The 55687-nt window shown below is 71.4% G+C and carries 56 protein-coding genes (1 of these 56 cut by a window edge); 25 read left to right on the plus strand and 31 right to left on the minus strand.

What is annotated here, in order from left to right; translation table 11 throughout:
- Window positions 1–217: 217 nt before the first annotated feature.
- Entirely contained in the window at window positions 218–790 is a 573-nt protein-coding gene (locus AB0J02_RS11780; protein ID WP_363193450.1) for a TetR family transcriptional regulator, read from the minus strand.
- 91 nt (window positions 791–881) lie between these two features.
- Here AB0J02_RS11780 and AB0J02_RS11785 point away from each other — a divergent pair, with 91 nt between their 5' ends.
- Window positions 882–2267 carry a carboxypeptidase regulatory-like domain-containing protein gene (locus tag AB0J02_RS11785; RefSeq protein WP_363193451.1) on the plus strand — a complete coding sequence of 462 codons (1386 nt, stop codon included), beginning with the start codon at window positions 882–884 and terminating at the stop codon, window positions 2265–2267.
- Here the strand turns inward: AB0J02_RS11785 and AB0J02_RS11790 are convergent.
- Window positions 2216–2398 carry a hypothetical protein gene (locus AB0J02_RS11790; protein WP_363193452.1) on the minus strand — a complete coding sequence of 61 codons (183 nt, stop codon included), beginning with the start codon at window positions 2396–2398 and terminating at the stop codon, window positions 2216–2218. The two genes, AB0J02_RS11785 and AB0J02_RS11790, sit on opposite strands and share 52 nt — an antisense overlap.
- 295 nt (window positions 2399–2693) lie before the next feature.
- On the opposite strand from AB0J02_RS11790, the gene AB0J02_RS11795 reads away from it, so the two are divergent.
- Window positions 2694–3101, plus strand: a complete 408-nt coding sequence (locus AB0J02_RS11795) for a YciI family protein (protein WP_363193453.1) — start codon at window positions 2694–2696, stop codon at window positions 3099–3101.
- A gap of 8 nt (window positions 3102–3109) precedes the next feature.
- Window positions 3110–4249, plus strand: a complete 1140-nt coding sequence (locus tag AB0J02_RS11800; RefSeq protein ID WP_363193854.1) for a DUF6596 domain-containing protein — start codon at window positions 3110–3112, stop codon at window positions 4247–4249.
- Window positions 4250–4628: 379 nt separating this feature from the next.
- Here AB0J02_RS11800 and AB0J02_RS11805 read toward each other — a convergent pair whose 3' ends face one another.
- Complete coding sequence (locus tag AB0J02_RS11805) at window positions 4629–5216, minus strand: TetR family transcriptional regulator (protein ID WP_363193454.1); 588 nt, start codon at window positions 5214–5216, stop codon at window positions 4629–4631.
- A 114-nt stretch (window positions 5217–5330) separates the two neighbouring features.
- On the opposite strand from AB0J02_RS11805, the gene AB0J02_RS11810 reads away from it, so the two are divergent.
- On the plus strand, window positions 5331–6386 hold the full coding sequence (locus AB0J02_RS11810) for an NAD(P)-dependent alcohol dehydrogenase (protein ID WP_363193455.1): 1056 nt from the start codon (window positions 5331–5333) through the stop codon (window positions 6384–6386).
- Between the two features lie 21 nt (window positions 6387–6407).
- Here AB0J02_RS11810 and AB0J02_RS11815 read toward each other — a convergent pair whose 3' ends face one another.
- The 7 genes from AB0J02_RS11815 to AB0J02_RS11845 all read right to left on the minus strand — a co-directional run bounded on the left by AB0J02_RS11815 (window position 6408) and on the right by AB0J02_RS11845 (window position 13121).
- Window positions 6408–6827 (minus strand): carboxymuconolactone decarboxylase family protein, encoded by a 420-nt coding sequence (locus AB0J02_RS11815; RefSeq protein WP_363193456.1) that lies wholly within the window; start codon window positions 6825–6827, stop codon window positions 6408–6410.
- 175 nt (window positions 6828–7002) lie between these two features.
- Window positions 7003–7971: a fumarylacetoacetate hydrolase family protein gene (locus tag AB0J02_RS11820; protein WP_363193457.1), complete on the minus strand. Its 969-nt coding sequence runs from the start codon at window positions 7969–7971 to the stop codon at window positions 7003–7005.
- 40 nt (window positions 7972–8011) lie between these two features.
- Complete coding sequence (locus AB0J02_RS11825; protein WP_363193458.1) at window positions 8012–8950, minus strand: VOC family protein; 939 nt, start codon at window positions 8948–8950, stop codon at window positions 8012–8014.
- A gap of 3 nt (window positions 8951–8953) precedes the next feature.
- A complete protein-coding gene (locus AB0J02_RS11830; RefSeq protein ID WP_363193459.1) occupies window positions 8954–9970 on the minus strand; it encodes an amidohydrolase family protein in 1017 nt (338 codons plus the stop codon).
- A complete protein-coding gene (locus tag AB0J02_RS11835; RefSeq protein ID WP_363193460.1) occupies window positions 9967–11103 on the minus strand; it encodes an FAD-dependent oxidoreductase in 1137 nt (378 codons plus the stop codon). Before AB0J02_RS11835 ends, AB0J02_RS11830 begins: the two co-directional genes overlap by 4 nt.
- A 57-nt stretch (window positions 11104–11160) precedes the next feature.
- A complete protein-coding gene (locus AB0J02_RS11840) occupies window positions 11161–12123 on the minus strand; it encodes a cyclase family protein (RefSeq protein ID WP_363193461.1) in 963 nt (320 codons plus the stop codon).
- Entirely contained in the window at window positions 12120–13121 is a 1002-nt protein-coding gene (locus AB0J02_RS11845; protein WP_363193462.1) for a fumarylacetoacetate hydrolase family protein, read from the minus strand. Before AB0J02_RS11845 ends, AB0J02_RS11840 begins: the two co-directional genes overlap by 4 nt.
- A gap of 159 nt (window positions 13122–13280) precedes the next feature.
- Here AB0J02_RS11845 and AB0J02_RS11850 point away from each other — a divergent pair, with 159 nt between their 5' ends.
- Together AB0J02_RS11850 and AB0J02_RS11855 are read left to right on the plus strand one after the other, a co-directional pair.
- Entirely contained in the window at window positions 13281–14222 is a 942-nt protein-coding gene (locus AB0J02_RS11850; protein ID WP_363193463.1) for a LysR family transcriptional regulator, read from the plus strand.
- Window positions 14223–14251: 29 nt separating this feature from the next.
- On the plus strand, window positions 14252–14626 hold the full coding sequence (locus AB0J02_RS11855) for a VOC family protein (RefSeq protein ID WP_363193464.1): 375 nt from the start codon (window positions 14252–14254) through the stop codon (window positions 14624–14626).
- 105 nt (window positions 14627–14731) lie between these two features.
- Here the strand turns inward: AB0J02_RS11855 and AB0J02_RS11860 are convergent, their stop codons facing one another.
- Window positions 14732–15091, minus strand: a complete 360-nt coding sequence (locus tag AB0J02_RS11860) for a helix-turn-helix domain-containing protein (protein ID WP_363193465.1) — start codon at window positions 15089–15091, stop codon at window positions 14732–14734.
- A 129-nt stretch (window positions 15092–15220) separates the two neighbouring features.
- Here AB0J02_RS11860 and AB0J02_RS11865 point away from each other — a divergent pair, with 129 nt between their 5' ends.
- The 6 genes from AB0J02_RS11865 to manD all read left to right on the plus strand — a co-directional run bounded on the left by AB0J02_RS11865 (window position 15221) and on the right by manD (window position 21406).
- The gene (locus tag AB0J02_RS11865) at window positions 15221–15973 is read left to right on the plus strand and encodes an ANTAR domain-containing protein (RefSeq protein WP_363193466.1); all 753 of its coding nucleotides are present in this window, start codon (window positions 15221–15223) and stop codon (window positions 15971–15973) included.
- A 51-nt stretch (window positions 15974–16024) separates the two neighbouring features.
- Entirely contained in the window at window positions 16025–16831 is an 807-nt protein-coding gene (locus AB0J02_RS11870; protein WP_363193467.1) for a FadR/GntR family transcriptional regulator, read from the plus strand.
- 169 nt (window positions 16832–17000) lie between these two features.
- Window positions 17001–18320 carry a sugar ABC transporter substrate-binding protein gene (locus tag AB0J02_RS11875; protein WP_363193468.1) on the plus strand — a complete coding sequence of 440 codons (1320 nt, stop codon included), beginning with the start codon at window positions 17001–17003 and terminating at the stop codon, window positions 18318–18320.
- Window positions 18320–19288 carry a sugar ABC transporter permease gene (locus AB0J02_RS11880; RefSeq protein WP_363193469.1) on the plus strand — a complete coding sequence of 323 codons (969 nt, stop codon included), beginning with the start codon at window positions 18320–18322 and terminating at the stop codon, window positions 19286–19288. The genes AB0J02_RS11875 and AB0J02_RS11880 overlap by 1 nt, the downstream gene beginning before the upstream one ends.
- Complete coding sequence (locus AB0J02_RS11885; RefSeq protein WP_363193470.1) at window positions 19285–20145, plus strand: carbohydrate ABC transporter permease; 861 nt, start codon at window positions 19285–19287, stop codon at window positions 20143–20145. The genes AB0J02_RS11880 and AB0J02_RS11885 overlap by 4 nt, the downstream gene beginning before the upstream one ends.
- Before the next feature lie 46 nt (window positions 20146–20191).
- The gene (gene manD / locus AB0J02_RS11890) at window positions 20192–21406 is read left to right on the plus strand and encodes a D-mannonate dehydratase ManD (RefSeq protein ID WP_363193471.1); all 1215 of its coding nucleotides are present in this window, start codon (window positions 20192–20194) and stop codon (window positions 21404–21406) included.
- Window positions 21407–21623: 217 nt separating this feature from the next.
- On the opposite strand, the gene AB0J02_RS11895 is transcribed toward manD, so the two are convergent.
- Together AB0J02_RS11895 and AB0J02_RS11900 are read right to left on the minus strand one after the other, a co-directional pair.
- Window positions 21624–22736, minus strand: a complete 1113-nt coding sequence (locus tag AB0J02_RS11895) for a histidine kinase (protein WP_363193472.1) — start codon at window positions 22734–22736, stop codon at window positions 21624–21626.
- Entirely contained in the window at window positions 22733–23398 is a 666-nt protein-coding gene (locus tag AB0J02_RS11900; RefSeq protein WP_363193473.1) for a response regulator transcription factor, read from the minus strand. The genes AB0J02_RS11895 and AB0J02_RS11900 overlap by 4 nt, the downstream gene beginning before the upstream one ends.
- A 177-nt stretch (window positions 23399–23575) precedes the next feature.
- Between AB0J02_RS11900 and AB0J02_RS11905 the strand changes: the two genes are divergently transcribed.
- The 5 genes from AB0J02_RS11905 to ligD all read left to right on the plus strand — a co-directional run bounded on the left by AB0J02_RS11905 (window position 23576) and on the right by ligD (window position 28663).
- Complete coding sequence (locus AB0J02_RS11905; RefSeq protein WP_363193474.1) at window positions 23576–24814, plus strand: DUF418 domain-containing protein; 1239 nt, start codon at window positions 23576–23578, stop codon at window positions 24812–24814.
- Window positions 24815–24904: 90 nt separating this feature from the next.
- Window positions 24905–25375: an MSMEG_6728 family protein gene (locus AB0J02_RS11910; protein WP_363193475.1), complete on the plus strand. Its 471-nt coding sequence runs from the start codon at window positions 24905–24907 to the stop codon at window positions 25373–25375.
- Between the two features lie 44 nt (window positions 25376–25419).
- Entirely contained in the window at window positions 25420–25641 is a 222-nt protein-coding gene (locus tag AB0J02_RS11915) for a hypothetical protein (RefSeq protein ID WP_363193476.1), read from the plus strand.
- Between the two features lie 111 nt (window positions 25642–25752).
- Window positions 25753–27537: an ABC transporter ATP-binding protein gene (locus AB0J02_RS11920; protein WP_363193477.1), complete on the plus strand. Its 1785-nt coding sequence runs from the start codon at window positions 25753–25755 to the stop codon at window positions 27535–27537.
- A gap of 196 nt (window positions 27538–27733) precedes the next feature.
- On the plus strand, window positions 27734–28663 hold the full coding sequence (ligD, locus tag AB0J02_RS11925) for a non-homologous end-joining DNA ligase (protein ID WP_363193478.1): 930 nt from the start codon (window positions 27734–27736) through the stop codon (window positions 28661–28663).
- A gap of 26 nt (window positions 28664–28689) precedes the next feature.
- On the opposite strand, the gene AB0J02_RS11930 is transcribed toward ligD, so the two are convergent.
- The gene (locus tag AB0J02_RS11930) at window positions 28690–29727 is read right to left on the minus strand and encodes a Ku protein (protein WP_363193479.1); all 1038 of its coding nucleotides are present in this window, start codon (window positions 29725–29727) and stop codon (window positions 28690–28692) included.
- An 87-nt stretch (window positions 29728–29814) separates the two neighbouring features.
- Here AB0J02_RS11930 and AB0J02_RS11935 point away from each other — a divergent pair, with 87 nt between their 5' ends.
- Complete coding sequence (locus AB0J02_RS11935) at window positions 29815–30534, plus strand: Asp/Glu racemase (protein WP_363193480.1); 720 nt, start codon at window positions 29815–29817, stop codon at window positions 30532–30534.
- Between the two features lie 16 nt (window positions 30535–30550).
- Here AB0J02_RS11935 and AB0J02_RS11940 read toward each other — a convergent pair whose 3' ends face one another.
- Both AB0J02_RS11940 and AB0J02_RS11945 read right to left on the minus strand, forming a co-directional pair.
- Window positions 30551–31345 carry a VOC family protein gene (locus AB0J02_RS11940; protein ID WP_363193481.1) on the minus strand — a complete coding sequence of 265 codons (795 nt, stop codon included), beginning with the start codon at window positions 31343–31345 and terminating at the stop codon, window positions 30551–30553.
- A gap of 318 nt (window positions 31346–31663) precedes the next feature.
- Window positions 31664–32101 (minus strand): MerR family transcriptional regulator, encoded by a 438-nt coding sequence (locus tag AB0J02_RS11945; RefSeq protein WP_363193482.1) that lies wholly within the window; start codon window positions 32099–32101, stop codon window positions 31664–31666.
- Window positions 32102–32335: 234 nt separating this feature from the next.
- Here AB0J02_RS11945 and AB0J02_RS11950 point away from each other — a divergent pair, with 234 nt between their 5' ends.
- Together AB0J02_RS11950 and AB0J02_RS11955 are read left to right on the plus strand one after the other, a co-directional pair.
- Window positions 32336–33841, plus strand: coding sequence for a SulP family inorganic anion transporter (locus tag AB0J02_RS11950; protein ID WP_363193483.1), 1506 nt, complete (start codon window positions 32336–32338; stop codon window positions 33839–33841).
- A 397-nt stretch (window positions 33842–34238) separates the two neighbouring features.
- Window positions 34239–35510 carry a phosphatase PAP2 family protein gene (locus AB0J02_RS11955; RefSeq protein ID WP_363193484.1) on the plus strand — a complete coding sequence of 424 codons (1272 nt, stop codon included), beginning with the start codon at window positions 34239–34241 and terminating at the stop codon, window positions 35508–35510.
- A 10-nt stretch (window positions 35511–35520) separates the two neighbouring features.
- Here AB0J02_RS11955 and AB0J02_RS11960 read toward each other — a convergent pair whose 3' ends face one another.
- The 9 genes from AB0J02_RS11960 to def all read right to left on the minus strand — a co-directional run bounded on the left by AB0J02_RS11960 (window position 35521) and on the right by def (window position 46290).
- A complete protein-coding gene (locus tag AB0J02_RS11960) occupies window positions 35521–36375 on the minus strand; it encodes an alpha/beta hydrolase (RefSeq protein WP_363193485.1) in 855 nt (284 codons plus the stop codon).
- 53 nt (window positions 36376–36428) lie between these two features.
- Window positions 36429–37241 carry a class I SAM-dependent methyltransferase gene (locus AB0J02_RS11965; protein ID WP_363193486.1) on the minus strand — a complete coding sequence of 271 codons (813 nt, stop codon included), beginning with the start codon at window positions 37239–37241 and terminating at the stop codon, window positions 36429–36431.
- Between the two features lie 318 nt (window positions 37242–37559).
- Window positions 37560–38564, minus strand: coding sequence for a twin-arginine translocation signal domain-containing protein (locus AB0J02_RS11970; RefSeq protein WP_363193487.1), 1005 nt, complete (start codon window positions 38562–38564; stop codon window positions 37560–37562).
- Window positions 38565–38600: 36 nt separating this feature from the next.
- Window positions 38601–39887, minus strand: a complete 1287-nt coding sequence (locus AB0J02_RS11975) for a transporter (RefSeq protein WP_363193488.1) — start codon at window positions 39885–39887, stop codon at window positions 38601–38603.
- Window positions 39888–39890: 3 nt separating this feature from the next.
- A complete protein-coding gene (locus AB0J02_RS11980) occupies window positions 39891–40442 on the minus strand; it encodes a hypothetical protein (protein WP_363193489.1) in 552 nt (183 codons plus the stop codon).
- Window positions 40439–42571, minus strand: coding sequence for a hydantoinase/oxoprolinase family protein (locus AB0J02_RS11985; protein WP_363193490.1), 2133 nt, complete (start codon window positions 42569–42571; stop codon window positions 40439–40441). Before AB0J02_RS11985 ends, AB0J02_RS11980 begins: the two co-directional genes overlap by 4 nt.
- Window positions 42572–42663: 92 nt before the next feature.
- Window positions 42664–44262, minus strand: a complete 1599-nt coding sequence (locus tag AB0J02_RS11990; RefSeq protein ID WP_363193491.1) for an FAD-dependent oxidoreductase — start codon at window positions 44260–44262, stop codon at window positions 42664–42666.
- Window positions 44263–44331: 69 nt separating this feature from the next.
- Window positions 44332–45432, minus strand: coding sequence for a LacI family DNA-binding transcriptional regulator (locus tag AB0J02_RS11995; RefSeq protein WP_363193492.1), 1101 nt, complete (start codon window positions 45430–45432; stop codon window positions 44332–44334).
- 210 nt (window positions 45433–45642) lie between these two features.
- A complete protein-coding gene (gene def / locus AB0J02_RS12000) occupies window positions 45643–46290 on the minus strand; it encodes a peptide deformylase (RefSeq protein WP_363193493.1) in 648 nt (215 codons plus the stop codon).
- Between the two features lie 218 nt (window positions 46291–46508).
- Between def and AB0J02_RS12005 the strand changes: the two genes are divergently transcribed.
- The gene (locus AB0J02_RS12005) at window positions 46509–47243 is read left to right on the plus strand and encodes a GNAT family N-acetyltransferase (RefSeq protein WP_363193494.1); all 735 of its coding nucleotides are present in this window, start codon (window positions 46509–46511) and stop codon (window positions 47241–47243) included.
- 46 nt (window positions 47244–47289) lie between these two features.
- Here AB0J02_RS12005 and AB0J02_RS12010 read toward each other — a convergent pair whose 3' ends face one another.
- Window positions 47290–47739: a MarR family winged helix-turn-helix transcriptional regulator gene (locus tag AB0J02_RS12010; protein ID WP_363193495.1), complete on the minus strand. Its 450-nt coding sequence runs from the start codon at window positions 47737–47739 to the stop codon at window positions 47290–47292.
- Between the two features lie 91 nt (window positions 47740–47830).
- Here AB0J02_RS12010 and AB0J02_RS12015 point away from each other — a divergent pair, with 91 nt between their 5' ends.
- The 3 genes from AB0J02_RS12015 (at window position 47831) to AB0J02_RS12025 (ending at window position 50898) form a co-directional block, all read left to right on the plus strand.
- Window positions 47831–48100, plus strand: a complete 270-nt coding sequence (locus AB0J02_RS12015) for a hypothetical protein (RefSeq protein WP_363193496.1) — start codon at window positions 47831–47833, stop codon at window positions 48098–48100.
- 166 nt (window positions 48101–48266) lie between these two features.
- Window positions 48267–50282: an NADPH-dependent 2,4-dienoyl-CoA reductase gene (locus tag AB0J02_RS12020; RefSeq protein ID WP_363193497.1), complete on the plus strand. Its 2016-nt coding sequence runs from the start codon at window positions 48267–48269 to the stop codon at window positions 50280–50282.
- Window positions 50283–50352: 70 nt separating this feature from the next.
- The gene (locus tag AB0J02_RS12025; RefSeq protein WP_363193498.1) at window positions 50353–50898 is read left to right on the plus strand and encodes a PadR family transcriptional regulator; all 546 of its coding nucleotides are present in this window, start codon (window positions 50353–50355) and stop codon (window positions 50896–50898) included.
- A 26-nt stretch (window positions 50899–50924) separates the two neighbouring features.
- Here the strand turns inward: AB0J02_RS12025 and AB0J02_RS12030 are convergent, their stop codons facing one another.
- The 3 genes from AB0J02_RS12030 to AB0J02_RS12040 all read right to left on the minus strand — a co-directional run bounded on the left by AB0J02_RS12030 (window position 50925) and on the right by AB0J02_RS12040 (window position 53847).
- Complete coding sequence (locus tag AB0J02_RS12030; protein ID WP_363193499.1) at window positions 50925–52025, minus strand: Gfo/Idh/MocA family oxidoreductase; 1101 nt, start codon at window positions 52023–52025, stop codon at window positions 50925–50927.
- A gap of 145 nt (window positions 52026–52170) precedes the next feature.
- Complete coding sequence (locus AB0J02_RS12035; RefSeq protein ID WP_363193500.1) at window positions 52171–52677, minus strand: hypothetical protein; 507 nt, start codon at window positions 52675–52677, stop codon at window positions 52171–52173.
- Window positions 52678–52851: 174 nt separating this feature from the next.
- Window positions 52852–53847 (minus strand): fibronectin type III domain-containing protein, encoded by a 996-nt coding sequence (locus tag AB0J02_RS12040; RefSeq protein WP_363193501.1) that lies wholly within the window; start codon window positions 53845–53847, stop codon window positions 52852–52854.
- A 358-nt stretch (window positions 53848–54205) separates the two neighbouring features.
- On the opposite strand from AB0J02_RS12040, the gene AB0J02_RS12045 reads away from it, so the two are divergent.
- Window positions 54206–54937, plus strand: a complete 732-nt coding sequence (locus AB0J02_RS12045) for a glycoside hydrolase family 75 protein (RefSeq protein WP_363193502.1) — start codon at window positions 54206–54208, stop codon at window positions 54935–54937.
- A gap of 27 nt (window positions 54938–54964) precedes the next feature.
- Here the strand turns inward: AB0J02_RS12045 and AB0J02_RS12050 are convergent, their stop codons facing one another.
- Window positions 54965–55378, minus strand: coding sequence for a PTS fructose transporter subunit IIA (locus AB0J02_RS12050; protein WP_363193503.1), 414 nt, complete (start codon window positions 55376–55378; stop codon window positions 54965–54967).
- Window positions 55375–55687: the 3' portion of a dihydroxyacetone kinase subunit DhaL gene (gene dhaL / locus AB0J02_RS12055; RefSeq protein WP_363193504.1), read on the minus strand. 296 nt of this gene lie beyond the right edge of the window; the window shows 313 of its 609 coding nt (coding positions 297–609); its start codon lies off the right edge, out of view; its stop codon occupies window positions 55375–55377. The genes AB0J02_RS12050 and dhaL overlap by 4 nt, the downstream gene beginning before the upstream one ends.

Consider the following 55687-nt stretch of genomic DNA (forward strand, 5'->3'; position numbering starts at 1 on the left):
CCCTCGCAGCCCTCATCATCTGGCTCCGCACATGATCCGAGAAACAGTGCTTAGGTGTATTGACCCGCAGCGTTGTTCACGCGGCACGCACTCTCGCCGCACCGGGCGCAAAGCCGAGTACGCCCCGTACGAGACCCTGCACCCGGCCCGCCGAAAGCACGCACCGAACGCCGCCGGGCCGCCCTCCGGGCGACGAGGGTTGAGTTTGAAGACAGGCTCAGGACGCGGGCGCCCGTACCGCTCCCAGCGCGGCCGCGTCGATCAGATGGCGCGCGGCCGCGTCGGTGCGGTCCGCGTCGCCCGTGACCAGGCGGTCCTGGCACAGACCGCGCAGTCCTGAGACCAGCAGGGTGGCGCGCTCGCGGGCCCGTTGATCGGTGGCGCCGAGGCGCACGAACGCGTCCGCGATCGGCCCGACCATGAACTCGACGGTGTCCGCGGCCAGCTTCCCGTACTGCTCCGGGTCCGTGGCGGCCAGGCTCAGCAGCTGGAGCAGCATCCGGATCGGGCCCGCCTGCTCGCCGACCGTGATCGCCCGCCACAAGGTGTGGGCCGACCCGCGCAACTCCCGCGCGTCGGTGACCCCGTCGAACAGGGCGTGGGCGTCGGGGCGGCTCGCGGCGAGGGCGCGGGCCAGCAGGTTCTCCCGGCTCTCGAAGTAGTACAGGAGCATCCGCTTCGTCGTGCCGATCTCCTCGGCGAGCGGCGTCAGCGACAGGCCGGCCAGCCCGTGGCGCTGGATGTACGCGACCACGTCGCCGAGCAGTTCGGCGCGCTTCTCGGTGTTCATCGGACGGGGCACCTTTTGAACGTACCGGACGGTACATGTATCGTCCATTTCCTGTTTCTGTGCCGATCGGTACAACAACAGGTCATTGTTCATGGTGAGAACGGAGACCGGCACGGTGGAGAGCGGTACGCGAGGGCGTGGAGCGGCAGTGCGGGCGCTGGCGGAGGCGGTCTGGTTCCCCGCGGTCCTGTTCCTGGGCATCCTGTTCTTCTTCGCGCCGGCCCTGCACGCGCCGCAACCGCACCACGTACGGGTCGCGGTCGCGGGGAACGCCGCGGCGGCCCGCACGGACGCCGAACTGCGTCGGCACCAGCCGGGCGGCTTCGACGTCGAGGCGGTGCCGGACACGAGCCGGGCGCGGCAGGCGGTGCTCGACCGGGACGCCTACGCGGGCTACGCCACCGAGGGAGGCCGCCCGGTTCTCTACGTGGCGAAGGCCAACGGCGCCTCGCTGGAGCAGCAGCTCGTCGCCGATTTCGGCCAACTGACCGGTGGGCACGGCGACTTGGTGGTGCGCGACGTCGCACCGACCACCGGCAAGGATCCGCTCGGCTCGACCGCGGTCTACTTCGCCACCGCCTGGAACATCCCCGCCTACATCCTCGCCACGACACTGCTGCGCGCCGTCCGCTTCGACCGCCGCCGCAAACTGATGGCCGTGGCGGTCGTCGCGGCGCTGTTCGGCGCCGCCGGGTACGGCATCGGCGTCGGCCTCGGATATCTGCAGGCGGACCCCGCGACGATGGCCGTCGCCTTCCTGCTGACCACCGCGGTGGCCACGACAGCATCCGGGCTCGCGGCCTTCACCCGCCAGTACCTGCCCGCGGTGGGCATGACGCTCTTCATCGTCATGTCGATCCCGACGAGCGGGGGAGCGGTCCCCGCGCCGCTCCTGCCCCCGTTCTACCAGGGCATCCACGCCGTCATGCCGCTCGCGAACGCCGTCGACGCCCTGCGCGGCATCCAGTACTTCGACGGCGCGGGCATCCTGGAGCCGATGCTCGTCCTCTGTGCCTGGATCGTCCTGGGTGCGGCCCTCCTCGGCCTCGACTTCTGGCGGCACCGGCGCGCGGCAGCCCGCGACGCGGTCGCCGAACCGCCGGTCGACGACCCGGCGCTGGAGACGCCGGTCCCGACCGCGCTCCCCGTCCACCCGCACCACTTCGGCGAGCCGGTCCCCGTGCTGGCCGGTGCCGTACGGAACTCCGCGCGGCAACCGGTGCGGGGCGCCGCGGTCATCGTTCTGGACGGCCGGGGACGGCAGTTGGTCAGCACGGTCACCGACGAGCACGGGAGCTACGCCGTCTCGGGGCTGCCCGAGGGACACCTGAGCATCGTCGCCTCCGCGCCCGGACTTCGGCCCGTCGCGCACCGCAGGTTGCTGCGGTCCGGCGAGCCGGCCGGCGTGGACTTCGCGCTGCTGCCTCAGGTACCGGCCGCCGAAGAGGGCGCCAGGACGCAGCGGGTGCCGCTGTAGATGGTCGGCATGCACTTGTTGCAGTGGATGCACAGGCACGGTGTGCCGGGGTCCTTCGCCATCCGGTCGATCAGATCGGGCTCGCGCAGCAGGGCCCGTGCCATCGCGACGAACTCGAAGCCCTCCGCCATGGCACGCTCCGCCGTCTCCCGCCGAGCCGGGTCAGCTGGAGAGTGAGCGCGGCCCTGGACTGGCGGGGCGCTGTCGAGCAGATACGCCTCCTGATACGGGCACGCGCGGAGACATCGGGTTGAGCTGCGAGCTGAGCCGGCGCCCTCCCCGGGGAGTGAACGCACCGGCGTCGAAGGGTGAGAACTCCGTTGGAAAAAAAGTCGTACGGCGATGTCGAGAACCCGTGATCCGCTCCGTCCCTGGTATGAACGCGACCACAATGGAACGCACCAGCCGGCGTCGAGGAGAAGCACGATGGCCAAGTATCTGCTGCTGAAGCACTACCGAGGGGCCCCGGCCTCGGTCAACGACGTGCCCATGGACCAGTGGACGCAGGAGGAGGTCTCGGCCCACGTGCAGTACATGAGGGACTTCGCGGCCCGGCTCGAAAAGAGCGGCGAGTTCGTCGACAGTCAGGCGCTCACCTCCGAGGGAACCTTCGTCCGGTACGACGGCGAGGGCCGCCCGCCGGTCACCGACGGTCCGTTCGCCGAGACCAAGGACCTCATCGCCGGCTGGATGGTGATCGACGTCGACAGCTACGAACGCGCCGTCGAGCTGGCCGGCGAACTGTCCGCCGCACCCGGCGCGGGCGGCAAGCCGATCCACGAGTGGCTCGAACTGCGCCCGTTCATGGGGGCCTCGCACACCATCACGGACTGACCCCCGTGCTGGACGATGCCCTGCTCCGGAGCCTCACCCCGAGTGTGCTCGCCGTCCTCGTCCGCCGCGGAGCCGACTTCGCGGCGGCCGAGGACGCCGTGCAGGACGCGCTGGTCGAGGCGGTCCGCGGCTGGCCGGCCGACCCGCCGCGGGACCCGAAGGGCTGGCTGATCGCGGTGGCCTGGCGCCGGTTCCTCGACGCGACCCGGGCGGACGCGTCCCGCCGCCGGCGCGAGGACCGCGTCGACGACGAACCCGCACCCGGCCTCGCGCCCGCCGCCGACGACACCCTCCAGCTCTACTTCCTGTGCGCGCATCCGTCGCTGACACCGTCGTCCGCGGTCGCGCTCACGCTGCGCGCGGTCGGCGGTCTCACCACCCGGCAGATCGCCCGCGCCTACCTGGTGCCCGAGGCGACCATGGCGCAGCGCATCAGCCGGGCCAAGCGCACCGTGTCCGATGTGCGGTTCGACAGGCCCGGCGACGTCGCCACCGTGCTGCGCGTCCTCTACCTCGTCTTCAACGAGGGCTACTCCGGCGACGTCGACCTCGCCGCCGAGGCCATCCGGCTGACCCGTCAGCTCGCCGCCGCGATCGACCACCCGGAGGTGTCGGGGCTGCTCGCCCTCATGCTGCTCCACCACGCGCGGCGCGCCGCCCGGACCGCGCCCGACGGCCGCCTGGTGCCGCTCGCCGAGCAGGACCGCGGCCGGTGGGACACCGCGTCGATCGCCGAGGGCGTCGGGATTTTGCAGGCGGCCCTCGCCCGCGACCGCCTCGGCGAGTTCCAGGCCCAGGCTGCCATCGCGGCACTCCACGCCGACGCGCCCGCCGCCGAGGAGACGGACTGGGTGCAGATCGTCGAGTGGTACGACGAGCTCGCGCGGCTGACCGACAGCCCGGTCGTCCGGCTCAACCGCGTGGTCGCCGTCGGCGAGGCCGACGGGCCGCGCGCCGGCCTGGCGGCGCTCGCGACTGTGGACAACGCTCTGCCGCGCCACACCGCGGTGGCGGCGTACCTCCACGAGCGCGACGGCGACCTGGAGAGGGCGGCCCGGCTCTACGCCGATGCGGCCCACAAGGCGACGAACCTGGCCGAGCGAGACCACCTGACGCGCCAGGCCGCCCGGCTCAACACCCGGGGCTAGGGTCAATGCCGTTGCGTTACGGGCGATCTTGCCCTTCGTCGCCCCAGGCTCATGAACCGCCGTGACACGGTGGACTCCTGCGTTTTTGAGAATGTCACCAGGATGCGCGCCGCGCCTGCGCTCGGGGGTGCACGCACCAAGATCGCGGCTAAGGCAACGGCATTGGGGCTAGGGTCTGTCTTCGAACTCCCCTCTGCCCGGCGACGCCCGGCACGCACTCTCGCCGCACCGGGCGCAACGCCGAGAACGCCCCGTACGAGGCCCTGCATCCGGCCCGCCGAGAGCGCACGCACCGAACGCCGCCGGGCCGCCCTCCGGGAGACGAGGGGAGTGTGAAGACACCCCCTGGGGCGAGGAGGCCGAAGGCGGGCGCTTCGTGTCAGTCGGCCGACACCGCGCGCAGCACGCACGCACGGAGCAGGGTGCGGCGCTCTTCATGCACGGCCGGGGGCTCGTCGGCGGTCGCCGCGTAGACGTTGCTCACCGGTGACCAGGCCATGGACATGGCGATGACCATGGCCATCAGGTCGAACGGGTCACCCGGGCGGACCCGGCCTGCGGCCTGGGCCTCGCCGATGGCCCGCAGTTTGCGGTCGTCGAGCCGTTCGTGTTCCGCCACCAGGTGTCCGGCCGGGCGGCGCTCCAGGCGCGCCCAGGTGGCGAGCCGGATGAGGTCCGGGCGGCGCAGGTACTCGTCGTAGAGGCGCACGGCCCAGTCCGCCAGGTCGTCGGCGTCGATCGGGACGACGTTCGTGATCCGCTCCAGCGAGGCGAAGAAGATGGCGTCGAAGAGGCCCTCCTTGTTGCCGAAGTAGGCGTAGAGCTGCGCCTTGTTGGTGCGGGCCGCGGCCACGACGCGCTCGATGCGCGCACCGGCGATCCCATGCTGGGCGAACTCGTGCGTCGCCATGTCGATGATGCGCTGGTAGGTCGCCGCGCCACGGGACGTCAGGGGCTGATCGGGCATGACGGCAACCTACCAAACAGAACAGTTGGTTTGCCTCGACGGCTGTGTGTGCCTATCTTGGACCCTCGCAACAGACAGAACAGTCTGTTTGCGCTCTGAGTGGGGAGACGTGCTGTGCGGACAACAACTGGCTGGCAGGCGGAGGGCGCGGGTACCGCGCTGCGCCGGACATCGCTGCACCGGCGTGACCTGCGCCCCGACGATCTCGCGATCCGTGTGGACTACTGCGGGGTCTGCCACAGCGACCTGCACGCCCTCGGGAGCCACGACAGCGCGCGGAACGGCCCGCTGGTACCCGGCCACGAGTTCACCGGAGTCGTGACCGGGACCGGGCCCGCCGTCACCCGCTTCGCCGCAGGCGACCCCGTGGCGGTCGGCAACATCGTCGACGCGTGCGGCGCGTGCCCCATGTGCCGGGCCGGACAGGAGAACTTCTGCCACACCTTCCCCACTCTGACCTACGCGGGAGTCGACCGGCACGACGGATCGACGACCCTGGGCGCCTTCTCGCGCGAATACGTCGTCCGTGACCGGTTCGCCCACCCGCTTCCCCCGGGCCTCGACCCGGCGGCCGCCGCACCTCTGCTCTGTGCGGGGATCACGGTCTGGGAGCCCTTGCGCAGCCTCGGCGTGGGGCCGGGCAGCCGGGTTGCCGTGGCGGGTCTTGGCGGCCTGGGGCATCTCGCCGTCAAGTTCGCCGTGGCGCTCGGCGCCGACACGACGGTCATCAGCCGCTCACCCGGCAAGGCCGACGACGCGCGACGCCTCGGCGCCCACCACCTCATCGTCTCCTCGGACCCGGCGGAGATGGCCGCAGCCCGCGACCGGTTCGACGTGGTCGTCGACACCATCTCGGCCTCCCACGACCTGGGCCCGTATCTGCGCCTGGTCGCCATGGACGGCACGCTCAGCCACCTGGGACACCTCGGACCCGTGAGCGTGGAGACCATGGACCTGCTCGTGGGACGCAAGAAGCTCAGCTCCGCCGGCAGCGGGGGCCTCCCCGCGACCGCCGCCATGCTGGACTTCTGTGCCGAGTACGGCATCACCGCGGAGATCGAACTGCTCCCGTCGGCGCGGGTGAACGAGGCCTTCGACCGGCTCCGCCGCAACGACGTCCGCTACCGCTTCGTCCTCGACATGTCCGACCTGGACCGCGCGGAGCCGTAGAGGCGCGCCACGCGGCCGGGTCTACTCCTGCCGCACCGGCAGGAGGCCGCGCTCGCCGAACACCTTCTTGGCCACGAAGGTGGCGTTCAGGGCCCTGGGGAAACCGCAGTAGCCGGCCGAGTGTAGGAGGGCCTCCACGATCTCCTCGGGAGTGAGGCCGACGTTGAGGGAGGTGTTGATGTGCACCTCCAGCTGGGGTTCGCACCCGCCGAGGGCGGTCAGTATCCCGAGGGTGACCAACTGCCGGTCGCGCGGCGGCAGAGCGGGGCGGCTGTAGATGTCCCCGAAACCCCACGCGACGATCTGGTGGGCGAGTTCGGGGCTGACGTCGGCGAGGGCGTCGACGACGCGCGGACCGCCCTCGCCGTCGACGCGGGTCATCATCTCCATGCCACGGGCGAAGCGGTCCTGGCGGCTCTCGGCGCCGGGCTCAGCACTCATGAGGGGTCCGTTTCCGGCCTCCCGCCGAGCCCGGCGAGCAGCCGTTCGTAGTAGTGGATCCGCGAAATGGATCTTCGCAGTGGATCTTCTCCTCCGGCGCGCGGGCACCACGGCGCACACCCACGCCCCTACCACTTTACGAAGCCATGTCACGCCCGGCAGGGGGACGGCGCACTCACGGCCGCTCCCTGCCGCGGCGGCGCGCTGCCGGGAGCGGTACCGGAACGGCGCCGGGGACGACGGTGTTGGTGAGGCTGCCGATGCCCTCGACGGTGAGAGTGACGGTGTCGCCGGGCCGCAGCGGGGGCGGGGTCCGCTCGCCGCGCAGACCCCAGAGTTCGGCCAGGCAGCCGCCGTTGCCGCAGGTGCCCGAGCCGAGGATGTCGCCGGGGACGACGCGGGTGCCGCGGGAGGCGTAGGCGGCCATCTCCTCGAAGGTCCAGCTCATGTGGGAGAGCAGATCCGTACCGATCACCTCGCCGTTGACCTCGGCGGTCAGGGCGAGGCGCAGGAAACCGTCAGGATCCCGGTACGGCTCCAGTTCGTCGGCGGTGACCAGCCAGGGGCCGAGGGTGGTGGCGGTGTCCTTGCCCTTGCACGGGCCGAGGCCCACCTTCATCTCGGCTGACTGCAGGTCGCGGGCGGACCAGTCGTTGAGGACGGTGTAGCCGACGATGTGGTCACGGGCCCGCTCGGGGGTGAGGTCGTGCCCCTCGCGGCCGATGACGGCGGCCACTTCGAGTTCGTAGTCCAGGGCGGCGGACCCGGGCGGCACGGGGATGTCGTCGTCCGGGCCGAACACGGCATGCGGGTTGGTGAAGTAGAACGTCGGCGCCGCGTACCACTGCGCGGGTACACCGCTCGCACCGTCCACGGAGCGGCGTACGCCCTCGACGTGTTCCTCGAAGGTGACGAAGTCCCGGATGGAGGCGGGACGCAGGGGCGGCAGCAGCCGCACGTCGCGGACGCGGGGCCCGGGCGGCGAGTCGAGCGCGGCGGTGCCTGTCCGCAGCAGCGCCTCCAACCCGCCTGCTCCATCGATGAGTTCGGTCAGCGAGCGCACTCCCGGCACGGGGTACAAGGTGCCGTCCTTCACGACGGCGACGTACGTCCGGCCCTGGTGCACGTAGGTGGCGAGGCGCATGAGGGTTCTCCTGGCGCGCGGAGCAAGGGGGGCTGGGGGATCAGACGGGCGGGGCTGTGAACACGCCGCGGTCGGGGTCGTTGAAGGACTCCTTGGCGATGAGTTCGTTCATCGGGTTGGCGGTGCCCCACTGGTCGGTCACCTCGGGCCGCGAGAAGTCGTAGACGTGCGGGTGCCAGGTGTCCTCGTCGAGGAGTTCCAGTTCGGTGGTGTACTCGACGGTGTTGCCGTGCGGGTCGAGGAAGTACGTGAAGGTGTTGTCCCCGGCCATGTGCCGGCCCGGCCCCCACACCTTCCGGAACCCGGCCCGCATGACCCGGCCCGACCCGCGCATGTACTCGTCGATGCCGCGCATCTCGAAGGAGACGTGGTGCAGCGAGGTGTGCGGTCCCTGGGCGATGGCCATGGAGTGGTGCTGGTTGCTGATCCGCATGAAGTGCATGACGTCGCCCATGTGCGGCGAACTCAGCGTGTCGGAGAGGGCGAAGCCGAGGTGGCGCTCGTACCACTGCCGGGTCCGGTCCAGGTCGGGCGAGTTGAGGACGACGTGGGAGAGCTTGACCGGGATGGCCTCCTTCTCCTCGATCTTGCGATGCTGCCGGACGCCGACATCGGCGGACACCTCGATGGTGCGCCCGTCGACGTCGAAGAAGCGGAACCCGTAGCCGCCGCCGGGGGTGTCGAGCTTCCCGGGCCTGCTGATCAACTGCACGTCACCGGCGAGGAGTTGCTCGGCGAGGGTGTCGACGTCGGCCGGGTTCGCGGCCCCGTAGGAGACGAGGTCGAGGCGCTTCTCCCCGGCCTCGCGGAGCCGGACCACGTACTGCTCGGGAGAGCCCTCCGCGGCGAGGAAGGAGATGCCGGAGTCCGCGGCGACCTCGGTGAGGCCCCAGACGCCGGAGTAGAAGTCGAGTTGCCCGGCGAAGTCGGGCACGGCGAGGTCGACGTGGCGCAGATGGGTGAGCAGGCGGGGGCTCATGGGTCAGTCCTTCCGGAGGAGGGCGGCGGCGTTGCCGCCGCGTACGGCGTGGAAGTCGTTGGCGGTCAGACCGGCGGCGCGCAGCGCGCCGACGGGGTCCTCGGCGCCCATGTCGAACGGGAAGTCGGAGCCGAGCAGGACCCGGTCGGCACCGACGGCACGGACCAACTCCCGCAGTACGTACGGGTCATGGACGAGCGAGTCGAAGTACAGCCGCCGCAGATAGCTGCTGGGCGGGTGCGCGCAGCCGGCCCCGGCGTCCGGGCGGGTGCGCCACGCGTGGTCGGAGCGGCCGATGTGCGTGGGCAGGTAGCCGCCGCCGTGCGCGGCGATCAGCCGCAGGCCGGGGTGGCGGTCGAGCACGCCGGAGAAGATCAGGTGCGACAGCGCGACCGCGTTCTCGGTGGGCTGGCCGACGGAGTTGGACAGATACCAGCGGTCGAGGCGCTCGTCGAGCGTGCAGCCGAAGGGGTGCAGGAAGAGGAGCGCGCCCGTCTCCTCGGCGCGGGTCCAGAACGGCTCGTAGGCCGGATCGGACAGTTCCCGGCCGGGGGCGTGGCTGGAGATCTCCACTCCCGAGAGCCCCTGCCGCAGCGCGTGGTCGAGTGCGCGCACCAGGTGCCCGGGATGCTGCAACGGTACGAGTCCGAGACCGCGCAGTCGGTCGGGTGCGGCCGAACAGTGCGCCGCGGTGGCCTCGTCGGCCAGGATCCAGACCTTCTCGGCCGTCTCCTCGTCCGCCCAGTAGTGATAGTGCGAGGGGGAGGGGCTGACCAGTTGTACGTCCACGCCCCGGTCGTCCATCGCGGCGAGGCGTACGGAGACATCGGTCATCGCGGGGATGCGCTCGCGCACCATCGGGCCGTTGACCGCGAGGGCGGCGGGGCCGTTGCGCCGGGCGTCGAGGGCGTGGGCGTCGGCGCGCCCCGGCAGGCCGTCCACCAGGGCTTCGACCTCGGGCAGCAGGATGTGGGCGTGCACATCGACCGTGGGGGCGGCGGAGGCGCCGGGGGCGGTCACGGCACCTCCCTGAGCAGGGTCATCGTGCGGCCCATCAGGGCGGGTACATCGGCGTCCCGGACGCCGTCGAGCTGCCACCGCCCGATCTGGACGGATGCCTCCACGACGGGGCGCACCCGGGCGATCCGCCGCTCGTAGTACGCCTGGAACAGCGCGTCGTCCCAGCTGTCCGTGGCGGTCAGCAGCTGGGCGAGGACCCAGGCGTCCTCCAGGGAGAGGGCGGCGCCCTGGGCGAGGGTGGGCGGGCAGCAGTGCGCGGCGTCGCCGACGAGGACGACCCGGCCGCGGTGCCAGGACCCTTCGACCAACAGCCGGTCGAACCAGGTGTAGTTGACCTGCGCGGGATCGGTGATGTGCCGGGTGATCTCCGGCCAGTAGCCGCCGTAGTGCCGGGCCAGGGAACGCATTTCGTCGGCGTACGAGGCGGCCGGGACGGCGGCGCGGTCGCGGTTCGCCTCGACGACGTACGCGTACAGGCTCGCGTCGCCGGTGGGACAGTAACCGGCGATGTAGGCCGGGCCGCCGTAGGCCAGGTCGGTCCGGGTCACACCGGCCGGGCGCGGCGCCGCCACCCGCCAGATGGCCATACCGGTCGGCTCGGGCTTGTCCGTGATGCCGATCGCCGCGCGGGTGGCGGAGCCCAGGCCGTCGGCGGCGATCACCAGGTCGTAGCGGCCCCGGCTGCCGTCGCTGAACCGCACGGTGACCCCGGCCCCGTCGGCGGACTGGTCGAGGGAGTCGGCCCGGGTGCCCAGACGTACGGTGGCGCCACTGGCGCGGACCGCGTCGATCAGGGCGCCCTGCAACTGCGGACGCCGCATGCCGACGGTCGCGGGCAGGTCGTCGCCGCCCGTGCGCAGGTCCTCGGCGACGTGCAGGACGGTGCCGTCGGGGGCGGTGATGCCGACCGAGTCGAAGCCGAACCCGGACCGCTCCACCTGTTCCCACACGCCCAGTTCGCGCAGGACACGCAGTGCGTTGCCCTGGAGGGTGATGCCGGATCCCGCGGTGGCGTTCCAGTCGTCCTTCGCCTCGATCAGCTCCACCGCGAGGCCGGCGCGGCGCAGCAGGATCGTGGCGGCGCTGCCGGCCGCGCCGCCGCCGACGACGAGGACCGAGCGGGGTGTACTCATGAAGGAACTCCCTTGTTCCGCAGGGTGGTTGGGGGTCGCCTGGTCAATGATCGTGGCCTACTTGACGGCGAGCGGGTTGACGGGCGAACCGACGGCGCCGGTGATCGGCAGCGGCGCGGCGGTGAGCCAGAACTCGTACACGCCGTCGGCCGCGCAGTCGGCGGCGAGCGCGTCCGGGTCCCACATCTCGCCGATGAGCAGCCCCATGTTGGGGATGGCGACCTGGTGCAGGGGCTGGAAGGCGTGCTCGAACTCGTTCGGCCGGACCTCGAAACCCCAGGTGTCGGTGGCGATCGCGGCGATCTCCGTGCGGTGCAGCCAGCCGGCCGAGGTGAACGACAGGCCGGGCGCCGGCCCTCCCGCGTACTCGCCCCAGCCCTCGCGCCGGGCCCGGGTGAGCTGCCCGGTACGGACGAGCACGAGGTCACCGCGCCCGACCCGTACGTCCTGCGCCGCTGCGGTGGCGGTCAGGTGCTCCTCGGTGACGGCGAAGCCGTCGGGCAACTCGCCGTCCTCACCGACGACGCGGCCCACGTCGAGCAGGACTCCGCGGCCCGCGACGTGCGGGGCCATGTGCTCGATGCCGGTGACGAGGTCGCCGTCGGACGTGACCACCCGCTCGGCCGGCCTGCCGTTCCACGCCTTGCCATGGTCGAAGATGTGCCCGAGCCCGTCCCACTGCGTGGAGCACTGCAACGGCATGGCGATCACGTCGTCGGCGCCGCCCAGCCCGTGCGGGAACCCCTGGTTGTCCAGGGCGGCGTCCGTGCCGGTGTCCAGCATCGTGTGCACCGGGTTGGTCCGGCGCCGCCAGCCCTTCTGCGGGCCGTCCATGTCGAACCGCTGGGAGAGGGAGAAGCTGACGCCCCGCCGCACCAGGGCGGCGCCCTCGCGGCGCTTGGCGTCGTCGAGGAAATTGAGGGTGCCCAGGACATCGTCCGTGCCCCAACGCCCCCAATTCGTATACGCCTTGGCGGCGCGCGCGATCGATCCCTCCGGGTCGTGGCGGTCGAGCCTCACGTCGCGGCCTCCGCGACACAGCGGGTGCGCTGTACGCCGAGCCCGGTGATCGCCCCCTCCATCACGTCGCCGTCGCGCAGCAGCCGCCCCCAGTGCATGCCGTTGCCGGCCGGAGAGCCGGTCAACACCAGGTCGCCGGGAAGGAGTTGGGCGCTCTGCGACGCGTACGCCACCATGCGTGCCACGTTGAAGATCATGTCCTTGGTGGACTCGTCCTGCATGGTCTCGCCGTTCAGCGTCAGCGTCAGGCGCAGCTTGCCGGGGTCGGCGACCGACTCGGCGGGCACGATCCACGGGCCGAGCGGCGTGAAGCCGGGCGCGTTCTTGCTGCGCAGCCAGTCGGTGCCGATCCGCGGCATGTCCCGGCGGAAGACGGTGGCCCGGTCGGTGAGGTCGTTGGCGATGGTGTACCCGGCGACGTACTCCAGCGCCTCCGCCACGGAGACGCGGTGCGCGGGCCGGCCGATCACGGCGGCCAACTCCAGCTCCCAGTCCGGCTTTTCCGCCCAGGCGGGCAGGGTGACCTCGTCGTAGGGGCCGGTGATCGCGCTCGGCAGGCCGATGAACACGTACGGCAGATCCTCGGCGGCCCGCCGGTCCATGAGCTCCGCGGCCTCCGCGCGCCGCTCCTCCTCGGGCCGGTCGTCGGCCGGGTCCCGGTGGGCCACGTGCAGGTCGACGACGTGCTGCCGGTAGTTGGCGCCGGACTGGAACACCTGGCGCGGCTCGACCGGCGCGTGCACCCGGAACTCCGCCAACGGCCTGAGTTCGACGGAGTCGTTGCCCGCCAGGCCCCGCAGCCTCGGCAGAACCGTAGGCCACTCCTCAAGCAGCCGACGGGTCGTCAACCGCGGTGCTTCCAGGGCGACTCGAAGGTCAAGTACGCGACTGTCGGGGGTCACGAGCGCGGGAAAGACGGGCCCGTCCGGCGCCGACAGGGACGCGAGGGCGAAGGGGCCCGCGAAGAGTGCGGGAGCGGGAGCGGGTTTCACGGACATGTCCTCCTGATGGCGTTGGGTCTAATCTGGACCCGCCACCAGTGATCAGGGAAATCGATTGTGTGGATGACCGCCATCCGTCCCATGGATGCCGCCTGATCGGCACCGGTCCCGCGCCGGTCGGATGTGGATCGCGCGTCGAACAGCAAGGGAAAACCCGTGAATCTGGCCCGCCTGGACCTCAACCTCGTCGTCGCGCTGCGCGCCCTGCTGGAGGAGCGCAACGTCACGCGCGCCGGGCAGCGCGTGGGGCTGAGCCAGCCCGCCATGAGCGCTGCCCTGGCCCGCCTGCGCCGGCACTTCGACGACGACCTGCTCGCCCGCGTCGGCGGCCACTACGAACTGACCGCCCTCGGCCGGGTGCTGCTCGACCGCACGACCAACGCGTACGACCTGCTGGAGCGCCTGTTCGCCAGCCAGGCCGACTTCGATCCGGCCGTGGAGAACCGCGAGTTCACGCTCGTGGCCTCCGACTACGCGGTGTCCGTGTTCGGCGCCGAACTCGCCCGCGTCGTGCACGAGGAGGCCCCCGGCATCCGGCTGCGCTTCGCCCAGACCCCGCCCACCGTGGTCGACGACACGGCGACCCTGCTCGGCGCCGTCGACGGGCTGCTCATGCCGCACGGCGTCATCAGCGACTTCCCCGCCACCGACCTGTACGACGACCGCTGGGTCTTCCTGGTCGCACAGGACCACCCGGGCGTCGCGGACCGGCTCACCCGGCAGGACATCGCGCGCCTGCCGTGGGTCACCTACCAGCGCACCTACGACGCGCCGGCCGTACGCCAGCTCGGCATGCTCGGCGTCGAGCCGCGCGTGGAGGTCTCCGTCGACAGCTTCCAGCTGCTGCCGCTGATGGTGGCCGGAACCCGGCGCATCGCCCTGATCCAGGCCCGCCTGGCCCGCCTCCTCGCACCCCTCGCCGCCGTGCGCGTCATGGAGCCGCCGTACGAGGCCGTTCCTCTGCGCGAGGCCATGTGGTGGCATCCGGTGCACACGCATGACGCGGCCCACATCTGGCTGCGGGAGACCGCCGCGCGCGTGGGCCGCGGCATGGCCGGGGGGAGCGCGGACCGGGCGAACGGCGTGGCGAACGCGTAGGCGTGGGCGGCCTGGGCAATCGTCGGGGCATGACGGCAACGCTCGGTGGTTTTGTCCTCGGCACTCCCGACCCGCCCGCGCTGGCCGACTTCTACCGGGCCCTGCTGGGCTGGGAGGAGGTCGAACGCACGCAGGAGTGGGTCCGCCTGCGCGCCCCGGAAAGGGAGCGGCCGGGTCTCAGTTTCCAGTGGGAGCCCGACCACACGCCCCCGGTCTGGCCCCAGGGCCCCGGCACCCAGCAGATGCAGGCGCACCTGGACCTCCAGGTCGTCGACCTGGAGGCGGAGACCGAGCGTGCCTGCGCCCTGGGCGCGACGCTGGAGGGACATCAGCCGCAGAAGGACGTACGCGTCCTCCGCGACCCGCACGGCCACCCGTTCTGCTTCTTCCTGCCGGGCGCCTGACGCCCTGGGCGTGTCTTCAAACTCCCCTCGTCGCCGGGCAGAGGGGAGTTTGAAGACAGGCCCAGGGCCTGCCCTGGTCGAGGCGGGCGGCCCGCAGGCCTGTGCTCAAGTGCGGTCGGCGCTCTGCCGCTCGCCGCTGCGGTGATGGTCGGCGCGGTGCGCCTCGTCCTGGGCGAGCAGGCCGAGCAGGGAGGCGACGGTGAGCCCGGCCTCGGCCTCGGCGGGGTGGCGCAGGGTCTTGCCGGGCGCGATCACGTAGGTGTTGCCGCGCCCCTCGCGCGTGTGGGAGAGGAAGCCGCTCTCCTCAAGGTCCGCGATGATCTTCTGGACAGCTCTCTCGGTGACCCTGCAGTACGCGGCGATGTCGCGGATCCGCGCGTTCTGGTCTTCGGCGATGGCGGCGAGCACCCGTGCGTGATTGGTGATGAACGTCCATCCAGCATGCGGTTCCGGCACTCCATCCATACCTGGATCGTAGGCCCTGGTGTTCGTGTCTTAGAACCCCTGAACTTCGTTTCAGGTATCACTTGACGTATGTCACGATAGCGCGGGAATCTGATATCGGACCACCAGGCAGCACCGAGGGAGACGGCCATGCCAGAGTCTGCACAGTGCGGGACCGGGTCGGCCGCCACCTGTGCCGAGCCGGCCTCCCTCGCCGGAACCCACCGGCTCTCCGGGCTGACGATCTTCAACCACCGGGACGGCGACCGGATGGTCGTCAGCGTGCGCGGGGATCTTCGTCTCCACGAGGATCAGCGGCTCGAAAGCGCCCTGCGTCCGCTTCTCCTCGCCTCGGACGGAAGTCTCGACCTGGACCTGAACAGGGTCGAGCCCTGTGGCTGTTCGGCCGTGAACATTCTGCTGAGCGTCGAGCCCCCCGCGGCCACGGACCCGCACTCCGGGCCGGCGGACGACTCGGACGCCGATCTGCGCCGCGAGGTCGTGCAGCTGCGGCGGGCGATGCAGAGCCGCGGCACCATCGACATGGCCCGGGGCGTTCTCGTCGCGGCCTTCGGCGTCAGCCCGCTGGAAGCCTGGGAGGCGTTGGTCGACGTGTCCCAGCGCACCAACATCAAGCTGCACCGGGTGGCGGGGCACCTGGTCGACTCGACCACGGGCGTGGCTCCGCTGCCCAAGGCCGTGCAGACCCAACTGTCCGCCGTGATGGCCCGTTTCGCCGACCGCGCGGGGCAGGACAGCCCGGTCGTCGACCCGGCCGACCGGGTAGTGGACCCGGTCGACGGACACGACTGGGACTGGGCCGACGCGGGCGTGCCCGCACCCGCGGACACCGTCGGCGCGATGCCCCTGACGTCTGCCGACAGGGGCGGCAAGGGCGAGTAGAGGCCGGCGGCCCGTCCGGACGGGACGGCGCGTCGCCTGTACGCTGCGGTCATGCAGTCGTCAGCCCCCTCAGATCCGTCGCGCCCGGGCCGTGTTGCGGAGTCCGGCCGACGAGGGCTCCTGACGGAACGGTTCGCGCGACAGCTCGAACACGACATCAGGTCCGGAGAGATCGCCGTCGGCTCGAAGCTCCCATCGGAGCGTGAACTCGCCGAGCAGTTCGGTGCGAGCCGCAACGTCGTACGGGAAGTGCTGCGCCGGCTCGAGGCCCAGCACCTCATCGAAGTCGAGCCGGGCCGCGGCTCCTTCGTACGGGAGCCGTCGTCGGGGCAGGCCCGCGGCTACGACGCCCTGTACCGGGCAGGTCGGCCGACGGTGCGTCAGCTCATCGAGGCGCGCATCCCGCTGGAGGTCGAGACGGTCCGGCTCGCCACCGAGCGGGCCACCCAGGAGGACATCGCGGTGCTGCGGTCCGCCCGGGACGCCATGGAGTCGGCGTCCGACGTGGTGGTCAAGGCGCGGGCGGACATGGAGTTCCACGACGCCATCGCGGTGGCGAGCAAGAACCCCGTGCTGCGCATCATGCTGTCGTCGATCAGCGGGATGATGTTCGAGATGATGCTGCGCTCGAACTCGGATCCGTCCATCGGTGAGCCGGGAGTGCCGCACCACCCGGAGATCTTCGAGGCCATCGAGGCGGGCGACGTGGAGCTCGCCTGCGCGCGGATGCTGGAGCATCTGCGACTCGGCCTGCGCACCTATGGGGCCGACCTCGATCTGCAGGTAGATGTCATGGCGCGCAATCACATCGAGACCCTGCTCGATCCCTCCAGGGAGCAGCCCGGCCGGGCCCGCTGACGCGCGGTCCCGTTCTCGGCCGCCGCGGAATCCTCCCGTCCAGGGGGCTGTTCAGCGTGCCTCTCAGTTGTTATCGTCTCGCTGGCCCAACTGGTACTACCAGTTGGGCCAGTCGACCCGGCAGTCGGTCGGCGCGCAAGAACGGCACCACAGAGAGGCGAGGACGACGATGTCCACGAGCAGCCCGCTCCTGAGCCGGCGCACCTTCGGCAGGATGGCCGCGGGGATCGCGGGAGCAGCCGGTACGGGAGCGCTCGGGGCCTGTTCGGCCCGCGGCGGGACACCGTCGGCCGGCACGCCCCTGCGGATCATGGCGATCAATCACGTGTGGTCCCAGGCGATACGCCGCCGCAAGAAGGAGTTCGAAGAGCGCGTCGGACGGCCGGTCTCGATGACGCTGCTCACCGCCGACCAGCTCACCAGCAGCTACAACGTCAAGCTGAACGCCTCCGGCACCGACGTGGACGTCATGATGGTCCGCGCCCTCCAGGACCAGCTCATCTTCGCGCACAACAACTGGCTCACCGACCTCACGGACCGAGTCGAGGACGATGCGCACTTCGCCTGGAAGGACTTCCAAAAGGCCCCGCGTGACGCCTCCATGACGGCAGGTCGGGTGCTGAGCGTGCCGGTGGTGACCGAACGCCCCGTGCTCTACTACCGCAAGGACCTCGTCGAGGATCTCGGCGGGCCGCCGCGCACGCTGGACGCGCTGATGGACGCCGCGGGTGAACTCGCCGCCCGCAAGAAGGGGTTCTTCGGATACGTCGGCCGCGGGCAGCGCAACGGCGCCGTCTCCCAGTGGTCGAGTTTCCTGTACTCGCACGGCGGCGACTTCGTCGTCCGGGGCAGGTCCGGCATCGGCAGCGCCGAGGCGCTGGCCGCCTACGAGTACTACGGCAAGCTGCTGGCACGGTCCGGCCCGCCCGGGGCGACGAACATGAGCCTCGAACAGGCGATGCCGATCTTCGCGCAGGGCAAGGCGGCCTTCTACATCGACGCCGACGCGATCTACAGCAACTTCCTCGACCCGAAGATATCGACCGTGCGCGACACCGTGGGCTTCGCCCCCTTCCCCGCGGGACCGGCGGGCGCGGTGCCGCACAACATTCCGTCCTGGAGCCTGGGCATCAGTAAGTTCTCCCGACTGCGCGACGACGCCTGGGAGTTCATCAGGTGGGCGGCGGGGCCGGAGATGTCCGAGACCCTGCAGTCCGACGGCATCCCCGGAGCCCGTGCCTCGGTGTGGGCCGACCCGAAGACGCTCGCCGCCTTCCCCGCGGACCTCGCCGAGGCCATGCGCCTCAACGCGGCCCGGGGCCGCGGCTACGACCGGCCCCGGGTGCTCCAGGTGGGCCGGGCCCGGGACATCGTCGGCCGTCCGCTGGTCGCCGGCATCCTCGGCCAGTCCGTACCGCCCGTGGCCCGGGACGCGGACGCGGAGTTCGCCGATTTCCTCGTCCGCGACAACCGCCACAAGGAGTCCTGATGCCGGCCACCGAGGTCTCCCCGGCGCGTACAACGACCAGCAGGCGTAACCCACTTGGGGCGTCGTCCACCGGCCGCCCGCCGCGCACTTTCGAGCAGGCCAACCGGCGGCTGAAGTGGGCCATGCTCGCGCCCGCCCTGCTCTTCGTCGGCCTGATGATCGTCTTCCCGCTCGTCTTCACGCTCGACCTCAGCCTGACCGACGCCTTCGGCGCGGTGAACGCCGACTCCCACCACATCGGGCTGCGCAACTTCACCGACGCGCTGGGCGACTCCCGCAGGTTCTGGCCCGCGGCCCGCCGCACGCTGGTCTTCACCGTAGGCGCGGTGGTGCTGGAGACGGTGCTCGGTCTCGCGCTCGCGATGCTCATGCGCAAGCCGTTCCGCGCCATGCGCTGGGTCCGTACCGTCCTCATCATCCCGCTGCTCACCACGCCGGTCGCCATCGGCATCCTGTGGCTGCTGATCCTCGACCCGACGAACGGCATCGCCAACCACCTGCTCAGCTCGGTGGGCCTGCCCCCGCAGGAGTTCCTCGGCTCGGTCGGCCAGTCGCTGCCGACCCTCATGCTCATCGACGTATGGCAGTGGACGCCGATGATGACACTTCTGCTGCTCGCCGGCCTCACCACCCTGCCCGAGGAGCCGGAGGAGGCCGCGCTCGTCGACGGCGCGAGCAGCTGGCAGCGCTTCCGGTACGTGATCCTGCCCATGCTCGGCCCGACCCTGGCCACCGCGCTCGTCCTGCGCGCCGTGGACGGCCTGAAGACGTTCGACATCCTCTACGCGACCAAGGGGCCGGGCGGCGGTTCGGACTTCGAGGTCGAGACGCTCAACGTCTACGCCTACGGGCTCACCTTCGACTACCAGGAGTACGGACTCGCGGCCGCGGTCCTGGTCCTGTTCACACTCTTCATCATCGGTGTCGTGGTGCTGCTGCGCCGCCGCGGCGGAAGGAAGCACGCATGAGCGCCACCGTCACCACGACCCGGCCGGCACCCACGCAACAGGCGCGCAGACGGCGGCACTTGGGCCTACTGCGCGGCATCGCCATCGCCGTCGTGACCCTCGTCTTCGCCCTGCCGGTCATCTGGATGTTCGCCGCCGCGTTCAAGACGAACGTCCAGGTGACCGACCCGACCGTGGGCCTGTGGTTCCGTCCCACCCTCGACAACTTCCGCAGCGTCCTCGAAGCCGGCCAGATCCTGCGCTCGATGGGCAACTCCCTGCTCGTCGGCGTGGTGTCCACCGTGCTCTCGGCCGTCATCGCCGTCCCCGCAGCCTGGGCCGTCGGCCGCTTCGGGATGCGCCGCACCGGCTCCGTCATCCTCGTCGCGCGCATCGTCCCCGCGATCTCGCTGCTCGTGCCCTGGTACTACCTGTTCGCACGGATGGGCCTGGTCGGCTCCTACACCGTGCTGATCCTCAGCCACATGTTCGTCTCCGTACCACTGATCATGTGGATCATGATCAGCTTCTTCGCGGGGCTGCCCGTCGAACTCGAAGAGGCGGCCCGCACCGACGGGCTCAGCGCCTTCGGAGCCTTCTGGCGCATCACGCTCCCGCTCGCCGCACCCGGCACCGCCACGGCCTCGCTCCTCGCCTTCGTCTTCAGCTGGAACAACTTCATGTTCGCGCTGGTCTTCGCCGACGACCGCACCCAGACCGTGCCGGTCACCCTCTTCAACTTCATCTCCTACGCGAGCACCGACTGGGGCGGCCTGATGGCCGCCGCCACCCTCATCACCGTCCCCGTCGTCCTCGCCGCCGTCCTCGGACAGAAGTACCTGGTGGCCGGGTTGACCGCGGGCGCCTCCAAGGGCTGAACCAGCCTCCCGACCCCCTCTCATCCGGAACCGAAAGAGAACCCCCATGAAGATCGTCGACGCGAAGGTCGTCGTCACCAGCCCGGGCCGCAACTTCGTCACCCTCAAGCTGACGACCGACGAAGGGCTGACCGGCCTCGGCGACGCCACGCTCAACGGGCGGGAACTGGCCGTCGTCAGCTACCTCACCGACCACGTGGCGCCCCTCCTCGTCGGCCTCGACCCGCACCGCATCGAGGACACCTGGCAGTACCTCTACCGCGGCGCCTACTGGCGGCGCGGCCCCGTCACGATGGCCGCGATCGCCGCCGTCGACGTTGCCCTGTGGGACATCAAGGCCAAGGCCGCCGGGATGCCGCTCTACCAACTCCTGGGCGGAGCGAGCCGGGAGCGCGTGCGCACCTACGGCCACGCGAACGGCCGCGACCTGCCCGAACTCCTCGACTCGGTCCGCGCACGCCTCGCCGAGGGCTACCACGCCGTCCGCGTCCAGTCCGGCATCCCCGGCCTCAAGGCCGTCTACGGAGTGCACAGCACGGACGCCGGAGGCGCGCCCGTCCTCCACCAGCAGGCCCGCCCCCTCGTCGAGGACTGGGACACCGACGCCTACCTGCGCCACACCCCGGCCGTCTTCGAGGCGGTACGCGCCGAGTTCGGCCCCGAACTCCCGCTGCTGCACGACGCCCACCACCGCCTCTCCCCGATCCAGGCGGCCCGCCTCGCCAAGGACCTGGAGCCGTACCGTCCCTTCTGGCTGGAGGACTGCACCCCGGCCGAGAACCAGGAGGCGCTGCGCCTCGTGCGCCGCCACAGCACCACGCCGCTCGCCATCGGCGAGGTCTTCAACACGGTCCACGACTACCAGGCCCTGATCACCGAGCAGTTGATCGACTACGTACGCTCCGCGGTCACCCACTTCGGCGGCGTCACCCCCCTGCGCAAGCTCTTCGACTTCGCCGCCCAGTACCAGATCAAGAGCGCCGTGCACGGACCGGAGGACATCTCCCCGGTCGGCATGGCCGCGGCCCTCCACCTCGACCTGGCCGTCCACAACTTCGGCATCCAGGAGTACTCGGGCCACACCCCGCTCACCGACGAGGTGTTCCAGCACGCCTACACCTTCTCCGACGGCCACCTGCACCCCGGCGAAACCCCCGGCATCGGCGTGGAGTTGAACGAAGAACTGGCAGCCGCCCACCCCTACGACGCCGCCTACCTCCCGGTCAACCGCCTCCAGGACGGCAGCGTCCACGACTGGTGACAGCGGGCCGCGACCGGGCGGGCCCTCGGGTCGAGAGCCTGCGGCTGAGCATGCGCCGGCCAACGTGCGCATGATGCCGTCATGGCGGGACTGCACGACATCGTGATCGACTGCGCCCGCCCCGTGGCGACCGCGCGTTTCTGGGCCGCGGCACTGGCGCGAGGAACCGCGTCCACGAGGGCAACGAGTCCTGTCTGTTCCCGTGCGGTGAGTGAGGTCAGGTGGAGCGCTGTACGGGGAGTTCGAGGCGCAGTTGGAACCCGCCGTCGGGCATCGCGGTGGTGCTCAGTGTTCCGCCGAGGAGTTCGGCGCGCTGGCGCAGGCCGATGAGGCCGTAGTGCGCGCCGGGCAGGGGGAGTGCGGGCAAGGTGCGGGCCGTGTTCATGACGGTCGCGCGGAGCGTGCCGTCCGCGTGATGGACGCCGATGGTGGCGGTGGCGCCGGGGGCGTGTTTGCGTACGTTGGTGAGGGCTTCCTGAATGGTCCGGTAGACGGCGCGCTGGACGGTCGGCGGCAGGTCGTCGGGCAGGTCCGTGTGCAGCTCGACGTCGATGCCGCTGTTTTCGACCAGCCGCGGGAGGTCGGTGAGGGAGGGCTGCGGGGTCAGTTCCATGGGGCTGCTCCCGGAGGCGCGCAGCACGCCCACCATGTGCCGGAGCTCGTCCAGCGTCTGCACGCTGAGCCGCCGGATCGTGGCCGCGGCGTCCTTCGTCTCCGGGTCCCGGTTGCCGACCTGGAGCGCTCCGGCGCGTACAGCGATCAAACTGACCTGATGCGAGACGACATCGTGCATCTCACGGGCGAGCCGCGCGCGTTCCCGTGCCTGCACTCTGTCGGCCAGCAGCTGCCGCTCGCTCTCCCGGGCCTTCCAGATCTCGCCGATCCGCACCGTCAGCTCCCGCCGCGCCTGGACGAGCTGCCCGAGGAAGACCGGCGCGGCAGCCGTCGCCAGACTGTAGGTGACCATGATCAGGTTCGAGGTGTCGGTCGGATCGGTGAACTCCGGTCTGGGCCACGACCAGGAGGTGGTGTCGCCGGTCACGAACGCGGCGGCGCAGACGACCAGCAGCGAGCGGCGCCGTGTCAGGGTGGAGAGTGTGTAGAGAGCGGCGAGCGTCGCGAAGACCGCGTCGGTGACGAAGGCGGCGGGCAGCGCCAACACATAGGTGAGCAGGGGGAGTCGGCGACGCAGCGTCAGGCTGACGGCGGCCAGCAGGGCACACACCGCGGCCATCCGGTCATCGGGGTCGACGTGGACCCAGGCATCCAGCAGGGCGGCGGCGATGGCGGCCGCGTCGAACAGAAGGGCCGGCACACGGCGGCGCTTCATCGGCTCTCCGGAGTACGGGACGCCTTGAGCAGCCCGGCGCGCTCGGCGAGCAGGGCCGCCTGGAGACGACTGCCGACCTCCAGCTTCGCGAGGAGGGCGCTGACGTGATCCTTGATCGTGGCGGGGCTCAGGTGCATGCGCGCGGCGATGCCGGCATTGGGCAGCCCCTCGGCGACGAGGAGCAGCACGGTCCGCTCGCGGGCGGTGAGCCTGGAGACGAAGCGACCGGCCGGGCTCGCGGGCCCCTTGTCCAGGAATCCGTCCACGATGGGCCGGATGACTTTCGACGACAGGGCGATGCCGCCATGGGCCAAATCGCGTACCAGGTGCGGGAGTTGCTCGGGATCGGTGTCCTTGAGAAGGAAACCGGAGGCGCCGGTACGCAGTGCGGCCGTGACGTACTCGTCCATGTCGAACGTCGTCAGTATGGCGACCACCGGAGGGTGCGGCAGACGTCGTAGCTCGGCCAGTACGGTCAGTCCGTCCACGTCCGGCATGCGGATGTCGAGGAGCACGACATCAGGACACAGCTCCCGGACCGCGCCGACCGCGCGGCCCCCCGGAACCGCGTCCACCACCTCGATGTCGTCGGCGGCGCCGAGGATGTGCCGGAAGCCGGAACGGATCAGAGCCTCGTCGTCGACCACCAGAACCCGGATCACAAGTGCCCCGCTTGCAGTCGAACCACGATTGGACACCTTTGACGATAGGGGCCCTCCTCCGGTTCCGTGGCCGTCCGGCGGTCTCCGTCCGGCCGGGCGGGCCCCGCCGGGTGGCGGGGGTGACTACGGCCACTTGCCGGATGGGCCGGGGCCCGTGCCGCTCGGACGATGGAACCCATGACACAACACGCACAGACGATCGGGGCCCGATTACCCCTCGATCCGGGCCCCGATCTCACCGACCCCCCTGGTCCGAAGCCGTCGACGGCCCGCCTCGTCGGCATCGACCTGGCCCGCGGCTGCGCGGTCTTCGGCATGTACGCCGCACACGTCGGCCCGGACCCGGCCGCGGGCGGGCCGCTCGGATTCGTCATGGAGCTGGCGCGCGGCCGCTCCTCCGCCCTCTTCGCAGTGCTCGCCGGCTTCTCGCTCGTGATCATCACGGGCCGCCCGCGTCCGCGGACCGGCCGGGCCGGACGCCAGGCCGTGGCCAAGATCGTCGTCCGCTCCGCCGTGCTGATCGTCCTGGGTTTCGCCCTGACCGCCCTGGACACGGACATCGACGTCGTCCTCGCCTTCTACGGACTCGCCTTCCTCTTCATCCTGCCGCTGTACCGGCTGAGCGCGACACGGCTCGCGGTCATCGCCGCCGCGCTCGCGCTGCTGATGCCCCAACTGCTGTACGTGATACGGCAGTCGATAGAGAGCGGGAGCTGGGCGGACGCCGTCGTCGCCGGGGACCCGCTGGCCCGGATCAGCGATACCGACGGCATCGTCGAGCTGCTGTTCACCGGTGAGTACCCGGTGCTCACCTGGATGCCCTTCATGATCGCGGGCATGGCGGTGGCCCGGCTCGATCTCCGCGACGCCAGGATCCGCACCCGGCTCGCCCTCGCCGGAGGCGCGCTGTGCGTGCTCGGCTACGGCGGCTCCTGGCTCACCCTGCGTCTCGTCCCCTCCGCCCTCGACAGCATCGCGGCCGCCACGGACAGCCGGTCGGTCGCCTCGGCCTGGTGGTCCGACATGGTCGGCGACCTCCCGGACCGGGCCCCGGCCGCCTGGCTGCTGATCGCCGCGCCGCACAGCCAGACGACGTTCTCCATCCTCGGCAACACGGGCGTCGCGCTCGTGGTGGTGGCCGTGTGCCTCATGATCACGAACCGCATGCCGCGTCTCGCCCGGCTGACCGCACCCGTCTCCGCGGTCGGGACGGTCGCGCTGACCGCCTACGTACTGCACATCCTGGCCATCCGCGTGGTGGGGATGCAGGACGGGACAGGACCCTCCCTGCTCTCCCTGTTCGTCTTCATCGCGGCAGCGGCGCTGCTGGCCACGCTGTGGACCCGATACTTCCGCCGAGGCCCTCTGGAACACCTGCTCGCCCACGCCACCGGCCTCAGCCGCTACGTCAAATAGCCCGCCGGTCTCAGGGGCGGCCACCGCCCGTGGCCGGAAATGCGCTCAATCGCCCGTCTGGGAACGGCCCCGCCGCGGTAGGCATCCTGCGTGCAGACCTTTCTCCCGTATCCCGACTTCATGCAGTCCGCCGCCGTCCTGGACCAGGCGCGCCTGGGCAAACAGCGGGTCGAGGCACTCCAGGTGCTGCGCGGCCTGATCGTGCCCGGCTACGGATGGCGGCACCACCCGGCGGTACGCATGTGGGCCGGCTACGAGGAGGCCCTGGTCCGCTACGGCCTCGACATGTGCGAGATGTGGGTGTCGGAGGGGCGCTCCGACACCTGCGCCGGCACGCTCGTCACCGACTTCACCGGGCACCGTCCCGGCGCCGAGGTACGAGTCCAGGAGCAGCTCGCCGGCGACGGCGAGCTGCCGCCCTGGCTGGGCGACCCCGCCTTCCACCGCAGCCACCAGTCGGCACTGGTCCGCAAGGCGCCGGAGGTCTACACCCCGTTCTTCCCGGACGTTCCCGACGACCTTCCCTACGTCTGGCCGGCTTCCGGCCGGGGCCCTTCGTAGACCGTCACCCCACGTCGGCGGTGGTCTCCGCCGCACGGGACAGGGTGTCCGCCACGGACGTGCAGGCGATCCGCGCCACGGAGCGCAGCTCGGCGTCCTTCCTGTCCTGGCGACCGGGGGGCCTCGGCGCATCGGCCGGCGAAATGACGCAGCTCGCAGCCGCCGCCGACGTGGAGGCCGTCGTCCTCCCCGGCTGTGGCCGCTATCCCGCCGAGGAAGCCCCGGAGGCGGTGTTGTCCGTGCTGACGACGTTCCCGGCCCCGTGAGATCCGTGAGATCCGTGGGGCCCAGTGGAAAGCGGCCGATGGACGAGGCTGTTTTCGCCGAGGTTCTGGAAAGCGCTTTCCCGCGCGCTTCGGATGCGGTGGGATCGATGCATGCACCAACCGGCTCCCGATCATCTGGACCACCGCTACCGCGGTGAGCATCCCATCCGAACCCTCGGCCACCTCTTCCGCCCCGACCGTCACCGGCTCCTGCTGGCCGCGCTCCTCTTCGTCATCAAGCACAGCCCGATCTGGCTGCTCCCGGTCATCACCGCGACCGTTCTCGACGTGGTCGTCCAGCACCGCTCCCTGGCCGACCTGTGGCGCGCCACCGGCCTGCTCCTGTTCATCCTCGTGATCAACTACCCGATCCACCAGTGGTACGTGCGTCTGCTCGGCGGCAGCATCCGCCGCATGGGCACGACCCTGCGCTCGGCGCTCTGCCGCCGCATGCAGCAACTGTCCATCGGCTACCACGCCCGGGTCAGCTCCAGCGTCCTCCAGGCAAAGGTCGTACGCGACGTGGAGGCGGTGGAACAGATGGTGCAGCAGAGCTCCGACATGGGCCTGGGTGCCGTGACCACCCTCGCCGGCGGACTCGTCATGATCGGTTTCCGTACACCCGAGTTCCTTCCGGTGTTCCTGGTCGTCGTCCCCGCCGCGGGCTTCATGGTGATGCGGCTGCGTGGACAACTGCGCAGCCACAACGAGGAGTTCCGCCGCGAGGTCGAGCAACTCTCCTCGCGAGTCGGTGAGATGACCACCCTGATCCCCATCACTCGCGCCCACGGCCTGGAACGCACCGCGCTCGGCCGCGTCGACGGCTCCCTGCGCCAGGTCTTCGCGGCCGGACTGCGCCTCGACACCATGAACGGCCGCTTCAACTCGGCCGCCTGGGTCCTGCTCAACATTCTCGGCGTGTGCTGTCTGACCGGCTCGGCGCTCGTCGCGTACCACGGCTGGCTGGGGGTGTCGGCCGGCGACGTCGTCATGCTCAGCGCGTTCTTCACCGTCCTGACCGGCTCGGTGACGACCCTGCTCGGGCTGGCTCCCGTGATCAGCAAGGGACTCGAGTCGGTGCGCTCCGCGGGCGAGGTGCTGCAGGCGCCCGACCTGGAGAGCAACGCCGGCAAGGCGCCGGTGGAGCGGGTGACGGGCCGCATCGACTTCCAGGAGGCCGGATTCTCGTACGCCGAGGACAGCGGGGAAGAGGACGGCGGGCCCGCGGTCGACGGCTTCACGCTCTCCGCCCGGCCGGGGGAGACCGTCGCCCTGGTCGGCTCGTCCGGCGCGGGCAAGTCGACCGTGCTGAACCTGCTCATCGGGTTCATCCGGCCGACGGCGGGGCGGATCCTGCTCGACGGCGTCGACATGGCCACGCTCGACCTGCGCAGCTACCGGCGGTTCCTGTCGGTCGTGCCGCAGGAGTCGATCCTCTTCGAGGGCAGCATCCGCGACAACGTGACGTACGGGCTCGGTGACACCGGCGAGGAGACCCTGCTGCGGGCACTGCGCGACGCCAACGCCCTGGAGTTCGTACGGCGCCTGCCGGACGGCCTGGACACGGTGGTCGGCGAACGCGGCGCCCGGCTCTCCGGCGGGCAGAAGCAGCGGCTCGCCATCGCCCGCGCCCTGATCCGCGACCCACGCGTCCTGGTCCTGGACGAGGCCACGTCGGCGCTCGACAACCGCTCCGAGGCCCTCGTGCAGGAAGCGCTGGCCCGGCTCGTGCACGGCCGGACCGTGTTCGTGGTCGCGCACCGGCTCTCCACGGTCCAGGGCGCCGACCGCATCGTGGTGATGGCGGACGGCCGGATCGCGGAGACCGGCACACATCGTGAACTGCTCGCCCGCGGCGGGGTGTACGCGAGGCTGCAACCCGCGGCGGCGGGGTGAGACGGCCTCCGGATCGGTGCTGTGCTCGCTTCCGCCCTGTATGCGTAGAACCGCGGCCCCGGGACATTCGGTGCACCGATGGCTCGGGCCGCGCTCGCGCGGCCCGTCCGCGGCGAGCAGGGTGGGGCATGCACGACTCCGCGAAGCGTGCGCTCCCGTAAGGCGGCGCAGGGACAGGTGCGAAGGAGGCGGTGGCGTGAGCCCCGACGTCGAGGTACGGATCGGCCGGCGCAAGGTCGATGTGAAGAGGGCCGAGAAGGAACTGTTCCCGCGCGACGGCATCACCAAGGCCGATCTCGTCGAGCACTACCGGCGGGTGGCACCGCGCATGCTGCCCGAACTGCGCGGCAGGCCCCTGATGCTCGAACGGATGCCGGACGGCATCGACGAGGAGCGCTTCTACCAGAAGAAGATCTCCGACTACTTCCCCGATTGGATCCACCGCACGTCGGTGGCCAAGGAGGGCGGCGAGGTGACGCACGTGGTCTGCGACGACACGGCGACCCTGGTCTATCTGGCGAGCCAGGCGTGCATCACCCCGCACCGCTGGCTGAGCCGCGCCGACCGGCCGCGCTGCCCCGACCGCATGGTCTTCGACCTCGACCCGCCCGCCGACGACTTCGAGCCGGTGCGCCGCGCGGCGCACCAGCTGCACGAACTGCTCGATCAGCTCGGCCTCGCGTCGGGCCTGATGACCACGGGCTCACGGGGCCTGCACGTCGTCGTACCGCTGAACCGGCGCGACGACGCGGACGACGTGCTCGCCTTCGCCCGCGCCGTCGCGGAGGCTCTGGCGGCACGGTACCCGCGGGAGCTGACGACCGAGCCCCGCAAGAACGCCCGCAGGGGCAGGCTGTATCTGGACGTCGCACGCAACGGCTACGCGCAGACCGTGGTCGCCCCGTTCGCCGTCCGGTCCCGGGCGGGCGCCCCGGTGGCCGTGCCTCTGGACTGGAGCGAACTGGACGCCCCCGAGCTGACCGCCCGGCGCTGGACGGTGACCGACCTCGGCGACCGCCTGGAGAAGGACCCCTGGGCGGGACTCGCCCGTCGCGGACGCGGCGTGACCACGGCGGACCGGCGTCTGCGCGGCCTGGCGCGGAAGAAGTCGCCCCACGCGGACTGACCACGGGCGCGGAGACTGCCACCAGGTCAGGACGTGGCCTTGTGCCGCCGCGTCCCGCGCAGGGCTTCGACGAGTTCTTCCCGGTTCATGGAGGAACGGCCCTGGATCGCGGCGTCGGTGGCCCGCCGGTAGAGCTCGGCCTTGGTCAGGGTGCCGAGCGACGCCCGCTTTCCCCCGCCGGTGGACCGGCGCTTGGCGGCGGCGTCGTGGATGTGCGTCGGAGGCCGAGGCGACGTGTCCGAAGTTCCGCTGCTCTTCGCGCGCTTCTTGCCACCGTGCCCCGAGGGCTTCCTCGCCCGGTCCACGCTCGCCCGCAGCGCGTCCATCAGGTCGACGACGTTGGTGGACTCGGCCGGGGGCTCCGCCTTCCCGACCGCCTCACCGGTCCGCTTGGCCTTGATGAGCGCGCTCACCTGTTCCTGGTACGTGTCGTGGAAATCCTCGGGCCTCCACTCGATACGGAGTGTGTCCACGAGTTGCCGCGCCATCTTCAGTTCCCGGTCGGTGACCTTCGTCTTCCCCGGCAGGTTGTCGATCTCCCGCCGCGGGTCACGGATCTCGTCCGCCCAGTGGAGGGTGTGCAGCGTCAGGAGCCCGGCCTCGGCCCTCACCGCGACCAGATACTGGTGATTGCGCATCACGAACGTGGCGATCCCCGCCATCCCCGCCTCATCGAGCGCCTTCTCGAGCAGGGCGTAGACCTTGGTGTACTCCTTGCCCTTGGGGCCGAGGAAGTACGTCCTGTCGAAGAAGATCGGTTCGACGTCCCGCAGGTCGACGAAGCCCGTGATCTCCAGCGCCTTCGAGCGGCCTGGGGCGATGTCGTCCAGCTCCGCCGGCTCGACCAGTACGTACTCGTCACCGTCGTCGAAGGCCTTGACCACCTCGTCGAGAGGCACTTCCTCGCCCGTGCGTTCATTCACCCGCTTGTTGCGCACACGGTCCGACGTGCCGCGCTGCAACTGGTGGAAGCGGACGGTGTGGCTGTCCGTGGCGGTGAACATCTGGACGGGCAGGGAGACGAGACCGAAGGTCAGCGTTCCGCTCCACACTGGACGCGCCATGTCCGAGACACCTCTTTCTGTCTCCACCCATGGCACCCCGACCGGTGTCCCGCCGCATCCGGGGAAACGGTCATTAGCCTCGAAGGCATGCGTCGGCCGAATCCTCGTAGCGCTGGAAAGCGACACATCGGAGTGGTCGCCTCCTACGACTTCACACGTCAGGAGGAGCTGTGCCGATGGTTCCCGCCGGCCGCCGAGTGGACGATGACCTCCACCGAGAAGGTCCGATACCGGGACAATCTGGAGCTCGTCTCCCGTCTCGGCAGGACGGGCCTGCTCGCCGAGCCGGTCCACGAACTCGTCCGATGCGGAGCGGAGGCCGTGGCGTACCTCTGCACAGCGTGCAGCTTCGCGGGTGGTGTGACCGGCGAGCGGGCGTTGCGGGAGGCGATCCTGTCCTACGGCGCCCGGCAGGCGCTGACGACGAGCGGAGCGGTCGTCGACGCGCTCCGTGCCGTGGGCGCGCGGCGCATCGCGGTCGTGCACCCCTATCAGGAGCCGGTCGATCGTCTGCTCGCCGCCTATCTCGCGGCCACCGGCTTCGATGTCGTGGCCCTCACCGCGCTGGGACTCGGCACGGTCGAGGACGTCTACACCGTGGCGGAACAGCAGGTGGTGGACACCGTCGTGAAGGGGGACCACCCCCGGGCGGACGCGGTGTTCATCAGCTGCACGAGCCTGCCCACCTATGACGCCCTTCCCCGTCTCGAAGAGCGCCTCGGCAAACCCGTCATCAGCGCCAACCAAGCCACCGCCTGGGCGCTGCTGGATGCCGTGGGCCTACGGGCGCAGGGGAGTCGGCCCTGACTTCACCGTTCAGGGTTCACTGTTTCGAGTTCACTACGAAGCGGGCTCCGCCGGGATCGGTCAGTACGGCCTCGGTCGCATCGAGGGCGATCTCCAGGACCTGGCCGCCGTGGTCTCGTGCGGCCCGCGCGCACGCCTCGACGTCGGCGACCATGAAGTGGATCCGCCAGTGCGGCCGGATCGCGGGATCCGGCGCGGATTCCACCGCGCCCGAGTGGATGCGGGCCACGACGTCGCCGCCGCTGCGCAGCACCACCTCTTCGTCCTCGTACTGGACGTCGCAGGAGCCGGGGGCACTGGACGCCCAGCCCAGGACCTCGGCGTAGAAGATGACCGCGTCGAAGGCGTCGCGGGTGTGCAGTTCCACGAAAGTCGGCGCGGCCCGGCGCCATTTCTCCCAGTCCGACACCAGCTCGCCCTCCCAGATCCCGAAGACGGCGCCGTCGCGGTCGGACAGCAGCGCGGCCCGGCCGGGCGGGTAGGAGAGCGGCCCCACCGCGGTCGTCCCGCCGCGCTCGTGGCTGCGGGCCACGGTGGTGTCCGCGCTGGACGCGGCGAAGAAGGGGGTCCAGGCGACGGTCGTCGGCAGCATGCTCTCCACCGCGGACAGACCCGCCACCGGCACCCCGTTCACGCTCGCGAACCGGTACTGGTCACCGAGCTTCCCGGTGCGCCACTCCCACCCGAGCACCGCCTGGTAGAAGTCCTGCGCGACGCCCAGATCACGCGTGGACAGGCTGACCCAGCAGGGCGCCCCGAACACCGTGCTGCTGGCCGGAGCTTCGCTTGCCAGTGTCTTGTCGCTGTTCATCTTCGTACCGTTCTGAGGTCGATGGAGGCCCCCGCCGGCCCGCCCGAGGCTCCCTGATCCCTTTCGGTCGCGGCTGCGGGTTTCGCACAGCAAAGGGAGAGCGCGTGCCCTCCAACGAACGGCCAGCCGCGTGGATGCGTCACCTTCACTCTCGCGGCTGCTCGAACTCCAAAAACGTGATAAAAGCCGCCCGCTCGATCGGGTTCGGCCGACGGGCACCTCGTTCGTAAAGACCGCGCACACGTCCATTAACGCTGGCTGCCGCCCGGCCCGCCTCTTCTGGCCACCGCAAGGCCGTCGCGAGCCCATCGGCGACGGTTACGTCCGATCGGGCGCAGGCGGCTCGGACAGGTTCTGGGCAGAGCCCTGGGGCAGGCGTCGGGCCAAGGTGTCGGCGAACTCCTCCGCGCGGGCCAGCTGGGTGCGCAGATCCGCGATCCGCTGCTGCGTGGTCTGCTCGAACTCCCTTACACGGCCGATGAGTTGCTCACGTACGTCGTCGGAGAGATCGGTGTCGGCGTCGAGCCGGTCGGTGGCCGCGAGGAGATCGCTCATCTCGTCGAGGGTGAAGCCGAGCGGCTTCATCCGGCGGATCACCATCAGACGGGCCACGTCGGTCTCGGTGTAGAGACGGAAACCGCCCTGGGAACGGGCGGAGGGGATGACCAGCCCGGTCTCCTCGTAGTGCCGGATGGTGCGCAACGACAGCTCGGTCCGTGCCGCGACCTCGCCGATCTGCATGTGCCCGCCGCTCACGCGCCCGCCTTCCTCGTCCTCTTGTCCTGAGTCGCATCGCCGTGCGTCATGTTGTCCTGTTCCACTCCACTACCCCGGAGCGACCCGCATCTCTACCGTAACGTTAGGGTAGAGTTGCGGATGACAGGGCCCGGTCCGCCGACGCGCCGGCCCCGCGAGGGCCGGTCCGGCCCGCCCGCGCTCTGCCGCACGCCCTTCTCTCCGGGAGTGCCCGATCGACAGGTACTGCCCCTCTTGTCCACTCCCGCGTTCTCTCCCGTCGCGCGACTGCGCGCCCTCAAGCCCGACTGGCTGTCCGATCCGAAGGTGTGGCGCACCGAGGTCCTGGCCGGACTCGTCGTCGCGCTCGCCCTGATTCCCGAGGCGATCTCGTTCTCGGTCATCGCGGGCGTCGACCCGGCGATCGGCCTGTTCGCGTCCTTCACCATGGCCGTGACCCTCTCGGTCGTCGGCGGCCGGCGCGCGATGATCTCCGCGGCCACCGGCGCCGTCGCGCTCGTGATCGGCCCGCTCAACCGCGAGCACGGCTTCGGATATCTCGTCGCGGCCGTGATCCTGGCCGGGGTCTTCCAGATCGTGCTCGGCGCCCTCGGCGTCGCGAAGCTGATGCGGTTCGTCCCCCGCTCCGTGATGGTCGGCTTCGTCAACTCCCTCGCGATCCTGATCTTCATGGCGCAGGTTCCCGAGATGCACGACGTGCCCTGGGCCGTCTACCCGTTGATCGTCGGCGGGCTGCTGCTCCTGGTGTTCTTCCCGAAGGTCACCAGGGTGGTCCCGGCGCCGCTGGTCTCCATCGTCGTCCTCACCGCGATCACCGTCGCGGCCGGGATCGCGGTGCCGACCGTCGGCGACAAGGGCGAACTGCCCTCCTCGCTGCCGGTGCCGGGCCTGCCCGACGTGCCCTTCACGCTCGATACGCTCACCACCGTCGCCCCGTACGCGCTCGCCATGGCCCTCGTCGGTCTCATGGAGTCGCTGATGACGGCGAAGCTCGTCGACGACATCACCGAGAGCCGGTCCAACAAGACCCGCGAGTCCATCGGCCAGGGCATCGCCAATATCGTCACCGGATTCTTCGGCGGCATGGGCGGCTGCGCCATGATCGGCCAGACCATGATCAACGTGCGGGTCTCCGGCGCCCGGACCCGCCTCTCCACCTTCCTGGCGGGCTCCTTCCTCATGGTGCTGTGCATCGTCTTCGGCCCGGTCGTCTCCGACATCCCCATGGCCGCCCTCGTCGCGGTGATGGTGATGGTCTCCTTCGCGACGTTCGACTGGCACTCCGTCGCCCCGAAGACGCTCAGGCGGATGCCCGCGGGCGAGATCACCGTCATGGTCCTCACCGTCGCCGTCGTGGTCGCCACCTCCAACCTCGCCATCGGCGTCGTCGTCGGATCGGTCACCGCCATGGTCATCTTCGCCAGGCGGGTCGCCCGCGTCGCCGACGTCTCCGCGGTCCTGGACCCGGACGGCAGCCAGGTCGTCTACTCCGTGACCGGCGAGCTCTTCTTCGCCTCGTCCAACGATCTGGTGACCCGGTTCGCCTATGCCACCGACCCGGACCGGGTCGTCATCGACCTGTCAGGCGCGCACATCTGGGACGCGTCGTCCGTCGCGACCCTGGACGCGATCGAGGCCAAGTACGCGCAGCGCGGCAAGACCGTCGAGATCATCGGTCTGAACCGGCCCAGCGCCGATCTCCACGAGACTCTCAGCGGCAGACTCACGGCCGGCCACTGACGTACCCGAGGAAATCCGATTCCGGGTACGCGGGCGGGGAAGCGCTGCCATATTGGAGTCATACGCCGGGCATCGCCCGGTAGTTGGGGCCCCGCCACGCATCCCCCGTCGTGGCGGGGCTTCGCCGTGCGGTGCCGCTTGCCGAACAACCGGGCCATGACGCCGCGTTCCGTAACCCGTCGGCATCGCTCCGATAACATGATCGGACCTCACAGCGATCTCACAGTGGTCGCCCTGAGCACCCGTGCTTCGCTAGACAACCTCGTTATCTAGCACGAAGGGCGAACTATCTACTAAAACTAACAAAACGGCTGAATAATTGATGAACGCACCAGCGCGAATACCTTCGCGGACACGATGCAGAACCGCGCTCTCCGTGTGGCGGCGACCATGGGTGATGCTGTGGACGGTGGCAGGTGTGGTGACCCTCGGGTTCCTCGTCGCCCTGGAGATCGTCGCGCGGCACTACGGCTTCGCGGGGCCGATCACCAACCAGGCGCAAGAGGTGATCTTCGCTCCCCGTTCGGGGCCGCTGTTGTATGCCGGCCTGGCCCTGATGATGGTGGTGCTCACCTGGCGGCAACGGTTCATCGCGGTGGGCGCCGCGATCGGTATCGACCTCGTCTTCCTGCTGGTGCGGTGGCTGGTCGGCGCCCAGCTGAGCTTCGGCAACGGCGCGTTGTGGGTGATCCTGGGATGCGCGGTCATCGCCGTCACGCGCCGTACCGGCGACGAACGTGTCCTGCTGCTGAAGGGCGTCGGGCTCGGCCTGCTGCTGGTGGCCGGACACAAGACCGGCGACACCTGGCTGCTCATCACCTCCGAGACCCGCCCCGAGGTGCTCGACCCGTACCTGGCGACCGCGGACCACGCGCTGGGCAACCCGTCCTGGCTGATGGGCCGGGCGGTCGCGGCCACCGGCCCGGTCGGTGAGCACGTACTGCACACCGTCTACGGCCAACTCCCGCTGGCGGCGGCCGTCATCGCGCTCTACCAACTGCGCAACGTGGCGGTCGAACGCCGCTTCCCGGGCCACCATCTCGTGCGCACCTTCCTGGTCATAGGCCTGCTCGGGCCGGCCGTCTACATGCTCTTCCCGGTGGTCGGACCGGTTTTCGCCTACGGCGCCGACGGCGGAAGCTGGGCGGTGGCCAACCTGTGGCCGAACACGCCGCAGATGATCGGCTCCCCGCACCCCGTGCCGTTCGACGAGATCACCCCGCGCAACTGCATGCCCAGCCTGCACACGGCATGGGCCACCACGATCTTCATCCACTCCCGCAAGGGCTCCCGGCTGCTGCGATTCGCCGGTGCCTTCTGGCTGGTCGCCACGCTCGCCGCCACCTTGGGATTCGGCTACCACTACGGCGTGGATCTCGTCGCCGGCGTCGTGTTCGCGATCACGGTCGAAGCGGTCATGCGCGCGTTCGAACGGGGCTGGGACGGGTCGGCGATCCGGCTGATCACCTACGGGACGACGGTGTTCGCCGCGCTGCTGGTGTTGTACCGCTATCTGCCGGTGCGGATGGCCGAACACCCGTGGCTGTTCGGCCCCCTGCTCATCCTGGCGATGTCCTCGGTGGTCTACGGCTACGTGCGGACCACCAGGCTGTGGCATCCGAAGGCGGCGCCCGCCCAGCTCCCGGAACCGCAGCTCATGCAGGCGTGACCGGCACGCTTCAGCAGGACGGCCCGCGGACGAATTCGGTGACCAGCGCCGCCACCGTCTCCGGGCTCTCCATGTGCATCACGTGGGTGGCGTCGATCCGCTGAACGCGGATCGACCGCCGGGCCCGGGAGAGCGCGGCCAGCTGCTCGGAAACTCCCCGCGCGAACCGGGCGCCGAACTCGGCGAACCACTCCGTGCCGGGCGCGGGTGAAGGCTGTCGACCCGCCTGGATCAGCAGCAGCGGGACGTCGACTCCGTCCAGCCATGTGGTGACACCGAGCGCCCCGAGCCGGTGGAGTTCGTCGAGGATCCCCCGCGCCGCCGCCCGTTCCGGCAGCGTCCGCCACGTGCCGTCGGGCAACCGGTGTGCCGCCGCGCGGGCAGCGGCCTCCGCGCGATCGGCGGTGATTCCGAGCCGCGCGGAGTTGCTGACCTGCTGCTCCACGTACCCGGCCGGCGCGATGGCCCCGGCCGAGGCCAGCAGCCCTTCACCGACCCGTCCGGCGCCGGGGAACTCGCGGCCCCACCAGAACCCGTCGAGATTCACCGCGGCCCGGGCCCGGTCCGGGTGCGCCCGGGCGTATTCGACCGCGACGATTCCGCCGAGGGAATGACCCACCATCACGGCCTCCCGCACGCCCCGCGCGTCGAGGGTGTCCACGGTGGCCCGCACCACGGCGGGGATGGTCCAGGGCGAGACCGCGGGAGAGCGGCCGTGCCCGGGGAGGTCGACGGCGAGGACCCGGTGTCCGGCGGTGAGCGGGGAGGCCGACGCGGCCCAGTCGGCGTGGGAGCGGCCGTAGCCGTGCAGAAGAACCAGTTGAGGGCCGTCGCCCCCGTAGTCATGGGTGTGCAGGAGTGTCATCGGGCCTCACGGTAGGGCACGAACACCGTCCGGAACAGCGGATTATGGGGGGCTCAGGCCCGGCCCGACGCGAGCAGGGCCGTGTGGGGCAGGACCAGTTCGCCGCTCGGGGTCGCGTACTCCGCGGCCAGCGACTCGAAGTGCCGCTTGATCTGCGCGATCACGTCCGGGGACTGGCCGGTGACGATCCGCCCGATGGTCGCCACTCCCGCGGCCGGGCCGCTCCACCACTCCTCGGGAGTCGTGCGGTGCTCCCAACCCAGGGTGGTGCAGTCGGCATCCGTAAGACCCGCCTCGCCCAGCAGGGCGGTGAGCCCCTCCTCGTCGCGCGCGAAGTCCTCCTCGGGAGCGAGCGCGGGAAGGTGAGCGGGCCGAGAGGCACCGGCCGCCTGGACCGCCCTGCCCAGCAGAGCCTGTCCGGCCGTCGGCGAGCCGGGCCAGATCGTCACGGCGATCAGGCCGCCGGGACGCGTCACCCGCCGCAGTTCCCGCAGGGCTGCCCGGGGCCGGCCCACATGGTTGAGCACGAAGTTGCCGACCACCGCGTCGAACTCGCCGTCGCCGAAGGGGAGGTGGGGGAGACGGGCGTACCGTACGTCCGCCCCAGGTACTGCCTGCACGGCCCGGGCCACCATGTCCGGTTCGGCGTCCACGGCCGCGACCTTCGCCCCGCGCGCGTACGCCGATACGGCCGCCGCGCCCGTCCCTGTCCCCACGTCGAGAACACGTACGCCTTCCCGTACCCCGGCGGCATCAAGGAGTTCGGGTACCGGATACCCGCAGAGTTTGCCGAAACTGTCGGCGTAGGCGTCGGTGCGTCCCGCCCACGCATGCCGCTCGGCCGCGTCGAACGCTGTCTGGGTCATCTGGTCTCCTCCCGGGGGAACGGTGGACGACTATGGGAACAAGCGTTTCTGTGGATAACTACCTGTGGATGAGAAAGTCCGGAAAACGCATGCGTTTCCGCGCTGTCCGAGCCTGCCGTCCCCGTCGATCCTGCGATAGAACTGCCACACGGCAGACGGGCCCAGTCGCGCCGTCATCGCCGCGTCGCCCGCATCCGGCAGCGCGGAAGGGATGCCGTGCCCAGACCCCGCTTGGTGTCCCGACCTCACCGCGCACGGCAGCGGTGGGACCATCGCTCCGGTGGTTCCGCCGTTGCCGCGCGATATCCGTCCCCCTCGCTATCCGCGCGCCACCGCGATCGCGCCCGCGAGCCGCTCGCCCGCCTCGTACACCATGTACGGCACCCCGCCCTGCGTGCCGAACGACGGTGCCGCCGAGCGGCCGTTCTCGGGTGCCCCGGAGCGGGAGTTGTAGAAGACGCCCAGATGCTTGCGGAGCGAGAAGTCCGTGCCCACCTCGGTGATCATGAGGTCGCCGCCGCTCTCCTTGTCCTTGTTGTAGACGACGTACGCGGAGCCGTTCCGGGTCAGCAGATGCGGGCCGCCGACGTTCACCGCGCCGACGTCGGAGTGGCGCACGAGCGGCGTCCCGTCGAAGGTCCAGGTCCGGCCGTCGGGTGACCAACCCCAGCAGATGTCACGGTGGTTGGTGGTGTTGTTGAGCATGAACAGCATCACGTACTTCGCCCCGCGCGCCGGCAGATCGTGCCGGAAGACCCGGGCGTACGAGGTCTCCGTGGTGCCCGACGGCATCATCGACGTCGACAGGACGACCTTGTCGTACGTGAAATGGACGCCGTCCTGGGAACGGGCCAGGCGCGTCGTGGTGTTCTCCCCGTGGAAGTACAGCCAGAACTCCTTCGCGTCCGCGTTCCACAGCACGTGCGGCGACGACACATGGCTCACCGAGTAGTGCGGGTCCCACTTGTTCGACACGATCGGGTTCGCCGGGTACTCCGTGAACGGGCCCTCCAGTGAGTCGCCGTACGCGAGGCAGATCCCGCCCGGCGCGTCGTGCGGCGCGTAGTACAGGTAGTAACGGCCCAGCGGGGAGGCCAACTTGTCGTACACGCCGCGTACGGTCGGGAAGATGATCTCGCCGGTCGGGTTGTACTTCAGCTGGGACGGCGTCAGCAGTGTGCGGACGTAGGTGTAGTCGGGGAATCCGCCGGGCGCCGCCGACGCGGAGGGCGTCGGGAGCCCGCCGAGGGCGAGCGCGGCGCCGGTGACGGCACTGGTGCGCAGGAACATACGACGGTCCAGGCCGGATTGCGGCTCATGCATGATCGGCTCCTGAAGTCGGTTGTGTGCTAAGGGAGTTCAGAGGTAGGTGGCCGCTGTGACGCACAGCCCGCCGAGCGCCACCGCCCACACGTAGGGCAGCGTCCTGACCATCACCTGCTGGGGAGAGACCCCCGCGTACTGGGCGCTCCACACCGTCTGGGTGCTGGTCGGGTCGGCGACGCCGAAGACCTGGTTGTACGAGGTGGCCATGCCGAGGACGGCGACGGCCGGGTAGATGCCGGTGGCGATCAGGACGCCCGCGATGCCCGCGCCGAGACCGAAGACGTTCAGCGGCCCCCGGTACAGGCACAGCGGCACCAGCAGCGTGAAGACCAGGACGAACAGCACCGCGTTCTGCGGGCTGACGGCCTTGACGAGGGGTTCCAGCGCGTCGACCGCGCCGGGCAGCTTCACCGCGGCGAGCAGGATGCCGATCGCCACGAACAGCGTGATGGGCGGCGCCGCCACCTCGAAGCCGCCGTACAGCGTGCGCAGCAGCCGCCGGTTCATGTCGCGCGGCCGCGTCGTCGTCACCAGCGCGTACAGCACACCCGCCAGCAGGGAGGGAATGATGGCCAGTTCGAAGCCGAGGGCCAGGACCAGCGGGATCACCGGGGTGAGCAGCGCGTACCACGGGGCATCGCCGAGGAGCTTGCGGCGACTGGGTGAAGTGGGCCTGTCCTGGACCGACTTGAGCGACCACGTGTGCTCCACACCTCGGCGCCGCGACTCGATCAGGACGTACGCGACCGCCGCGACCAGCGCGAACGGGAACAGCTTCACCATGAAGCCGCGCACCGTGTCCACCGGCAGTTCGAGGGCCGTGGAGAAGAACTGCCACACCGGCAGCTCGAACGGGATGCCCACCGCGATGCCCATCAGGATCGTCCCCGCGGCCGTCACCTTCGGAATGCCCACCGCGATCATCGCCGGGATGCCGATCAGCCCGGCGAGCATCGCCGCGGGCGCCGAACCCGTCACCGTGCCCACCAGCGCCGACACCGCGAGCACACCCAGCGCGACGAACACCGGCCGGTCGCCGCCGAACTCGACGATCTTGCGGACCAGGGTGCCCGCGATACCGGTCTCCTCCAGGAGTTTGCCGAGCCACGAGCCGAGCAGGATCGCGATCATCGTCGCGGCCAGCGCGGGCGCGCCCTCCTGGAGCACCGTGTCGAGGACGCTCTCCTTGCCGGTCAGCGGCGCCCCCGAGACGAACGCGATGACCACGGCCAGCAGCACGAGCGCGAACGCCGTGGGCAGCTTGCGGCTGAGCATGGCGGCCACACCGGCCGCCATGACGAGCAGAATGACGACACCCATGGGTCACTTCTCGCTTTCGGGATACGCGGCGGCGGCCAGCGCCTCCGTGAGCAGCAGGGGACTGCGGCCCAGGCCGCAGGCGGCGCGGGCGTAGGCGTGCGCCGCGAGTTCGTCGGCGCCCGCGACATGGGCGTACACGCGGCGCCGGCCGATGCGCAGCGCCGTGTGGCCGAGTGCCCGCTTGAACTCGGCCCGGACGTGGGCGTGGTGCAGCCAGGCGTGGGCCTGTTCGTGCGCGAGCGCCGCGGCCCGCACCGACCCCTCGGGGAACCAGTGGCGCCAGCCGCGCTCGACGACGAGCTGTTCGGCGCGGGCGAGCGTGTCGACGTACACCTCGACGACGGGCGGTCTCGACCGGTAGCGCGCGAGCAGTCCGGCGGCGAGCCCGTCGTCCCGCTCGATGACCCGGACAGGCACCGGATCCGGCGTCATGCACGCCCCGAAGTCCTGTGCCGCTAATGCCCATTGACGGAGCGTCAGGGGATCGCGGTGCTCGTGCGTGGGGGTCCCCGCGAGGAGGCGCACCGCGAGGTCCAGGTCGTGGTCGGCGCTCATGTGCGGGACTCCACGACGGCGACCACCGGCTCGTCGGCGCCGCGTGAGCGCAACTCACTGCGGGCCAGGGCCAGCAGGGCATCCGGTTCGAGGACGCCGGACAGATCCGCGATCCGCCCGCCGACCAGGAGCCGCACCGCGGGCGCCCGCATGCCGCCGTCGCCGTACGACGTGGTGTCCCGCACCAGCGACGCGAGCGCCTCACCGGCCGCGCCCACCGTCGTCGTCTCCACTCGCGCGTCGGACACCCCGAGCCGCACCACACCGTCGGCGTCCACCACCCGCACCGGCCGCCGGTCCGCGCGCAGTCTGCGCCGCACCTCGGTGCCGTACACGGTGTACGCGTCCGTGCCCGCCAGCACACGGACCCGCTCCTCGCGCGCCTTCAGGCTCGCCGCGGCCGCCCGCAGCCGCTCCGCGTCGTCCGCGCGGTGCGTCCGGTCCTGTGTGCGCAGTTCGGTCGCCCCGGTGGCGACGGCCCGCACCGTGCTGGTCTGCGGGTCGACCGTCACCTCCACCTCGACGCCGTCGGCTGCCGCGCCCTGCGCGACCACCGCCCGTTCGGCCTCGGCACGCACCGCGAGGATCTGTTCCTGGGTGGCTCCGGGGATGATGCGTTCGACCTGCTCCCGGACGAGCGCGAGGGCGACGCCGATCGGGCTGATCACCTCGCTGTGCCGGGCGATCCGCCCTTCGAGCCCCGTGTCCGCCGCCAGGTGCGGGGTCACCGCGGCCGCTCCGCCACCGCCGCCGACGAGGACGGCCGTGTCGCGGTCGAGCCGGTACTCCCGGACCATCGCGTCCACGACCGTCTTCACCTGAGCGGTACCCGCGTCGAGGACGGCGCGCGCCGCACCGGCCACATCGGTTCCGAGAGTGGCGGCCAGCGGGGCCAGAGCGGCCCGGGCCACCTCCTGGTCGCAGCGCGCGAAGTCGCCCTCCGGCACCCGGCCCAGCGCGTTCGCCGCGCACGTCATCGTCACGGCGAACCGGCCGCCCGCGGCGTCGAGGACCACATGGTCCTCGGGGTCGCCGTCCATCGGGCGCACCGTCACGACCCGCGCGTCCCGCAGTTCCTCCAGCGAGGCGAAACAGGCGTACGGCAGTCCCGCGATGTGCGCGCTGCGCGGCCCGACCCCCACCACCCGGCCCCCGCCGAGGCGCACCATGGACCCGCCGCCGACGCCGACGGTCCGTACATCGAGCGCGTTGAGATACGACGTCCTGCCGAGGATCGTCGCGTGCCGCACCGCCACCTTGCCGCGCCGCACCACGCTGACGTCCGTCGATGTGCCGCCGGTCTCCAGGAACACTCCCTCGCTGATCCGTTCCCGCATCAGCGCGCCGGCGACGCCCGCCGCCGGCCCCGACAGGACCGTCAGCAGCGGGCGGCGGCGCATCTCGTCCAGCGACATGACGCCGCCGTCGCAGCGCATCACCATCAGGGGCGCCGTCACCCCGGCCTTGGTGATCGACGCGTCGACGAGATCGGCCGTCGCCAGCATCCGCGGCAGGATCGCCGCGTTCACCACGGCCGTCCGCGTCCGCTTCTGCAGTCCGTACAGCGAGGTGATCTCGTGGGCCGCCGCCACGGGCAGTCCCGTCGGCCGGGCGGCGTCGAGCACGGCCTGTTCGCCCTCGGGCCGGTCCACTCCGAACGGCTCGGTGGCGACGAGGACTTGAGCCCCCTCGGCCCGCACCCGTACGACCGCGGCATGGACGGCATCGGCGTCGAACGGGTCGGCTACATGCTCGTACGCGAGCGGCAGGCTCCTGCCCGGGGTGAGTTCGAGCTTGCCGAGCGCGGCGAGCCGGCGCGTGAACACCGCTCCCGCGCCGCCGCCGATCCCGATCAGCCCCACCTTCGCCACGTCGCCCTCCAGCAGGGCGTTCGTGGCCTGGGTCGTACCGTGCGCGAGGAACGTGACGTCGTCCGCGGTCCGGCCGACCTGTTCCAGGAGCCGTTCGAGCGCCTCGACGATGCCGTGCGCGACACCGTCCTCGTGGTGATGGCTCGTGGGCACTTTCACCTGGCCCACGAGGGCGAGCGTCGCGGCGTCGACCGCCACGGCGTCCGTGAACGTGCCGCCCACGTCGATGCCGACGCGGATGCGACGGTCAGGGGTCATGTCAGGGCACCTCCTTGTGCGTTGACGGGTGTTTGACCTTGGTTGACCTGCGTACGTTGCTGAAGGCGTGGGGGGCGGGGAGAGCGGGGGAGTCAGTAGCCGCGGACGTCGGGCCACTGCCGTTGCACGCCCGACCGGTCGAGGAGCCGTCCGAACTCCTCGAACCGCTTGTCCTCGGCCTGCACCTGCCGCGGCTCCAGGCCTTCGGCGAGGCAGTGCGCCGCGAGCGCGCCCGCGACCTCGCCGATGTTCCACTCGACGGGGTGCAGCCGGTAGCAGCCGTTGGTGATGTGGGTGGTGCCGATGTTCTTGCCGGCCGGCAGCAGATTGCGCACCCGCCGGGGCACGAGCGCGCCCAGCGGGATCTCGAACGGCACCGAACCGATGTCGATGTACGAGTCGCCGCCGGTGGAGGGGTGCAGGTCGATCCGGTAGCCGCCGACACCGACCGAGTCTCGGTAGCGGGTCCGGCCGTAGGGGCCGACGACGTCGATGGCGACGTCCTGCTCCACGACGGTCGTCACCGCCTTGATCCGGCGCGACTCGCGCACGTACGCCGACTTGGCGAGGCCGTCCGCGGTGCCGGTCACGTCCGGCCGGATGCGCAGCCCCGGGAAGCCGGTGCCGCCGTCGGCGCGCGGGGCCTCGGTCTGCAGCCAGTACAGGACGGAGAGCGACAACTGCCGCGCCTCCCGCAGCGCTTCCGCCTCCTGACCGATGTACGGCTTCAACCAGTAGTCGTTCAAAGGCCAGTTGACGAGCGTGATGTCCGAGTCGAACGAGCCCGGCCGGTGCATCCCCCGCGCCAGGATCCGGCGGAAACCCCACAGTTCCTTGTCCCCGGCGTCCGCGCTCTGGTCCGCGCTGACGGCGAGAGGATCCAGATCCGGGTTCGGTACGAACGTGCGCGGCACGGGTTCCAGGGACCGCGGGTCCGGCGCCTCGAAGCCGAGCAGCGGGCCCGGCCAGAAATCGGGCCGGTACGAGCGCCAGAAGTCGTAGTCCTCGGGCCGGTCGATCGTGTGGTCCTCGCCCTGGTGGTGCGAGAGCGCGAAGCACACCGTGATGCCCTGCTGGTTGTCCGGCCGCGCCTCGGCGGGCGCGTGCGGCTCCCCGAACTCCCCTTGCGATTCGGCGCCGTTGGCGTGTTCCACGTCGGCGAGGGCGAGCAGCTCACCGGTCTCCGTGGCGTCGACGACGTAGCGGGCGGTGAGGGTGCGCAGCGTTCCGTCCCGCAGGTCGCGCACGGCGACGGAGGAGATGACATCGTTGTCGCACTCGGCGGACACGGCCCGGTGCCCGGTCAGGACGGTCAGCAGTCCGGAGGCCCGGTGCGGCGCCAGCATCGCCTCCAGGACGGCGAGGGCGACGCGCGGCTCGTGACAGAGCTTGCTGACGCGCCCGGCGCCGGGGTTGAGGTCCGTGAGCCCGAGGGCCTCGCTCCGCATCGGATACCACTGCCGGTAGTAGGCGCGGATGCCTTCGCGCAGCGCCCGGTACGTCGCCGTCGTGCCGAACCGCTCCACCCAAGGGTGCTCGTCCGGCGGCACGGCCTGCGCCGTGAGCTGGCCGCCGATCCAGTCGGTCTCCTCGGTCATCACGACCCGTCGCCCCGCACGGCAGGCGGCGAGTGCCGCGGCGACCCCGCCGAGGCCGCCGCCGACGATGAGGATGTCCGGTTCGGGTATCACTGTGCTCCTTGGGGTCGTGCCTGAACTGCCGTGTGTTCGTGTCGTGTTGAGGGTTGCTGCCTTACGTGCTCAGGTGCTCGGCGCCGCCGCCGTGTACCCGCTCCGGAACTCGCACGCCACCAGCGGCTCGTCCGCCTGCTCGCCGGCCACCAGCGCGGCGAGCAGCCGTACGGCCGCCGCGCCCAGCCGGTGCCGGGGGATGTCGAAGCCCATCGGCACCGGCCCCCCGGCCAGGTCCGCGGGCGGGCTGCCGAGGAGCCCGAGGGAGACGTCCCCCGGGCACGAGAGCCCGGCCTCCTGGACGGCCGCGCTCAGCGCGCGCCAGGCGGCACCGGTGTCCGTCTCCTCGGCCACGAACGCCGTCACCCCTTCGGCGACCAGGGCCCGTACGCGCTCCGGCGTGATGTCGTGCCCCGGATCGGCGCAGCGCAGTACCGCGTCGGGGCCGTCCGCGACGCCCGCCGCGGCGAGGCCTTCGAGGAAGCCCTGCTGGCGGTCCGTCGAAGCGGGAGCATCGTCGTCCTCGCGTACGAGAACGATGCGATGGTGCCCCAATCCGGCCAGATGCGTGGCGACTTCACGGCTCGCGCTCACATAGTCGGCGCCGACCCAGGCGAGGCCTTCCAGCTCCTCGCGGCGGCCCAGGTGCACGACCGGATACCCGTCGGCGACGAGCCGCTTCAGTTCGGCGCGCGGCACGTGCCGGCCGAGGAAGAGGCAGCCGTCCGCGAGCCGTACGCGACCGAGCGCGTCCGGGCCCGTGGCGCCCGCCCCGCCGCTGCTCGAACCGGTGAACAGCACCAGGTCGTAGCCGCGCGCGGCCGCTTCCTGCTCCACGCCCACCAGGAACGGGTAGTAGGAGTGCTGCACGTCGGTCGGGAACGTCGCGGTGAAGCTGAAGACGCCGAGCAGGTTGTTCCGGGCGGCCGCGAGCCGGCGGGCGGCCGGATCGGGGACATAGCCGAGGCTGCGGGCCGCGTCGAGGACCCGCTGCCGGGTCTCGTCGGAGATCGTCGGCCCCTTGCCGTCGCCGCGCGCCGACAGGACCAGTGACACGGTCGCCTGCGACACCCCGGCGAGCCGGGCCACCTCGGCCTGCCGGGGCCGCGACGTACGGCCCGCGGGCGCCGGGCTGCGCCCGGGCTTCGCCCGCTTCCTCGGTTGTTCCACGCCTGCCGCTCCCTTGTCCGCCCCGTTGTTTATGCGCATTACTAATGCGCATTAACGAGCACTGTGGGGGCAGCCACGGGATGGCGTCAAGGGTCGTGACACGACTTTCCGGTCGACGCCCGGTCTCCGGGCCTGGAGGGCAACGCGCCTTCCGCCGGGCCGGGTCGACTCGCCGCCGTCAAGGGTGACTTGCCGCAGTTGGGTCGACGGTCAGTCGGATTCCGGAAGGGTGAACCCCAGCCTTTGGGCGGCCAGTCGGGGAGTGGGCTGCGCCCAGCGTTCCACCGCCGACTGCGACTGCGTGGAGGACAGCGAGCGCAGTTCGGCGCGGTCCAGGTACAGCGTGCCGTCGAGGTGGTCCGTCTCGTGCTGGACGATCCGCGCGGGCCAGCCGGCGACCTCCTCGTCCACCGGGCGCCCCCGCTCGTCGAGGGCGCGCAGCCGCACCCGCTCGTGCCGGGCGACCACGGCCTGGTAACCCGGCACACTCAAGCAGCCCTCGTAGAAGCCGACTCGGCGCCCGCTCGCGTCCTCGTACGACGGATTGATCAGCACCCGGAACGGCTGCGGGACGCGGCCACGCGCGGCGCGCACCTCCTCCGGCACGGTCGCCGCGTCCTCGATGACCGCGAGCCGCAGCGGCAGGCCGATCTGCGGCGCGGCCAGGCCCACGCCGGGCGCCGCGTGCATCGTGACCCGCATCGCCTCGATCAGCCGGGCCAGCAGGGTGTCGGAGAGCTGCCCGTCGAACGGCTCGGCGGGGCGGCGCAGGACGGGATCGCCCGCGGCGACGATCGGCAGCGTGGCCGCGTCGGCGAGCAGGGCTTCGACGCGGTCGGTCAGTGGCGTGGTCGGCATCGCGCCAGCATGCCAACGACGATCACCGCCGGGCAACGCGGAACCGTACGGGCTCATTGCGTTCATATGAACGTGTTGCGACCTCATGAACACTGTGCGTGCCCGGGAATGACGGCCCTGACCTGCGGGTTTCATGGTGCGGCGCGCGGCGCGCGGCACGGCCGGCCTGGCGCGCAGCCCGGGAGAAGCCCGGGCCGAGTCACGAGAGAAGGGTCCGGATGACCGAGACGCAACTCACCGGGGGCGGGCGCCGACGCACGCCCGCCCATCCGCTCGACAACCCGGCGTACGCCGCGCTGACCGGGCCGCACGCTCATCTCGCCGAGCGGCGCGGCCGGGTGCTGCGCTACCCCCTCGACGTCTCGCCGTGGCTGGCGCTGCCCGATGATCCGGGGCCCGAGGACTGGGCGGACCTCGCCGCGTTCGCCGGGCCGGGCGCGGAGGTGCCGCTGCCGGGCACGACCCGGACCCTGCCGGAGGGCTGGGAGCTGACGCAGGACATCCCGGGCGTGCAACTCGTCGACGTGCGGGTGGACGCGGCGCACGACCCCGAGGCGGTCCGGCTCACCCCGGCGGACGTGCCGGAGATGCTGGACCTGGTGGAGCGCACCCGGCCGGGCCCGTTCCTGCCGCGCACGATCGAGCTCGGCACCTACCTCGGCATCCGGCGCGGGGGCGTCCTCGTCGCGATGGCGGGGGAGCGGCTGCACCCGCCGGGCTGGACCGAGATCAGCGCCGTGTGCACCGACGCCGACCAGCGCGGCCAGGGCCTCGCGGGCCGTCTCGTACGGGCCGTCGCCGCCGGGATCAGAGAGCGCGGCGAGACCCCGTTCCTGCACACCGGCGCGGGCAACGCGAACGCGATCCGGCTCTACGGGTCGCTGGGCTTCCAGCTGCGCCGCACGACCCGGTTCCGGGCCGCCCGAGTGCCCGAACTCCTGGCGCACGCCTAAAGGCGATGCCGTTGCCTTTAGGAGTGGGACGTCACGTCCGAAGGGTTCAGTCGTCGTGTGAGGACTCGTTGTAGCGCGTGAGGTACGCGGCGAACCGCGCCAGGTCCTCGGCGGGCCAGTCCGCGAGCCGCTCCCCGAAGATCTGCCGGCGGCTGACGGTGACCTGCGCGAGGATCTCCGCCCCCGCCGGGGTGGGGAGCAGGACCTGGACGCGGTGGTCGTCCGGGTCGACGCGCCGCATCACGAGACCGGCCCGCTCCAGGGCGGCGACCTGCCGGCTGACCGTGGACTTGTCCAGCGCGTAGTGCGCGGCGAGGTCCGTGGCGCGGCAGCCGCCCCGCTCGTCGAGATGGCTGAGCAGGGTGTACGAGACGAGCGACAGCTCGGGGTGCATGCGGGCCGCCGTCGCCCTGGCCCGCCGGGCGAAGGACGTCAGTTCCCGCTGGATGGTCTCGACGGCCGACTCGCGGTTGGCCGGAGGGTCGGGCTCTGCCACGTGCGGGTTCCTTTCCGAAGCGCTTGTTGCACTCTACAACCCAGGGCCGGACAGCGGGCGGGGTCAGGTGTCGCGCACTAGCCTCCGGAACATGAGTCATACGCCCGAGGTGCCCGCCCGGTACACCGTCGTCCTCAAGCCCCGCCTCACCGATGCCGAGGGCCGCCCCGATCACGGCAACCCGTTGCGGTCCGTGCCCGTGGCCGCCACCGGCGCCGTCGGCGAGAGCGGTTATCCGCGCTACGAGGGCGAGGGGATGCAGGCCGACATCGATCCGCGCACGCACACCGTGGAGGCGGTGACCATCGACGGTGAGGAGCTGCCGTACGGATGGGTGGCCGAGGTCGCCGACGAGCGGTAGGCCCATGGGAGGTCGGGTCGCAGGCCTTCGGGAGACGGGCGACGGGCCCTCGCCAACGGGCTGGTAAGGCTTGCCTGCGTGGCGCAACTCTCTTTTGCAACTTGTTGCACAAGGAGCTCGCGGTCGTCTACAACAGTGACGACGTTCGCCGCGCACGGAGGGCCCCATGACCCGATACCCGCACCTGCTCGCCCCGCTCGACCTGGGCTTCACCACCCTGCCCAACCGCGTCCTGATGGGCTCGATGCACGTGGGCCTGGAGGAGGCGCAGAACGGCTTCGCACGCATGGCCGAGTTCTACGCGACCCGCGCCCGCGGCGGCGTCGGCCTCATGGTCACCGGCGGCATCGCCCCCAACGAGGCCGGGCGCCCCTACGACGGCGGCGCCAAACTCACCACCGACGCGGAGGCCGGGCAGCACCGCGAGGTCACCGACGCCGTGCACGCGGCGGGCGGCAGGATCGCCATGCAGATCCTGCACTTCGGCCGCTACGCCTACCACGAGAACCTCGTCGCTCCGAGCCCGATCCAGGCGCCCATCAGCCCGTTCGTTCCCAACGAGCTGAGTGACGCCGACGTCGAGCGGACCATCGAGGACTTCGCGCGGGCCGCCGAACTCGCCAAGGCGGCGGGCTACGACGGTGTCGAGGTGATGGGCTCCGAGGGCTACCTCATCAACGAGTTCATCGTCGCCCACACCAACCAGCGCACCGACCGCTGGGGCGGCTCGTACGAGAACCGCGTCCGCTTCCCCGTCGAGATCGTCCGCCGCGTACGCGAACGCGTGGGCCCCGACTTCATCGTCATCTACCGGCTGTCCATGCTGGACCTGGTGCCCGGCGGCTCGACGCTGGAAGAAGTGGTGCGGCTCGCCAAGGAGATCGAGGCGGCGGGCGCCACCATCATCAACACCGGCGTCGGCTGGCACGAGGCCCGCATCCCCACCATCGCGACCTCCGTACCGCGCGGCGCGTACACCTGGGTCACCAAGAAGGTGATGGGCGAGGTGTCCATCCCGCTCGTCACCACCAACCGCATCAACACCCCGGAACTCGCCGAGGAGTTGCTCGCCGACGGCGCCGCCGACATGGTCTCCCTCGCGCGTCCGATGCTCGCCGACCCGGACTTCGTGAACAAGGCCGCCGCCGGCCGCTCCGAGGCGATCAACACCTGCATCGGCTGCAACCAGGCCTGCCTCGACCACACCTTCAGCGGCAAGATCACCTCCTGCCTCGTCAACCCGCGCGCCTGCCACGAGACCGAACTCGTCCTGTCGCCCACCAGGGTCCGCAAGCGCGTCGCCGTCGTCGGCGCCGGACCCGCCGGGCTCGCCTGTGCCGTGTCCGCCGCCGAGCGCGGGCACGACGTCACCCTCTTCGACGGCGCCGGGCAGATCGGCGGCCAGCTGAACGTCGCCCGCAAGGTCCCCGGCAAGGAGGAGTTCGACGAGACGCTGCGCTACTTCCGCGCGCAGCTCGAACTGCACGGCGTCACCGTCGAGTTGAACACCTTCGTCGAAGCCGCCGACCTCGACACCTACGACGAGGTCGTCGTCGCCACCGGCGTCAGCCCGCGCACCCCGGCCATCGACGGTGTCGACCACCCCAGCGTCGTCGGCTACCTGGACGTGCTGCGCGACGGCGCGCCCGTCGGCGACCGCGTCGCCGTCATCGGCGCGGGCGGCATCGGCTTCGACGTCGCCGAGTACCTCACCGACGGCGGCGAGAAGGCGAGCCAGGACCCGGCGACGTACTTCCGCCTGTGGGGCGTCGACATGGACTACGCCGACCGCGGCGGACTCAAGCGCGCCGAGCGGCCCGCCCCGCCGCGCCAGGTGCACCTCGTCCAGCGCAAGACGTCCAAGGTCGGCGCCGGGCTCGGCAAGACCACCGGCTGGATCCACCGCACCGAACTGCGCCACCGCGGCGTCACGATGGTCGCGGGCGCCACATACGACCGGATCGACGACGCGGGCCTGCACATCACCGTCGACGGCGAGCGGTCGCTGCTCCCCGTCGACACGGTGGTCCTCTGCGCGGGCCAGGAGTCCAGGCGTTCCCTCTACGACGACCTGGTCGCCGCGGGCCGCGCCCCGCACCTGATCGGCGGCGCCGACGTAGCGGCCGAACTGGACGCGAAGCGTGCCATCAAGCAGGGCACCGAGGTCGCCGCGGCCCTCTGAGACCGGGTGGTCACGTGGCCGGGCCCGCCGGCCGCGTGGCCACCCGCCGAGCCTGTCCTACTCTGGCGTCATGTCACTGCCGCACGCGATCCTCACGGCCCTCCTGGAGAAGCCGTCGTCGGGCCTCGAACTGACCCGCCGCTTCGACAGGTCGTTCGGCTACTTCTGGTCGGCCACGCACCAGCAGATCTACCGGGAGCTGGGCAGACTGGAGCGCGACGGACTGATCCGCGCGCTGCCCTCCACGGTGCCGGCGCGCGGCCAGAAGAAGGAGTACGAGGTGCTGCCCCGGGGCAGCGCCGAGCTGGCCCGCTGGACGGCCGCACCCCAGGACCCGCGCACGCTGCGGGACCCGCTGCTGCTGCGGCTGCGCTCCGCCGCGGTGGTCGGCACGGACGGCATCGACACCGAGCTGCGCCGCCATCTCGAGCTGCACCGGCTGCAGTTGGAGACCTACCGGGACATCGAGAAGCGCGACTTCCCGCCGGAGAAGGACACGGTGCCGGACCGCTTGCAGCATGCGGTGCTGCGGGCCGGGCTCGATCTGGAGACGTTCTGGGTGGAGTGGCTGGAGCGCACGTTGGACGAGCTGGGACCGAGCGCGCCCGACGCCTGAGGAGCGGAGCCCCGCGGCCCGCACCCTCACAAGGCCGGGCTGGTCGGATCCCAGTCGGCAGGCAGGGGCGTCGGCGGCGCCACCTGTGCCGCCACCCGCGTGAACTCCCCCCGGGACGCCGAATCCGTCACCGCCGCCATCGTCTGCAGCACATGCAGTGCCAGTGCCCCCGAGGCCCGCGGGGCGGAACCGGTGCGCAGAGCGCGGGCCAGGTCGACGACGCCGAGGCCACGGCCGTCCGTGCGGCCCCGCACGGGAAGCTCGGTCCAGTCGGACGCGCCGTTGGGGCGCAGCAGCAGGGGACCGTCGAACGTGTTGGGGTCGGGCACCGACAGAGTGCCCTCCGTGCCGATGACCTCGAAGCCGATCTGCGGGCGCGCCGAGTCCCAGCTGAACACGGACGTCGCCGTCGGCCCCGAGGCGAAGTCGAGCAGCGCCGAGACATGGGTAGGGACGGCGACGGGGAAGGACTGCCCGGCCCCAGGACCTGCCCCGGCCACCCGGTCCTCGCGGGCCCGCCGCACCGACGCCGCGACCCGATCCACGCCCCCGAAGAGCGCCACCAGTGCCGTCAGGTGGTACGGGCCGAGGTCGAACAGCGGCCCCGCGCCCGGCTGGTAGAAGAACGCCGGGTCCGGGTGCCAGCCCTCGGGGCCCAGGCTGCGTACCGTCGTCTCCGCCGCGACCGGCGCCCCGATGTGTCCGGCGGCCACGGCCCGCACCGCGGACTGCAGCCCCGCGCCGAGGAACGTGTCCGGTGCGCTGCCCACCAGCAGCCCCCGCTCCGATGCCTCGTCGATCAGCTTCTCGGCCTCGCCCGGCAGCAGCGCGATCGGCTTCTCGCCGTACACGTGCTTGCCCGCGCGCAGCGCCGCCCCCGCCACCTCGACGTGCGCGGCCGGCACCGTCAGGTTCACGATGAGCTCGACCTCCGGCACGGCCAGCACCGTGTCCACGTCCCCGGCGAACGGAACGTCGTGGGCGCGAGCGGCCGCCTCGGCGCGGCGTACGTCGAGATCGGCGACGGCGAGGACACGTACGTCCGGGAAACCGGACAGAGTGCGCAGGTACTCCGCGCTGATCACGCCCGCCCCGACGACGGCGACCCCCACCGGACCTGAACTCACGCTGCCCCCAGGGACGTTCGCGGACGATCACACGGCTCCCGGGACGGTAAGCCGGGGTGTGCCGCGCCGACAAGAGGGCCCCCTGCGTGCGACGGCCGCCGCCCCGGGGTCGGGGCGGCGGCCGTCGTGCGGGGCCGGGGGATGCTCAGGTGCGCTGACCTGGCGAACGGCGCCGCAGGTACCAGGCGCCGCCCACCACCGCCGCGGCGACCAGGGCGCCGCCCGCGGCGAGCGTGAGCGTGCCGAAGTCCTCGGCCGCGCCGCCGAGCCCGCCCCGGACGCCGCCGATGGGGCTGGATGTCGCGGAGATGGTCGAGCCCGCGGTGACGGTCACGGACACCGGGCCCACCGTGGAGCCGTCGGCGCAGGCGACCACCACCTGGTAGGTGGCCGAGCCGAGCCCCTGCCAGCCGGCGCTGCCCGAGGCGAGCGGCGTCTGTCTGCCCTGGGCGAAGTCGGCCTGGCCGGGCGACAGGAGCGAGGCGTTGCCGCCCTTCGGGCAGGCGGTCGTCGTGGCCGTCACCGTGGAGCCGCTGGCCGTCACATCGAGGTTGTCCCGGGCGAACGCGGCGGGCGCGGCGAGGGTCAGCGGCAGCGAGGCCGCGGCCACGACGGTGAGACCGCGGCGAACGAAAAGGGATGCGGTGCGCATGATGTCTGCTCTCCGGCGGCACGGGTGGCGGTTCGTCCCGTGCCCCGCCCGAGTAGGCAAAGCCCGTGCTGCCTGACGCACACTCAACGTGCGCACGACAGCGCGCGCATGCGGACCGCGGCCGGGCAGGTGACGGGTTCCGTCGTCCGGCCCCCTGGCCCGCCCCGGCCACCGTCAGCTTCGCGTGGTCACCGCGCGTTCCGGCGAGAAGGCGCCCCACGTCCCGTCCGGCAGTTGCGCCCGGATCCTCACCCGGTGCCGGGCGCCCGCGTCCTTGCCGATGTAGAAGCTGTACTTCGCCGCGCCGGACGGTGCGCTGCCGCCCCACATCACGGTCGTCGCCTGACGCCCGTCCAGGAACACCTGGTACGCCGGGACATCGCCGCCCGTGTCCGGCGGCGTCCACGCGAGATCGATGTAGTACGCGCCGTCCGCACGCCGAGTCGTGGCCCGGAAGTCGTCGGGCGCCGTCCCCGGCCCCTCGTCCTTGCCCTGCGCGGTGGTCAGCCGCAGGGTCTCGCCGGCGGGGGAGACGTTGTCGGCGGCGTCGCGCGCCCGCACGCCGAACCTGTAGGCGGTGCCGGGCCGCAACCCGGTCAGCAGCGCCCGTGTCTGCGTACCGGCGACGCTGTGGATCTTCGTGCTGCCCTGGTAGATGTCGTACGAGACGATGCCCTTGTCGTCGGATGCCTTCCGCCACGTCAGGGACACCGCCCGTCCGCCGTCCACGTGCCCGCGCAGTCCCGTCGGCCGGCTCGGCGCGGAGCGGTCCGCGGCGACGGCGGCCGGGGTGGTGACGGTGACGTGGCGGCTCGCGGGCCCGAGGGAGCCGTCCTTGCCGCGGGCCCGGACCGTGAACACATAGCGGGACTTCGCGCGCAGGCCGGTGACGTCCACCATGTGCTGCTCGGCGGTCAGCTCCTTGACGCGTACCGAACCCCGGTACACCTCGTATCCCGTGACGTCCGTGGTGCTCACCGGCCGGTTCCACATGACGTGCACGGACGTGGCGCTGCCGGCCTGCGCCGTGACGCCGACCGGTTCGGACAGGGCCGGCCCACCGTCCGGGTCGTCGCCGTCGGAGAACAGGCCGCAGCCGCTCAGGACCGCCAGCAGCGCGGCGGCGCAGGCCGCGCGGGGGAGCAGAGTGCGTGAGGGGACGCGTCGCACGGGCGTGCCTTTCCGCTCGAACCGGATGGATTTCGACCTGGATGGTTTCCGAACTGGATTGGTACAGACCTGTAAGGGACCTGTATGGCACGGATGGCGGGTCCTCATCAAGGGGGCGTACGTGGCCGTCCGGCCGGGACTGATAGGGGCGGCCGCTCAAGGGGCACGGATTGGGGGCTTATGTCTGTCCACTGTCCCGACCGCCGCTGTTCCGACCGTCGCCGTCCCCGACCAAAGGCATCTCGCTGTGCGCTCCCGCTTCCTGACGCTCGCCACCGCTTGCGGCGCTGCCCTCCTCGCTCCCGCTGCCCTGCCCGCTGCGGACACCCGTCCGAGTGACTCCCGAGCTCCGGACACGATGGCGTTCGTATCCGCCGTATCGGTCCTGTCGACCGCGTCCGCCGTGTCGGCCGAACCGGCGGCATCCGCCGAGGCCTCCACCCCCTCCAGGCTCGCGCGGCTCTCCAGACCCTCAAGACCGTCGAGGCATGTCGAGCGGGAAGGCGAAGTCCGTGCCGCGGACCTGCTCGCCGCCGTGCGCGGCTGCCGGCAGATCTCCCACGGCCGCTACCGCGCCGACAACGGCGCCCGCGCGGACATCCCGGTCTGTGCCCAGCGCGGCGCCGTGCACTGGAAGGCCGACCTCGACGTCGACTGCGACGGCCGCGCGGGCCGTCACTGCAACCGCCGCACCGACCCGTTCTTCCAGCCCGCGACGGCCCAACCACAGTCCGACGGGCGGCCGTTGAGCGCCGAGCGGCTGCCGTACGTCGTCGTGCCCGGCGCGAGCCGCGTCTGGAACCCCGCCCGCTCCGGCATCCGCGGCGGCACCGTCGCGGCGCTCGTCCACCGGGACAGGATCCAGTACGCCGTCGTGGGCGACACCGGGCCGAGCGACCTGATCGGCGAGGCGTCGTACGCCGCGGCCCGCGGCCTCGGCATCGACCCGGACCCGGTGCGCGGCGGCGCCGGCGGAGAGGTCACGTACGTCCTCTTCCCCGGCACGACCGCACGCCCCATCGAGAGCCGCAGCGCGGCGGCCGCGGACGGCCGGGCGGCGGCACGCAAGCTTCTCCGCCGCACCGGCTGACCGCTGAACCCGCTCGGGGACGGGCTCCTACTCCTTGTGGTACGTGTACGCCTCCGCGGCCGATGCCACGACCGCGTCCAGGTCCGCGCCCGCGGAGGCGGAGACCACGGCGGCGACCGCGCCCTCCAGGAACGGGGCGTCCACCAGGCGCGTGCCGTCGGGGAGTTCGTCGCCCTCGGCGAGCAACGCCTTCACGGTGAGGACCGCGCTGCCGAGGTCGACCAGGACCGCGACGCCCGAGCCGCGGTCGACCTCCGCGGCCGCCGCCGAGATCCGCTCCGCACTCGTACCGAAGCCGCCGTCCTCCGTGCCGCCCGCCGCGGCCACCGGGGCGGTGGCCCCGCCCCCGGCGAGCCCTGCGGCGAGCCGCGCCACGGACTCGGCGACGTCCCGGCTGTGCGACACGAGCACGACGCCGACCGCCTTGTCGGGGGCGGTCACGAGGTGCTCCCGGCGGCCTCGGCCAGCGCGCCGATCAGCAGCGCCGACGACGTCGCACCGGGGTCCTGGTGCCCGATGCTGCGCTCGCCCAGATAACTGGCCCGGCCCTTGCGGGCCTGGAGCGGGGTCGTCGCCTCCGCGCCGTGCTCCGCGGCGGAGCGCGCCGCGGCGAAGTCACCGCCGTCGAGCGCGTCCACCGCCGGAACCAGCGCGTCCAGCATCGTCTTGTCACCGGGCGCGGCCCCGCCGAGCGTGGCCACGGCGTCCACCCCGACGCGCAGCGCCTGCGCCAGCTCCGCCTCGCTGACC

This window comes from Streptomyces sp. NPDC050264, assembly GCF_040655895.1.
Taxonomy (GTDB): Bacteria; Actinomycetota; Actinomycetes; order Streptomycetales; family Streptomycetaceae; genus Streptomyces.

Coding starts and splice junctions, on each gene's coding strand:
- AB0J02_RS11790 (WP_363193452.1), bottom strand. CDS start 2,398: ATGGCGGAGGGCTTCGAGTTCGTCGCGATGGCACGGGCCCTGCTGCGC.
- AB0J02_RS11970 (WP_363193487.1), bottom strand. CDS start 38,564: ATGCATGAGCCGCAATCCGGCCTGGACCGTCGTATGTTCCTGCGCACC.
- AB0J02_RS11845 (WP_363193462.1), bottom strand. CDS start 13,121: ATGTCCGTGAAACCCGCTCCCGCTCCCGCACTCTTCGCGGGCCCCTTC.
- AB0J02_RS11785 (WP_363193451.1), top strand. CDS start 882: ATGGTGAGAACGGAGACCGGCACGGTGGAGAGCGGTACGCGAGGGCGT.
- AB0J02_RS11870 (WP_363193467.1), top strand. CDS start 16,025: ATGCAGTCGTCAGCCCCCTCAGATCCGTCGCGCCCGGGCCGTGTTGCG.
- AB0J02_RS11895 (WP_363193472.1), bottom strand. CDS start 22,736: ATGAAGCGCCGCCGTGTGCCGGCCCTTCTGTTCGACGCGGCCGCCATC.
- AB0J02_RS11955 (WP_363193484.1), top strand. CDS start 34,239: ATGCTGTGGACGGTGGCAGGTGTGGTGACCCTCGGGTTCCTCGTCGCC.
- AB0J02_RS11960 (WP_363193485.1), bottom strand. CDS start 36,375: ATGACACTCCTGCACACCCATGACTACGGGGGCGACGGCCCTCAACTG.
- AB0J02_RS12020 (WP_363193497.1), top strand. CDS start 48,267: ATGACCCGATACCCGCACCTGCTCGCCCCGCTCGACCTGGGCTTCACC.
- AB0J02_RS11805 (WP_363193454.1), bottom strand. CDS start 5,216: ATGCCCGATCAGCCCCTGACGTCCCGTGGCGCGGCGACCTACCAGCGC.
- AB0J02_RS11930 (WP_363193479.1), bottom strand. CDS start 29,727: ATGGCGCGTCCAGTGTGGAGCGGAACGCTGACCTTCGGTCTCGTCTCC.
- AB0J02_RS11905 (WP_363193474.1), top strand. CDS start 23,576: ATGACACAACACGCACAGACGATCGGGGCCCGATTACCCCTCGATCCG.
- AB0J02_RS11875 (WP_363193468.1), top strand. CDS start 17,001: ATGTCCACGAGCAGCCCGCTCCTGAGCCGGCGCACCTTCGGCAGGATG.
- AB0J02_RS11880 (WP_363193469.1), top strand. CDS start 18,320: ATGCCGGCCACCGAGGTCTCCCCGGCGCGTACAACGACCAGCAGGCGT.
- def (WP_363193493.1), bottom strand. CDS start 46,290: ATGCCGACCACGCCACTGACCGACCGCGTCGAAGCCCTGCTCGCCGAC.
- AB0J02_RS11835 (WP_363193460.1), bottom strand. CDS start 11,103: ATGAGTACACCCCGCTCGGTCCTCGTCGTCGGCGGCGGCGCGGCCGGC.
- AB0J02_RS11820 (WP_363193457.1), bottom strand. CDS start 7,971: ATGCGCCTCGCCACCTACGTGCACCAGGGCCGGACGTACGTCGCCGTC.
- AB0J02_RS11825 (WP_363193458.1), bottom strand. CDS start 8,950: ATGAGCCCCCGCCTGCTCACCCATCTGCGCCACGTCGACCTCGCCGTG.
- AB0J02_RS11985 (WP_363193490.1), bottom strand. CDS start 42,571: ATGACCCCTGACCGTCGCATCCGCGTCGGCATCGACGTGGGCGGCACG.
- AB0J02_RS11980 (WP_363193489.1), bottom strand. CDS start 40,442: ATGAGCGCCGACCACGACCTGGACCTCGCGGTGCGCCTCCTCGCGGGG.
- AB0J02_RS11795 (WP_363193453.1), top strand. CDS start 2,694: ATGGCCAAGTATCTGCTGCTGAAGCACTACCGAGGGGCCCCGGCCTCG.
- AB0J02_RS11815 (WP_363193456.1), bottom strand. CDS start 6,827: ATGAGTGCTGAGCCCGGCGCCGAGAGCCGCCAGGACCGCTTCGCCCGT.
- AB0J02_RS12005 (WP_363193494.1), top strand. CDS start 46,509: ATGACCGAGACGCAACTCACCGGGGGCGGGCGCCGACGCACGCCCGCC.
- AB0J02_RS12045 (WP_363193502.1), top strand. CDS start 54,206: ATGGCGTTCGTATCCGCCGTATCGGTCCTGTCGACCGCGTCCGCCGTG.
- AB0J02_RS12035 (WP_363193500.1), bottom strand. CDS start 52,677: ATGCGCACCGCATCCCTTTTCGTTCGCCGCGGTCTCACCGTCGTGGCC.
- AB0J02_RS11780 (WP_363193450.1), bottom strand. CDS start 790: ATGAACACCGAGAAGCGCGCCGAACTGCTCGGCGACGTGGTCGCGTAC.
- AB0J02_RS11885 (WP_363193470.1), top strand. CDS start 19,285: ATGAGCGCCACCGTCACCACGACCCGGCCGGCACCCACGCAACAGGCG.
- manD (WP_363193471.1), top strand. CDS start 20,192: ATGAAGATCGTCGACGCGAAGGTCGTCGTCACCAGCCCGGGCCGCAAC.
- AB0J02_RS11860 (WP_363193465.1), bottom strand. CDS start 15,091: ATGGATGGAGTGCCGGAACCGCATGCTGGATGGACGTTCATCACCAAT.
- AB0J02_RS11920 (WP_363193477.1), top strand. CDS start 25,753: ATGCACCAACCGGCTCCCGATCATCTGGACCACCGCTACCGCGGTGAG.
- AB0J02_RS11855 (WP_363193464.1), top strand. CDS start 14,252: ATGACGGCAACGCTCGGTGGTTTTGTCCTCGGCACTCCCGACCCGCCC.
- AB0J02_RS11940 (WP_363193481.1), bottom strand. CDS start 31,345: ATGAACAGCGACAAGACACTGGCAAGCGAAGCTCCGGCCAGCAGCACG.
- AB0J02_RS11935 (WP_363193480.1), top strand. CDS start 29,815: ATGCGTCGGCCGAATCCTCGTAGCGCTGGAAAGCGACACATCGGAGTG.
- AB0J02_RS12015 (WP_363193496.1), top strand. CDS start 47,831: ATGAGTCATACGCCCGAGGTGCCCGCCCGGTACACCGTCGTCCTCAAG.
- AB0J02_RS12025 (WP_363193498.1), top strand. CDS start 50,353: ATGTCACTGCCGCACGCGATCCTCACGGCCCTCCTGGAGAAGCCGTCG.
- AB0J02_RS11965 (WP_363193486.1), bottom strand. CDS start 37,241: ATGACCCAGACAGCGTTCGACGCGGCCGAGCGGCATGCGTGGGCGGGA.
- AB0J02_RS11975 (WP_363193488.1), bottom strand. CDS start 39,887: ATGGGTGTCGTCATTCTGCTCGTCATGGCGGCCGGTGTGGCCGCCATG.
- AB0J02_RS11865 (WP_363193466.1), top strand. CDS start 15,221: ATGCCAGAGTCTGCACAGTGCGGGACCGGGTCGGCCGCCACCTGTGCC.